The sequence below is a fragment of the Tistrella bauzanensis genome (assembly GCF_014636235.1).
In the GTDB taxonomy this organism is placed as follows: domain Bacteria; phylum Pseudomonadota; class Alphaproteobacteria; order Tistrellales; family Tistrellaceae; genus Tistrella; species Tistrella bauzanensis.
Genome location: NZ_BMDZ01000037.1, coordinates 1 through 56,602, shown reverse-complemented (window position 1 = coordinate 56,602; position 56,602 = coordinate 1). Strand labels below are relative to the sequence as shown.

Here is a 56,602-nt window from a genome sequence, read left to right as displayed (position 1 = left end):
TTGAGGATTCGACACCCCGAGCCTAACGGCTCAAGGCGAGCAACGCCGCTCTCCCTTTTTCAACAATGACCGGGACATCCCCTGTTCCTGCTGCTGCAACTGACACTGCGTCAGGACGAACAGGGGCTGGCGATCGATCTGTTCGAGCAGCAGGACCTGAATGTCGACCGGTCAGGCCGGGGAAGCCGGAGCCGCTTCATCGAGAACCTGCGGAAGCATTGCGGCTCCGAGGATGGCGTCATTATCCGGGCCGGCAGTTCCACCGATGTCACCGTCGGCGATATCCGGGCCACCGTCGGGCCGGTGCGGCTGTTCAGCGTCGATGGCGGCCACACCGAAATGCTGACCGCCAACGATCTGGCGCTCGCCGCCGGGGCACTGGCCGAAGGCGGCATCGTCATTCTGGACGACCACTTCAACCCGTACTGGCCCGATGTCGCGGCGGGGCTGGGCCGGCATATTTTCGTCGACCGGTCACCGCTACGGCCATTCGCGATCACGCCGGGCAAGGTGTTCCTGTGCGCGCCCGAATGGTCCGAGACCTGGCGCGACGCGCTGATCAAGGCCTTCCCCACCGCACATGAGAAGCACAGCGAGATGTATGGGGCGCCGGTGGAGATTCTGGGCCTGGGCCGGTTCTCGCTGCGCAGCGAGGCCGACCGCCACGTCTCGCAGCTGAAGGCCTATGTGAAGACCCGGCCGGCGCTCGCCGCGTTCGCGCGCAAGGTTACTGGTCGGGAGGAATAAGGCACCGGCCGGGACAAGGCCTGAACGGGCCTGCGCGCCGTCAGCGCAGGGCCATGGTGGACGGCAGCCACAAGGCGATATCGGGCCATATCATCACCAGCCCCAGCCCCAGCACCATCAGCAGAACATAAGGCGCCACACCCCGGATGATCTCACCCATCGGCACATGGGTGATCGCCTTGATGGTGAACAGGTTCATACCCACCGGCGGCGTGATCAGCGCCATTTCCAGATTGATGGTCAGCAGGATGCCGTACCAGATCGGGTTGATGCCCAGATGGGCCAGTACCGGCAGCACCACCGGCGTGGTGATCAGGATGATCGAGATCGTCTCAAGGAACATGCCGAGCAAGGCGATCAGCAGCATCATCGCGATCAGGAAGCCGGCGACGCCCACCTCCCAGTGCACCACCAGTTCCACCAGTTCCTGCGGCACGCGCATCTTGGTCAGCACATGGCCGAACACGCCCGCCGCCGCCAGGATCATGAACAGCATCGCCGAGGTGCGCGCGGCATCCATGGCCGAGGCCCAGAGATCGCGGATGCCGAAATTGCGATAGACGATCACCGACACCAGCAGCGCCGCCAGGCCGCCGGCAGCCGCCGCCTCGGTGGCGGTGAACACGCCCGCATACATGCCGCCCAGCACGAAGACCGGCAGCGACAGCGCCCAGCCCGACCGGCGCAGCGCCCGGGCCATTTCAGAGAGCGAGGCCCGTGGCGGCCGCAGCCGCTGGCCACGATCGGCGAAGGCGCACCACAGGGCGAACAGCCCGGCGATCATCACCCCCGGCAGGATGCCGGCCATGAACAGACCGCCGATCGAGGTGTCGCTGATCACGCCATACAGAACCATGGGCCCGGATGGCGGGATCAGGATGCCCAATGTGCCGCCGGCCGCGACCACGCCATAGGCCATGCGCGGGCTGTAGCCGTAATGGATCATCTGCGGGATCGCCACGGCGCCGATGGTCAGCGCGGTGGCGATGCTGGAGCCCGAGATCGCCGCGAAGATCGTGCAGGCGAACACCGTGGCGATGCCGATCCCGCCGGGCAGATGCCGGAGCAGCGTATGGGCGGTTTCGTACAGATCGTCGACCACCCTGCCGCGGATCATGATATGGGCCATCAGCGTGAACAGCGGGATCGCCACCAGCAGATAGCTGTCGAGCTGGCCGAAGACGATGTCGCCGATGCCGCCAAGGTCGCCCTGGGTCGCCAGCAGCAGGCCGCCCGCGAACAAGCCCAGCCCGGTGAACACCGGCAGGCCGGTCAGCAGCACCGCGACCACGCCGACCAGAATCAGAAGAAAGGTCATGGCAGCGGCCGCCCCCGGGCGTCGCCCGCATCATCGGGCAGGTCGACCGCATGCAGCCCCGCGGCCATCCGCGCCAGGCCCGACAGCGCGCCCAGCACCAGCAGCACGCCGCCCAATGGCACAAAGCCCTGCGGATATTCCATCGGCATCGCCAGATAACCGGTCGACAGGATGCCGATCATCCGCGAGAACGAGATCATCTCCCAGCCTTCGATGATCAGGATCACGCCGACCAGGCCCACGGCGATCAGCCCCGACACCGCCACCACATGGCCCGCGCGCGTGCCCAGCCGCTGGGTCAACAGGTCGACACCGATATGTTCGCCACGGCGCAGGGCATCTGTCGCCCCCAGCATCACCACAGCCACAAGGCCATAGCCGACCAGTTCATCCACCCAGGTGATCGGCTGGCCGGCGAAATAGCGCATCACCACCGACCAGCAGATCAGCACGAAGGATGCCAGCAGCATCGCGGCGGCGATGCCCACGGCGATGAGGGCGATCACGCGCACCACCCGGTCGAAACCGAGCAGCAGGCGGGCGAGGCCGCCCGCGACCACCGGTTCCGGTGGCGGCGGGCGGCGATCGGCGGGCATCCCCGTCGACATCCGGCGGACCTCGTCGATCAGCGTTGTGTGATGAGAACGGTCAGAGCTTGTCCACCATCTCGACCAGCTTCGGCGCGTCGGGGCTGGATGCCTTGAACGCCTCCATCACCGGCGGCAGCATCACCGCCTCGAAGGCGGCGGCCTCTTCCGGGGTCTGGACGTGGATGGTCATGCCCTTTTCCGACAGCGCCTTGATCGCCTCATCGGCGGTCGTCTCGGTCAGCGGGATAGACGCGGCCTCGGCGGCCTTGGCGGCATCGTCCACCGCCTTGCGCAGATCCGGCGCCAGGCCATCATGCCAGGCCGGGTTGACGTAGAGATGGAAATAGACGCTGAAGAACGGCGAGACCGTGCCGTATTTCTGCACCTCATAGAACCGGCGGCTATAGGCCGCCGACACGTCGGTCAGCCCGGCATCGATCACCCCGGTCTGCAGCGCCTGATAGACTTCCGAGCCGGGCATCGCCGCCGGTGCCGCACCGGCCGCGATCAGCCCTTCATCGACCAGCTTGTTCAGGCCGCGGATCTTGATGCCCTTGAAGTCATCGATCGCGAGCAACGGCTTAGCTGCCGAGGTAAAGATCGACTGACGCGTGGTATAGAACCAGGCGATATTGCGGATACCCTTCTCCATCAGCTTCGATTCAAGCAGACCGGCCGCATCCGATCCCGGAAATTTCTTGATCCGGTCCAGATTGGTGAAGAAATACGGCAAGGTGACGATATTCATCTCGGGGATGGTGTTGCCCCACTGAAAATTCGTCGACACCGCCGCCTCGGCCTGCCCGCGCGCCACCGCCGGGTGGTTCTGGTTGGCCTTGAAAGCCTGTTCGGCACCGAAGATCTGAACGTCGATGCCGCCCTTCGAGCGGGTCTCGACATCGGTTGCGAACTGCTCGATCAACTGGGCGATGTGGTGCGCCGGCGGCAACTGATGGCTGATGCGCATCACCACCGGATCGGCGGCGGCGGCGCTGGTGCTGGTGCCGGGCACAGCCAGCACGGCGCAGGCGGCAAGCAGCGCGCCGGCAAGGCCGCGGCTCATCCGCGACGAGAAACGCATGGTCCTGGTCATGGCGGTCTTCCTCCCTTTGTGTCGTCTTGACCCCGGCCTCGCATGGGCCGGTTCGGTCGGTTGAAATCTCTCGTCGCCGCAGCGGGTATGCCGGCATGACCAGTCATACCCGTCACTGCTCAATCAGCCATACCAGACATACCGGTCATACCCCTTTTCCCCGCGGTAAGACCGGCATGCCTGCTCAGGCCACCTCCGGCCCGTCCAGCACGGCGAAACCGCGCACCGCGAACCCCCGGCGCTGGGTCTTCAGGGCATCCAGCAGACGATCGCGCCCATGCCGGACATGCGCCTGCACGGCCTGGGCCGCCTCGTCGCCGGCACCGCCCGTCACCAGTTCAACGATCCGCTCATGCTCCATGAAGGCGCGTTCACGACCGCCGGTGCTCCAGATCTCAAGCCAGCGGCCGCGGGCGATCCGGGTCATCACATCGTCGATCGCCCGCACGAAGAACGCATTGCCCGACAGCCGCGCCAGTTCGACATGAAAGGCGATGCCGATGTCGAACCATTCATCGCTGGAGGTATCGCGCACCTCCGGCAGGATCAGCGGCTCGATGCCCGACAGATCGAGCGCATCGGCCCGCGCCGCCGCCAGCCGGACCACCGTCATCTCGATGGTCTCGCGGAACACATAGGCCTGTTCGATCTCGCCGATATCGATCGGGGTCACGATATAGCCGCGGCCTTGGCGCTGAACCAGCCCCTCCCCCTCAAGCCGGACCAGGGCCGAGCGCACCGGCGTGCGCGAGGCCGCCAGACGGCCTTCCAGCCAGCGTTCCGAAATCGCTTCGCCCGGGCGCAGTTCGACACCCAGAATGGCATCGCGCAGCGCCTGATAGACCGATTGGGTCTGGGTCAGAGTGGTGGTGCGGTCGCGGGTGGCGGTCATCGGGTCCATGTTCGCTTGGGGGACGTCGCCTGACAGTGGTATACCATGAGCCGGTTGCGCAAGGGAATTCGCCGCGGACACGCCCGCCTAGCGCCGCCGACACGAAACCGGCCGGGAGATGTGAAGATGCGGACCATCGGGGACAGGCAGTTGCGTGCAGCCGCCGCGGCACTTCTGGAAGCGGCCGGCAGCGCGCCCGCCGAGGCAGCGATTGTGGCCGATCATCTGGTCGGCGCCAATCTGGCCGGCCATGACAGCCATGGCGTGGGCATGATCCCGCGCTATGTGGAAAACGCCGCCGCCGGCCTGCTGCACCCCAACCGCACCGGCGACATCGTCACCGACAGCGGCAGCCTGCTGGTGGTGGATGGCGGCGCCGGCTATGGCCAGGTGATCACGCGCGACGCCACCGATCTGGCCATCGCCCGCGCCTCGGAAACCGGCGCCGCGATTCTGGCGGTGCGCAACTGCCACCATATGGGCCGGATCGGCAGCTATGGCGAACAGGTCGCCGCCGCCGGCCAGGTGGGGCTGATGTTCGTGAACGTCACCGGCGCCCGGCCGCTGGTGGCCCCGCATCTGGGCTTCGATGCCCGTTTCGCCACCAACCCGATCTGCCTGAGCTTCCCGGGCCGGGGCGGTCAGCCGCCGGTGATCTTCGATGCCGCGACCAGCGCCGTGGCCGTGGGCAAATGCCGGGTGGCGATGAACAAGGGCGACCCGATGGCCGCGGGGCTGCTGATCGACCCTGACGGCCGGCCCACCACCGACCCGTCGGTGATGTTCGCCGACCCGCAGGGCGCGCTGCTGCCGGCCGGCGGCCACAAGGGTTACGGGCTGGCACTGTTCTGCGAATTGCTGGCCGGCGCCCTGACCGGCGCCGGCACGGTCCAGCCGGGCAATCCACGATCGGACGCGATCATCAACAGCATGCTGGCGATCGTCATCGCCCCCGGCCGTCTGGTCGATGCCGGCTGGCTGGCGGCCGAAACCGTGGCCCTGCTGGACTATATGCGCACCGCCCGCAGCCATCCCGGCGCACCGGTGCTGATCCCGGGCGAGCCTGAGATCGCGGCCCGCGCCAACCGCGGCCGCGACGGCATCCCCATCGACGACACCACGCTGGGCCAGTTGCGGACGGCCGGCCTGTCCTCTGGCATGACCGCAGACCGCCTGGACGCGCTGGGGCTTGCTGCCGCCGCCTGAGCCGATAGGGGCCGTCAGCTATTGGCGCGATCATGCGGCCCTCCACCGCCACCCACAGCCAGAGCAGCAGCGAGGCGGCGGCCTGGAGCCTGATGGCGGCGGGCGGGGTGGCGTCATCGGGCAGACCGGCAATGCGCCGCCGCCACAGCAGATGGACCAGCAGCGCATTGCCGACCGCCAGCGCCACCAGCAGCAGCTTCAGGCGAAAACCCGGATGGGCGATCAACGGCCCGGCATCGGCCGCGAACATCATCCCGCCCGAGATCGCCATCAGCACCAGCCCCGCCGCGGCGATCGGGATCAGACGTGCGGCCAGGGCTGCCGGGGCCGGACCGCACATCAGCCCGATGAGCCGCAGATCCAGCAGGCCGATGCCGCCAAGCCGCATCACCAGCCCCAGCAGATGCACCAGATTGGCCAGGGGGTAGAGCACTGCCGATTGCACGGATCGCCTCGCCCACGGCCGATTGTTCCAGCGCCAGCGCCCAAGGCGTCAGCGCCGTAAAGATCTGGCCAACCATCGGCCCCCCTTCCGGCCTTCCGGATGTCGCGCGCCGCGTACAGGGCGTCAGCGCAGTTCCACCGTGGTGCCGCCGGCGGTGATCCGCTCGGCCCGCAATTCGGGCGAGCCGTCGCGGTGCGGATAGCCTTCCACGGTCACCTCGCGACCCTCGGCGATCATCGCCTGGGTCAATCCGCGCGTCTCCATGCGCGCGGGCGGCGCCAGAATGATCGTCCAGTCCCGGCCATCATGGACCAGCACCAGCGAGCCGTGCGGGTTGTCATAGGACGACGACACCACCGGGCCGGTGATGGTCATGGGATTGTCGCTGTCGTACCGGCTCCAGCCGTGATGGGCGAGGGCGGCAACAGGCAGGCTGATGATCAGGGCCGCGGCGGCGGAAGTCGCGATGCGCATGGTCCTGTCTTTCAGATGGTTCATGGTCTGGATGATGCCGGGATCAGAATGATGTTGGGCGATGCCCGCACGAGAAAAAGGCTCCATTGCGTCCATGGCACGAAACCCCGGCGATCCTTCCGGGTTGGCCATCCTGCGGGCCCGGCCCCATGCGGAACCGGCCCCATGCGGAACCGCCCCCCTGCGGGACCGGGCCTTCTGGCGGATCATGGAGCAACACAGAGGGATCAGATGGTTGAACGGACCAACGGCTTCCATCAGCATGGCAAAGGCCGGGCGGAGGCGACCCGCCGACGCTATTTCGCGATCCATGTCGCGGTCCAGGCCCTGTGTGCGCTGTTGTTCGTGACCGGCGGCATCCTGACCCTGATGCGCGACGCCACCTCCGCCGCAAGCTGGGTCTATCTGGCGGGCAGCCTGGCCTTCACGACAGGCCCGATCATCCGCCTGCTGCATGAACGCGCCCACCGACGTTTCCAGAAGCTGCCCATGACCCCCGACCGGATACAGGCGATGCGCCACCCGATGGTCCGCTCACGCCGCCAGGGAACCGCCAGCGGCCTGACCGGCGGCAAGGCCCGCGTGTCAGGCGGCCATGACACACGCTGATGCCACATATGACAAAACCCCCTGGTTTCCCAGGGGGTTTTGATGGTGGGCGCGACAAGGTTTGAACTTGTGACCCCTACGATGTCAACGTAGTGCTCTACCGCTGAGCTACGCGCCCTTGTCCGCATCCGACCCGCTGCCTGCATGTGCTGCCTGCCCGGCTCTGATGTGGGCGTTGATATAGCGCAGGCCATCCGGTCACGCAAGCATGGAAATGCGCCGATGATGCCTGAATGTCATCTCCAGCCATCCGGCACCCGCCTCCCCGGCCATCCGGCACCCGACCCGTTTCTCCGCCGCCCGCCGCCATGCGCCGGGCACATGGCCGGTTTCCGGTCGCCAGCCCCATGGTTTTCGGCCCATGATGATGACAGGGGCGCCGGAATGCCGTATTCATGTGCCCCTGGATCGGTGCGGCACTTCGGATGGGACCGGATGGCTTTGCACCGGCGGCAGATCGGGGGATACGCCTGACCGATGGCCGACATCGCCTTCGACATGGAAGACCGCGTGGACGCGGTCGCGGCGGCAGCCGCCATCTACGGGATCGACGACCTCGTCGACCCCGCCGTCGAGGTATTGCGCCCGGCCCATCCGCGCCTGCCCTTCGTCTTTGCCTCGCCCCATTCCGGTGACTGCTATCCGGAAGGGTTCCGCGATGCATCAAGGCTCGGCCCGCTGACCCTGCGCAATTCGGAAGATGCCTTTGTCGACGGGCTGTATGGTGCCGCCCCGGCACTGGGCGCGCCGCTGCTGCGCGCCCGGTTTCCGCGCGCCTATGTCGACGTAAACCGCGAGGCCTATGAGATCGACCCGCAGATGTTCGCGGATGGCGTGCCAAGCTTCGTGAACGCCAATTCCCGCCGCGTGCTCGGCGGGCTCGGCACCATTGCCCGGGTCGTGACCAACGGGCTGGAAATCTATGCCCGCAAGCTGCTCTGGGCCGAAGCGGAACTGCGGATCGCGCGCTATTACTTTCCCTATCATGCGGCGCTGAAGGCGACCATCGACGAGGTCCGCAGCCGGTTCGGCGGCGTGCTGCTGGTCGACTGCCATTCCATGCCCTCGGTCGGCGGACCGATGGACCACGACCCTGGCGCGCCGCGGGTGGATTTCGTGCTGGGCGACCGCTTCGGCGCCGCCTGTGCGCCGCGGGTGATCGACACCGCCCAGATCACGCTTGAGCGGATGGGCTATAACGTCGCCCGCAACCGCCCCTATGCCGGCGGCTTCGTGACCGAACATTACGGCCGGCCGATCGCCGGCGTGCATGCCCTGCAGATCGAGATCAACCGCGCTTTGTATATGGACGAGGCGCGGCTTCGCCCGCTGCCGGGCTTCGAGGCCGTGGCGGCCGATATCGCCCGGCTGATCGACACGATGGGACGGGATACGGCGCTGCTGGCCGCCATCGGCGTGGAACGACGAGGCTGACCGCCGCGGCACGCCGGCCTCTGCCGCCGTCCCGGCACCCCGGCATCCGCAAGGATGCCCGCCACCGGCCCGACCGTCGCCCGCGGTCCGGGCTGCGACCCAGCTTCGATGATCGAAGGGCGCCCCGTTTCCGATGGCTGTACTGACCATGCCCAAGCCCGACCGCCACCCGCTGCCCCAACCGGGCGTCATCGTCCGCGACGCGACCGACGCCGATATGGCGCAGGTGCATGCGATCTATACCTATTACGTGGCGAACACCACCGTCAGCTTCGAGCTGGTGGCGCCGGATCTGAACGAGATGCGCGCCCGCCGGCTGGCGGCGCTGGACCGTGGCCTGCCCTATCTGGTGGCGGTGGAAGATGGCGAGATCAAGGCCTTCGCCTATGCCGCCCCCTTCCGGATGCGTGCCGCCTATCGGTTCACGGTCGAGAACTCGGTCTATGTCGGCCGTGGACAGACCGGGCGCGGCCTGGGCAGGGCCGTGCTGGCCGAACTGGTCCGGCGCTGCACGGCCGCCGGATTCCGCCAGATGGTGGCGGTGATCGGCCACCCCGGCAACCCGGCCTCGCTGGCCCTGCATCAGGGGCTGGGCTTCGTCCATGCCGGCGAGTTCAAGGCGATCGGCCATAAATTCGGCCGCTGGATCGATGCGATCATGCTTCAGCGCAGCCTGGGCGAAGGCGCATCGACCCAGCCCGACGACTGATGCAGGCGAATGGCGGGCGCTGCCGCGCGCGCCCGTTATTCGTTTCATTTGAAACCATCCAGGCTTGAAAATCGCCGGGGCGGCGCGCAGACTCGGCCTCAAACGCCCCCTTTATCGGAGCGATGAGGATTTTCATGACCACGACCCCAAGCTATCGCGACCACCCGGCCGAGATCCGGGACGACTTCACCACGGATCAGCGCTGGGAGACGCTGACCGAGGAGGAGCACGCGATCTGGCGCCTGCTGTTCGAGCGCCAGGCCGGTATCCTGCGGGACCGCGCCGTGCCCGCCTTCATCGATGGCCTGACCGGGCTTGGCATCGCCGCCGAGGGCGTGCCGAATTTCGAGCGGTTGAGCGACGTGCTGGAAAAGGCCACCGGCTGGCGCATCGTCTGCGTGCCGGGGCTGGTGCCGGACGAGGTGTTCTTCCGCCATCTGTCGGAACGCCGGTTTCCGTCGACCAGCTTCATCCGCAGCCGCGCCCAGTTGGACTATCTGCAGGAACCCGATGTCTTCCATGACATCTATGGCCATGTGCCGCTGCTGATGAACCCGGTCTTCGCCGATTACATGCAGGCCTATGGTCAGGCCGGCCTGCGCGCCTCATCGCGCGACAGCCTGCACAATCTGGCCCGGCTTTACTGGTACACGGTGGAATTCGGGCTGATCGCCACCGATGACGGGCTGCGGATCTATGGATCCGGCATCGCATCGTCGAAGGGCGAGTCGATCTATGCGTTGGAAAGCCCGAAGCCCAACCGGCTGGGTTTCGACCTGAAGCGGGTGATGCGGACGAAATATCGCATCGACGATTTCCAGGAGACCTATTTCGTCATCCGCTCGTTCGAAGAACTGTTCGAGGAAACCGCCCAGGATTTCCAGCCGATCTATGACGAGATGGCCACGGCCAGCGATTACGAGCCGGGACAGGTGCTGCCGGAAGACCGTCGTTTTGCCCCCAACCCGCCGGGCACCGACAGCGCCGCCGCCTGAACGCCGCCCGACCGAGACCGATCGGATACCGGCATCGGCCGTCAATTCCTGATGGCCGGTGCCGGCCGCGGCCCGCACGCGCCGCCGGATATCCGACCCTGCCGACGGCGCATGACGGTTGCCGACCTGTCGCACGGACATAGCGGAGCGGCCCCGCCCTGATCGCCGTCCCGATGGGAGCCTCAGAGACTACACCGTCAAACCGTGACAGAGCACTGGTTCTGACAAAAAAAGGCCGCACCAGAAGACTGGCGCGGCCCAAAGTCTAGGGAGGAAACGCCCAAGAAGATGGGCTGCATCACCAGATGCCTCAGCACCTCATGACGCACTGCAAAAGATACGCTGCGACGCAGCATCAGTCAAGAGGGGAACTGTAATCGGTTTCACACCCGCAGGACGGGTTCCTAACCAAGGACAAATCCTGCCTGGGCAGGGTTGCCTGATCCGCGATCTGCAGCGGAGATTTTGCCGCACCGCAACATATTCGGCGCAAAAAGAAAGGCCGTACCAGAAGAACTGATACGGCCCAAGTCTAGGGAGGAAACGCCCAAAAACTGGGCTGCAACAGCGGCGCCGCCAAGCGCCCGTTACAAGACTCAAGATACGTTGCGCCGCACAAAGGGTCAAGGGGATTGTGGCGTTTTTTGTGCGGCCACTTTTGGCAAAAAAGCCTTCAATTCCGCGACTTCATGCAGGATATGCATGGCCAGCATGCCCGTTCGGCATCTGCGCAGATGCAGCATGAATGCCGGAGTCCATCGCGACATCCGCGCTGGACGCGCCCTGAAAAAAAGGCCGCGCCAGAAGACTGGCACGGCCCAAAGTCTAGGGAGGAAACGCCCAAAAGATGGGCCACGGCCGCGAACGCCTGAGCATTCAGCCTGCCGCGTTGCAACATATAAGGGGTGCCGACCAAAGAGGCAAGCTTAATTCGTGCCCTTAATTTATGCATCAGTCATGCGGCCGGTTGGCCCGTCACCGAAGCCCTTTTGGCATGGAACTTGAATGAAGTGGGGGACCAGCTCGGGGCCATGATTCCCGTCAGCGCCGCCCCTCATCCGTCGGAAGTTCCGCGATGTTACCCACCACCCCTCATCCCCATGGCCACATGTCACCCACCCCGGCGTCGACTGCCGGCGCGGTGCGGCCACGGCTCGCCACGCTGAAAGCCGCGCCACGCCTGGGATTTGCCATGCTGGCCACCGCCCTTGCCGTGGCCGGCCTGCTGTTGGCGATGGCGCCGGCCAAGGCTGCCGGCGACGCCGACTGGGCGATCTGCGACCGCGCCATCAGCGACGCCGAAGACCGGCACGGATTGCCGGATGGCCTGCTGGCGGCGATCGCGCTGGCGGAATCGGGCCGGTGGAGCAAAGAGGCGGCGGCAAGAACTGCCTGGCCCTGGACGATCTATGCCGAGGGCCGTGGCCGCTACCTGGCAAGCCGTGCCGAAACGCTGGCCGAGATCCGCAGCCTGCGCGCCAAGGGCGTGCGCAATATCGACATCGGCTGCATGCAGGTGAATTTTCATTTCCACGGCAAGGAATTCGACAGCCTGGAGCAGATGGTCGACCCGGCGCATAATGCCGATTATGCGGCCCGCTTCCTGAAATCGCTTCAGACCGAGACCGAAACCTGGACCCGGGCGGTCGGCTATTATCACAGCCGCACGCCCAGCCATTCCAAACCCTATCGCGACCGGGTGCTGGGCTTCTGGCTGGACCGCAACGGCCATGGCGAAGACGATGCCCGCCGCCCCGCGCCGCCATCGCGCATCGCCCAGCCGCCCCGTTCCAACCCGCAGAGCATTGCGGCGCTGCCCGCCATCACCGCATTGACTGATGCCCCCCGTCCGGCCGATGACGAGACCCGTCTGGCCGCCGCCGATATCGAGGCCGACGAGGCAGGGGCCGGTGCCATCGCACCACGCACCCCCCCCAGCCGCGCCCATATGCCCCAGATCGCCCGTGGCGCCACCGCCGGGCCGGCGCTGCCGACCTCGCGCGGGATCTATCGCTCGCCCACCGGGCAGACCTTGCGGATGATGCGCGGCAGCGGCAGCATCGCGCTGCAATGACCCCGGGCTTTCCGACAGGCCCACAGGCCACGCGGCGTATCGGTTCAGCCACAACACGCGGCCATGAAAAACCCGCCGCCGGCAATGCCGGGGCGGGTTGTCCGATTCCAGATATCAAGACCGCTTTAAGTCCCGAACCGCGCGGGCCGGTTTCGCCGGCGGTCAGTTCGGCTGATTGCTGCCGCGCAACTGGCGATGGCCGCCCGAGGCGCGCGCCGCCAGGATCTGCTGCTCGTTCACCACACCATCGGCGATCGCCAGATCCAGCGTCTTCTTCTGCACCTTCTCGAAGGCGCGCACCTCGATCTGGCGCACCCGCTCGCGGCTGATGCCGTAAACCTGGGCCAGATCCTCCAGCGTCGCCGCCGGCTCCTTCAGGCACCGCTCGGTGAAGATGTGGCGCTCGCGCTCGTTCAGATCCTCAAGCGCCGACTGCATCAGCGACATGCGCTTGGTCTGTTCCTCATTCTCGGCAACCGTGGTTTCCTGGCTGGGGCGGCTGTCGGTCAGCCAGTCCTGCCACTCGGCATCACCTTCGGCCGAGACCGGCGCGTTCAGCGACTGATCGGGGCCGGCGAAGCGGCGGTTCATCTCCACCACCTCGTGCTCGCCCACATCCAGCTCGGTGGCGATCTTCTTCACCACCTCGGGTGGCAGATCGCCGGCTTCGATGGCGTTCATCTGGTTCTTCAGCCGGCGCAGGTTGAAGAACAGTTTCTTCTGGGCAGCCGTCGTGCCCATTTTGACCAGCGACCATGACCGCAGGATGAATTCCTGGATCGAGGCCCGCACCCACCACATCGCATAGGTGGACAGGCGGAAGCCGCGATCGGGGTCGAAGCGCTTCACGGCCTGCATCAGGCCGACATTGCCTTCGGCGATCACATCCTCCAGCGGCAGACCATAGCCCCGATAGCCCAGCGCGATCTTCGCCACCAGCCGCAGATGGCTGGTGATCAGGCGGCGCGCGGCTTCAGCGTCGGCATGGTCACGCCAGCGACAGGCCAGCATGAACTCCTCGTCCGCCGCAAGGATCGGGTACTTCTGAATCTCGTTCAGATAGGTCGACAGATTGCTGCCGCCCGACATGGCGGGAAGATGAGCGACCAAGACCTGCTCCTTTCGTCGTCGAGACCGAAAATGCCGCCGGACCCGGTAGTCGGCATCCGATCGGCATGTCCGTCTCAAGATGGGTACGACAAAGCGCCCCGGCAAGACAGCCTGCCGTGATCATTCAGTGTCGGCTGCGGACCGGCCGGCAATGTCGTGCCCGTCGCGCTTCAACGCAATCAGCCGGCATCCGATCCACGATGCCGATCGTACTCCTTGTGTCCCGCTCCGCAAGCGCAGTCCCTGTGTCTTCAAAGGTCTTCAATTGTCCGGCCGCGGGCGGTCCGCCGGGCGGCGGCACTGCGCGATCAACCCGCGATGCGCCCGGCGGTTCCGATATGTCGGCGCCCCCCCTGTTCGCGGGGGAAGGCCGTGGCACAGCTTTTGCGCTTGAGGGGTATCCGACGCCGGATGCAGCGGACGGACGGCGAAACGGCCCCGCAGGATTGCGGAATGCAATGCAGGGCGCCGAAATCGTCGCAAGTTGCATCCGGCCACGACGCGGCACCGGCAGCCGCACACGCTCACGGTGGACGGCGTCTTCCGCCCATCGCCCCGAAACCGATCCCCCGGCCAATCCGGCTCCCAGCCCTCCGGCGATCCGCCCTAGAAAGACGAGAAGCCGATGCAACACATGCAGCCCGCACCAGACCGTCGCCCCGCCCTGCTGCTCGTCGGGCGTGCCGACAGTTTTGCCGCCTTCGACCAGGCGGTGGGTCCACTGATGCGGATGCCCCGCACCGCCGTCCCCGATGGACAGCGCGCCATGGCCGCAATCCGCGTGTCACATCCGCCGGTGGTGATGATCGGCCGGTTCGACGACATGCCGCGCACCGGCCTGATCCAGCGTCTGGTCGCGATCGTGCCCGATATCCGGCCGATTTTCGTCCGTCTGCCGGAAGATGACGACGACGTGGTGGTTGGCGCCATGCGCGCGGGCGCGATCGATGTCGTGAGCAACAATGCCAGCCCCACCCGGATCGCTCATGCGGTGACGATGGCGATGACCTGGCGCGCCGGCTCGCTGGCCCTGCCCGAAGACGACCCGGCGCAGTTGATCCGGCCGCTGGACGATGTCATCGACGAGACCATCGAACGGGCCATTCTTCTCTGCCAGGGCAATGTCACCCGCGCAGCCCAGTTGCTCGGCATCAGCAGTTCGACCATCTATCGCCGCCGCGAGCGTCGTGCCGAGGTCCAGCCCGCCTGATCTGTCGGCTGCCCCCCGTCAGCCGATCGCGGCCGCCGCCATGCCGGCCGCGGCCGCGGCCGGTACCAGCGCCCAGACCGGCAGCCGCCACACCAGCAACGCCACCAGGGCGACCAGCGCCAGCGCCGCGTCTCGCGGCCCGGCAACCGCGCTGGTGAAGACCGGATCATAAAGTGCGGCCATCAACAGCCCCAGAACCGCCGCATTCACCCCGGCCAGCAGCCGGCGCGCCCATGGCCGGCGCGATACCCGGTCCCACAGCGGCAGAACCGCCACCACCAGCAGGAAGGCCGGCAGGAAGATCGCGACCAGCGCCACCACGCCGCCGATCCAGCCGCCGGCCACGGCACCAAGAAAGGCGCCGAAGGTGAACAGCGGCCCCGGCACCGCCTGCGCCAGACCATAGCCCATCATGAAGGCCTGCGCGTCGACCTGCGGCGCGGTTTCGGCCGCCAGCAGCGGCAGCACCACATGGCCACCGCCGAACACCAAGCTGCCGGCGCGATACATGCCGTCGGCGAGCGTGGCCAGCGGCCCGCCGCCGGCGCCAAGCAGCGGCAGCAGCACCAGCCCGGCCACGAACAGCACCGCCGCCACCAGCGCCGCCCGCCGCCGCACAAGACGGGTTGCGGGGCGTATGGCGGCGCGGCCGACAGCAGGTGTGGCCGGCGTCGCCGCCGGCGTCGCTGCATCGGCGTCGAGCGGCACCACCGCCGCCACGATCAGCCCCAGAAGAATGCCGCCCAACTGCCCCGCCAGCCCCGGAACCATCAGCGCCAAGGCGGCGGCCGCCACCGCCAGCGTCATCCGCCGGGCATCGGGCGCCAGACTGCGCGCCATTCCGGCCACCGCCTGCACCACCACTGCCAGCGCCGCAATCTTCAGGCCGGTGGTCAGGCCGTCGGGCAGCCAGCCGCCCCCCTGCCCCGCCGCGACCGCGAGCCCGGCCATGATCATCAGCAAGGCCGATGGCAGGGTGAACCCGGCCCAGGCCGCCAGCGCGCCGCCCAGCCCCGCCCGCCCCAGGCCCAGCGCGATGCCGACCTGGCTGCTGGCGGGACCGGGCAGAAACTGGCACAGCGCCACCAGCCGGGCATAGTCGGCATCGTCCAGCCAGCCCCGCCGATCGACGAATTCGGTGCGGAAGAACCCCAGATGGGCGACCGGGCCGCCGAAGGCGGTGCAGCCCAGCTTCAGGAACGCGCCGAATACCTCGGCCATCCCTCCGCCGGCAACAGCCGGGGTTGTCGTCGCATCATGGTCCTGCCCCATCTGCCCCCCATCGGTCATCATCCGCCGGCCGACGATATCGCCCGGCCCACAACCGCGGCAACCATCCGCCCGTGCGGTCATCGAAACGTCATGATCATGTGACCGTCACCCGCACCGACCGACCGTCCCGGCATTGCACCGCCAGCCCCCGATCAGCTAGGCTCATGCCCCGTGGTGGCCGTTGGGCCTCACGGGCTCCCCCACGCGGCGGCGAACGGCCGCAGACCTGCCAGGGACATCTGCTCCATGCTGAAATTCGGAATTGGCCAGTCCGTGCGCCGTGTCGAGGATCGTCGCTTCCTGACCGGTCATGGCCGCTATACCGACGATATCGTGCTCGATGGCCAGCTTTATGCCAGCTTCGTGCGCAGCCCCTATGCCAGTGCCCGGATCAATGCGGTCGACGTGGCAGACGCGCGCGCGGCCGACGGTGTGGTCGCCGTGTTCACCGGCGCCGATCTCGATGCCGACGGCATCGGCGGCGTGCCGGCGGTGGCGCGGGTGAAGAATGCCGACGGCACGCCGATGCAGGCACCGAAGCGTCCGGCGATCGCCAGTGAGGCGGTGCATTTCGCCGGCGAGGCGGTGGCGATGGTGATCGCGACCGATCCGGTGCTGGCGCGCGATGCCGCCGAACTGGTGGCGGTGGATTATGAAGAACGCCCGGTGGTGGTCGATCCGGCGCGCGCGCTGGCGGGCGACACCGTGGCCGTCCACGATGGCAGCCCGGGCAATCTGTGTTTCGACTGGCGCCAGGGCAAGGCGACCGAGGTCGACGCCGCCATGGCCGCAGCCGCGACCGTGGTCGAGATCGACATCGTCAACAACCGGGTCTCGGCCAACCCGATCGAGCCCCGCGCGATCAACGCCCATATCGACGCCGAAACCGGCCAGACCGTGGTCCACACCAACGGCCAGGGCGTTCATGGCATGCGCGGCATTCTGGCCGATGCGGTGTTCAAGGTGCCGGCCGACGAGTTCCGGGTGGTGATGCCGGATGTCGGCGGCGGCTTCGGCATGAAGATCTTCCTCTATCCGGAACATGTCGCCGTCACCTATGCAGCCCGCAAACTGCGCCGGCCGGTGAAATGGACCGGCGACCGCTCGGAAAGCCTGCTGACCGACGCCCATGGCCGCGACCTGCGCACCCATGCCCGCATGGCGCTCGATACCGATGGCCGCTTCACCGCCTTCGAGGTGGATACCATCGCCAATCTGGGCGCCTATGCGTCACAATTCGGCGCGATGATCCCGACATCGGCGGCGGCCGGCCTTGCCACCACGGTCTATGACATCCCGGTGGCCAGCCTGCATGTCCGGGGCGTGTTCACCAACACCGCGCCGGTCGATGCCTATCGCGGCGCCGGCCGGCCCGAGGCCAATTATCTGATCGAGCGGCTGATCGACGCCGCCGCCCGCGCCACTGGCCGAAGCCCTGAGGCCCTGCGTCAGATCAACTATATCCGCCCCGACGCGATGCCCCATACCAACGCCATGGGCACCACTTACGACACCGGCGACTTCGCCGAGATGCAGCGGCGGGCATTGGCCGCCGCCGATATGGCGGGCTTCGCCGAGCGCCGCCGCCAGTCGGAAGCCCGCGGCCTGCTGCGCGGCATCGGCCTTGCCAGCTATATCGAATGGACCCAGGGCAATCCGAAGGAAGAGGCCCGTATCCGGTTCGAGGCCGACGGCTCGGCAACCGTGCTGGTCGGCACCCAGTCCAACGGCCAGGGTCACGAGACCGCCTTCGCCCAGGTGGCGGCCGAGCTGACCGGCATGCCCTTCGACAAGGTCCGGGTGGTGATGGGCGATACCGCCGAAATCCGCACCGGCGGCGGCACCGGCGGATCACGCTCGCTGCAGATGGCGGGATCGGCGATCCGGCTGGCATCGGAAGCGGTGGTGGAACGGGCGCGCGGCATTGCCGCCGACCGGCTGGAAGCCGCCAGCGACGATATCCGCTTCGAGGCCGGCCGGTTCACGGTCGCCGGCACCGATCTGGGCATCGGCATCGAAGAGGTGGCGCGGATCGCCCTGGATGGCGGCGAGCCGCTGGACGAAAGCCGGGTCTTCGACCGCCCCGCCCCCACCTTCCCCAATGGCTGCCACGTCGCCGAGGTGGAAATCGACCCCGAGACCGGACGGGTGGAGCCGGTGCGCTATACCGTCGCCGATGATTTCGGCAAGGTGGTCAATCCGATGATCGTGAAGGGCCAGGTTCAGGGCGGCGTCGCGCAAGGGCTGGGTCAGGCGCTGATCGAGCACGCGGTCTATGACGACGACAGCGGCCAGCTCATGACCGGCAGCTTCATGGATTACGGCATGCCCCGGGCCGACGACATGATCTTCCTGGACATCACGCTGCATGAAGACATGCCCACCGCCTCCAGCGGCCTGGGATCGAAGGGCTGCGGCGAGGCCGGCACCATCGGCGCCTGCCCGGCGATCATGAACGCGATCAACGACGCCCTGACCCGCGCGGGCGCGCCCGAGATCGACATGCCGGCCACCCCGGCCCGGGTCTGGGCCGTGCTGACCGCCGCCCGCGCGACCGCCGCCGCCTGACCAACCCGCCAGGTCACGCCGTCGATATGCGAAAGGCCCCGCCGGTGGTGATCCGGCGGGGCCTTTTGCATGATCATCGCCCGGGGACGGTGCCGACGGGTCAGAGCACGAAGCGCATCACCACGAAACCGCCGATCAGCAGAATGCAGAACAGGGCGGTAAACAGCCCCAGCCGCTTTTCGATGATCTGCAGGGTTTTCGGGCCGAACCAGTAGATGATGGCGGTGACGGCATAGAAGCGGATGCCACGCGCGACGATGCTGGCCAGGATGAAGGTGACGATGTTCAGCCCGGTCACGCCGCTGGTGATGGTGATCACCTTGAACGGGATCGGCGTGATACCGGCCAGCAGCACCATCACCCAGCCCAGTTCGTTATAGCGTTCCGCCGCCGCCGCGAAATCCTGGTTCAGCCCATAGAAATCGAGGATCGGCTGACCGATGGTCTCGAACAGGCCGTAACCGATCAGATAGCCCAGCAGCGCGCCGAAGACCGAGGTGATCGTGCAGATCGCCGCGAACCGCCAGGCTTTGGACCGCTGCGCCAGCACCATCGGCGCCAGGATCACATCCGGCGGAATCGGAAAGAACGAGCTTTCGGCGAAGCTGACCACGCCCAGCGCCCGCTCGGCATGGCGATGGCCGGCCAGGGCCATGGTCTTGTCATACATGCGGCGCAGCATCGGCGCGGTCTTCTCCCTGACTGCGGCAGCGCCGCCCCCTCGTGACACCCGTGACCATCGCACGAGCGGGCGCACAGTAGCATCGCGCCGCGCCCCCCTCCACAACTGCCTGCCCGCTCACGCAAAAGCCCCGGACGGGAGCAACCCGTCCGGGGCCTTGTCAGATGTCGTCAACCAAGGGCCAGAGGATCAGCCGGCGCGCACGGCATCCAGGAAGCCGCGCACCTCGCCGTCCAGATCGCTGGCCTGACGGGCCAGTTCGCCGGCCGAGGCCAGGATCTGCTGCGAGGCGCTGCCGGTGGCCTGGGCCGCGTCGCGCATATCCTCGACGCTGCGGCTCACCTGCTCGGTGCCACGGGCCGCCGCCTGGACGTTCGAGGCGATTTCCTGGGTGGCGGCACTCTGCTCCTCGACAGCGCTTGCGATCGAGGTGGCGATGTCGTTGATCTCGACGATGATCTTGCGGATGCCCTCGATGGCCCCGATCGCCTGATTGGTCTCGCCGCGCACCGCCGCGATCTGGGTGGAGATTTCCTCGGTCGCCCGCGCCGTCTGATTGGCCAGGCTCTTCACTTCCGAAGCCACCACCGCGAAGCCCTTGCCGGCTTCACCGGCACGGGCCGCCTCGATGGTCGCGTTCAGCGCCAGCAGGTTGGTCTGTTCGGCAATATCGGTGATCAGCCGCACCACGTCGCCGATCTTCTCGGCCGCCGCCGCCAGACCATAGACGGTCTGGTTGGTGCGCTCGGCCTCGTCGACCGCGCGACCGGCGATGGTCGACGATTTGTGGACCTGCCGGCCGATCTCGGTGATCGAATGCGACAACTCTTCCGCCGCGGCCGCCACGGTCTGCACGTTCTCGGTCGCCTGGGCCGTGGCATGGGCCACGTCTTCCGACTGGTGACGGGCACCATCGGCGGTCGACGACATCGACCGCGCGGTGGCATCCAGTTCGGTCGCAGCCGAGGTCACGCCGCGCAGCACGCCGCTGACCCGGTCGTCGAAGCCGCGGGTCAACTGCACCAGTTGTTCGGCGCGACGGGCCTTGGCCTCCTGGTCGGCGCGCTGTTCTTCAGCCAGACGCTGGCTTTCGACCATCGCATCCTTGAACACCTGCACCGAGGCCGCCATTTCGCCGATCTCATCGCTGCGGTCGCGGTCGGGGATGTCGACGGTGAGGTCGCCGCTGGACAGGGTCTTCATGGCACCGGTCATCCGACCCAGCGGCCGGGTGACGCCACGGGCGACGATCAGGCCGATGGTGCCCACGATCACGATCAGGCCCAGCGCCACCGCGGCGATGATGTTGCGCATGGTGGCGACCGGCGCCAGCATCTCGTCCTCGGCCATGTCGGCGATCACCGCCCAGCGCTGGCCCAGGAATTCAAGCGGTGTATAGGCGGTCAGCACCGGATAGCCATTGGGGCCGATCTCGCGGGTGCTGCCGGTCTTGCCGGCCAGTGCCGCCGCCACGGCATCCGAGGTGATCTGCCGCTCAAGCACCGTGGTGTCGGCGGTGAGGCGCGAGTTCGAGCGCATATAGCCGTCGGAGCCGACGAGATAGGTCTCGCCGGTCTCGCCCAGCCCTTGCGCGCTCTGCATGACCTTGTCGACGCCCTGGACCGACAGGCGGACGACGACGGCGCCGACATAGCCACCATCGCCGAACACCGGCACCGACAGGAAGGCGCTGACCTCGTTATTCGCCGGCTGATGATAGGTGAAGTCGACCAGCGAGACCGTGCCGGGCTCGGACGCGGCGGCAGCGGCGGCGGCACGACCCAGCCCGCCCTGGCCGACCGGGCTGTCATCCAGCTTCACCGCGAAATCGGTGTTCTTCTCGACCGAATAGATGACCCAGCCATTCTTGTCGACGAGATAGAGGTCGGCATAGCCCTTGGAACGCGACGCCGCGCGCAGCCAGGGGTGATAGCGTTCATGACTGTCGCTGAAGAAGGTGCCGTCACGCGCCTTGTCGAGCAGGCCGCGATCGGTTTCAGGATTGTCGGCCACATATGACTTCTGAAGGATCGCCGACGGATCGTCGTCCATCAGCGAAATCAGCTCGAAGGCATAGGTGAAGTCGATCAGCGTCTGGCGCAGGACCGAGTTGTCGGCGAGCACGGCCACATCCGACCGCACCCCATCCAGATAATCGCCCAGCCGGTCGGCGCGGGCATTGGTGATGGCCACGAGTTTGGTTTCGGAGGCCGAAACCAGTTCACGAGACGACACCAGATAGGCGACGATGCCAAGCACGATCGATGTGATCGCGACCGCTGCCACAATGACACCGGGAATTTTATGAACGATGCGCAAGCCGCGCCCCGTAGCCGCCATGTCGGATACCCTCTTCCCTGTCTGCACGTCCCGGTTTCATGATGTCCGGACCAATGAAGCCATGACGTCTGCTGCTGGACGATCTCAAAGCTCCCCCAGCCCAAGTTATCGCAGCCAAGCGTTAATCATCTGTTAGGACGCAGTCGCGAAAACGCCACAAACGGGCATTTTGGGTCGCAATTCGCCAATACATTGTATTTTATATAAATAAACTGGCCGCATCCTCACGGCTGCGGCCATTTGTACGCGCGTATGGTTGACGGCAATCAATCCATGGTCAGGACGACCTTGCCGGTCGAGCGGCGCTCCATCAGCGCCTTCAGCGCCTTGGGCGCGTCCACCATCGGGTGGCTTTCCGACACATGCGGCTTCAGCTTGCCCTCGGTAAACCAGCCAAGCAGCTTGACCAGACTGGCCCCGATGATCTTCGGATCCTTCTGCATATAGGCACCCCAGAAGGTTCCGACGACGGAGACGTTCTTGACCAGCAGCAGGTTGGCGGGGATCTGCGGGATCGTGCCGCTGGCAAAGCCGATGACCAGAATCCGGCCTTCCCAGTTGATGCAGCGGAGCGAGGCATCGAAGGCGCCGCCACCGACCGGGTCGTAGACCACGTCCACACCGCCGACCAGCTCCTTGACCTTCTCGCGCAGGTCGTCCCTGGCATAGTCGATCAGATGAGTGGCGCCATGGGCGCGGGCGACCTCAAGCTTTTCGGGGCTGCTGGCGACAGCGATGACCTCGGCGCCCATCGCGGCGCCGATCTCGACCGCGGTCAGGCCCACACCGCCGGCCGCACCCAGCACCAGCAGCTTTTCGCCGGGCTTCAGGTTCGCGCGATGTTCGAGCGCCACATGCGAGGTGCCATAGGCGACCGGGAAGGCCGCGGCGCTTTCGAAATCCATCATGTCGGGAATGGGAACCACCGCGGTCTGCGGCAGCACCACTTCCTGGGTATAGGCGCCGCTCGACGCCATGCCCATCACCCGCTGGCCGACCGAGACCCCGGTGACGCCGGCGCCGATCTCGGTGATCTCGCCCGCAAGCTCGATGCCCGGCGAGAACGGCAGCTCGGGCCGCACCTGATATTTGCCCTGAATGATCAGGGTGTCGGCGAAATTCACGCCCGCCGCCCGCACGCGGACGCGGACATGGCCGGGCTTCATCTCGGGGGCCGGAACCTCGGCCACGATCAGATCCTCAGGACCACCGAGTTTCGTGCACAGAACCGCCTTGATCACGTCTTCCTCCGTTGTCGATCGGTTTCTTCGATCGTCTCTGTTCAGTCTTGGGCGCCCTGTCGGGCACCGCGCTCGTCATCCATCCCGGCCTGGACGCCGGCCACACCGCCGGCCGCCGTCTGGCCGATGGCAAAGGCCGGAATCTCACGCAGGGGCGGCGCATTTCGGAATCCGGCGGCCGCGAAGGCCACCATCCGCCGGACCAGCGCCTCGAAATCCTCAAGGTCGCAGACACCTTGCGAAATCGCCTCCAGCCGGCTCAGATCGGTGATGGTGTAATGCATCATGCCCAGCGAGAAATGCAGCCGCCAATAGATCTCCTCGGCCGCAAGCTGCGGCAGCGCCTTCTGAAGCGCCGTGACGAAGCGGTGCAGATGACGCACATCCCGATCCAGCAGCGCTTTCATCTCAGGGGTGCCGTCGGCGCGGCATCGCGCCAGAAACTGCACGAACACCGACAGGCCGCGTTCCGGATCGGACATCCAGCGCATCGGCGGCGCCAGCAGCGCATAGAGCACGTCGTCCAATGGCAGCGGCCGCCCGCCGGCGCGCGCCTCGATTTCCGCCAGCAGCGACACCCGTTCGCGGTTCAGATCGCGGGCGCGGCGATGGAACACCGCCTGCAGCAGCGCATCCTTCGATCCGAAATGATAATTCACCGCCGCCAGATTGACATTCGCTTCGGCCGTGATGGTCCTGAGCGAGACACCGGCATAGGTGTGCTCGGCGAACAGACGCTCGGCCGCGTCGAGAATCCGTTCCTTGGTGTCCGACCCCGCCATCGGTTTCCTCGTCGCTCTGGCGCCGGTTTCGGATGCGGCCCCGGCAGGGTCCGGTGCGCCGGCATGTCTACCCTTCATGAGACCAATCCGTTTCAGGCGATGTTTTAAATCAACGTTCGTTCGAATATCGATGACACAGGCGTGACGTCGGGACAATGTAAATTCGCAAGGGACATGTGCAGCCGGTCACGCCCCCGCTGGGCGTGAGCGGCCTGCAAGCCGCCCGGCGGCTCGTTCGGAGACCCTCGCATGACAGCGCGGTTTCCCCATCGACAGCCCCCGGCGCCTGTGCTATCACAGACTAGTTAAAACGTTTGTTTGATACAAGTGTTAGCGAGCCCGTCGGTCGTCCTGCGACCGGCCAAGATCAGGAGGAAGCCCCCATGGAGTTCGCCATCAGTCCGCGGGCCCACGAAATCCGGGAACGGCTGATCGAGTTCATGGACGCCTACGTCTATCCGGCGGAGAGCGTCTTTGAGGAGCAGCACCGGAATTCCCCCGATCGCTGGGTCACCCCGCCGATCGTGGAAGAGCTGAAGGCCAAGGCGCGCGCGGCCGGCCTGTGGAACCTGTTCCTGCCCGAGAGTGAGCGCGGCGCCGGCCTGACCAACTCCGAATACGCCCCGCTCTGCGAGGTGATGGGCCGGTCCGAGATCGCGCCCGAGGTGTTCAACTGCAACGCCCCCGACACCGGCAATATGGAAGTGCTGGAGCGTTACGGCAGCGAAGAGCACAAGAAGCAGTGGCTGGAGCCGCTGCTGGCCGGCAAGATCCGGTCGGCCTTCGCGATGACCGAGCCGCTGGTGGCGTCGTCGGACGCGACCAACATCGAAAGCCGCATCGAGCGTGATGGCGACGACTATGTCATCAACGGTCGCAAGTGGTGGACCAGCGGTGCGCCCGATCCGCGCTGCAAGATCCTGATCTTCATGGGCAAGACCCGCTTCGACGGCCCGCGCCACGGTCAGCAGTCGATGGTCCTGGTGCCGATGGACACGCCGGGCGTGACGGTTCTGCGGCCGCTGAAGGTCTTCGGCTATGACGATGCGCCCCATGGCCATGCCGAAGTGCTGTTCGAGAATGTCCGGGTGCCGGTCGAGAATATCCTGCTGGGCGAAGGCCGCGGGTTCGAGATCGCTCAGGGTCGCCTTGGCCCTGGCCGCATTCATCACTGCATGCGCCTGATCGGTCAGGCCGAGCGTGCGCTTGAGCTGATGTGCAAGCGCGCCCAGCAGCGCACCGCCTTCGGCAAGACGCTGGCCGACCACGGCATGACCCGCCACTACATCGCCATGTCGCGGATGGAGATCGACCAGGCCCGCCTTCTGACCATGAAGGCTGCCTGGATGATGGACACCGTCGGCAACAAGAACGCCAAGTCCGAGATCGCGGCGATCAAGGTCGTGGCGCCGAACATGGCCACCCGCGTGATCGACCGCGCGATCCAGGTCCATGGCGGCGGCGGCGTCTGCCAGGACTTCTTCCTGGCGAAGGCCTATGCCAGCGCCCGCACCCTGCGCCTGGCCGACGGCCCGGACGAGGTGCATCAGGAGACGGTCGCCAAGATCGAGCTGGCCAAGCACGCGATCGGCTGACCTGACACGGATAAGCCCGGCGCCGCCTTCCCCAGGGCGGCGCCGGCTCCAACGAAAAACCCCCATCCGGCAACGGATGGGGGTTTTTCGTTCATGGCGACACAGCCAGCCCCCGCCCTATCGGCCGTCACTCGGCCGGCATCTTGATGTCGGTCGAGAGATAGTCGTTGGTATAGGCGGTCTCGATATCGAAGGGCTGCTCGATCTCGAAATAGGTCTTCACCATCTCGTAATCGGCGCGCAGGCGCGCATCGTCGAAGGCGCCGAGCGCGACGCCGGTGGTGGTGGGATCGCGCATCAGCTCCTTGACCCGCATCCACTGGTCGCGCTGATTGGCTTCGTCCAGGCCCGAGGCGGCATCGAGCAGCGCCTTCAGGCACGGATCGACATCGGCGACGCAGGCGGCGAACGCCTTCTGGCTGACCTCGGTGAAGGCTTTCACCACCGCCGGGTTCTTCGCCATATAGTCGGCATTCACGATGATCGCATTGCCATAGGGGTTGATGCCGACATCGCGCCAGGCCACGAAGCCCAGATCGTCGCCGAACTGGCGAACCTTCAGGTCGTGCTCGTTATAGAAGTCGGTCGTGACGTCGATCGCGCCGCTTTTCAGCGACGCCATCTTGGCCTGCGGGCTGACATTCACGAAGCTGACCGCATCGGGCGCGATGCCCACCTTCTGCGCGAAGGCCGGCCACATCACCCGCGACGCGTCGCTTGGCGGATTGCCGATCTTGTGGCCGGGGAAATCTGCGGGGCCATTGATGCCGGTGCTCTTCAGCCAATAGAAGCCCTGCGGGGAGTTGGCATAGATCACCATCAGCGCGGTCAGGTTCGCGCCCTTGCTCTTGGCAAGCAAGGCCGTCGCCATGTCGGCGATCCCGAAATCCGACATGCCCGCACCCACGCGCTGGGCCGATACCCCCGACCCCTTGCCGGTTTCGATGGCAAGATCGATCCCCGCCGCCTCGTACCAGCCTTGCGCCTTGGCGTAATAATAGGGTGAATGGTCGGCGGTCGGCACCCAGTTCAGCACCAGATCCACATCCTCCAGCGCCGCCGCCGGCCGCGGCGCGCCCCCAAGCGTGGCCGCCACGACCACTGCTGCCGTCACGGCGGTGAAGACCGTCACGCTCTTCATCCTCGTCATCTCCCTGATCACTGGCGACCGCCGCCCTTGTCTGTCGGCCCATCCCGGGGGCACGCGGCTGGCGGTCGACCCTCCACGAAAAAGCTTAGCCCTTCACCCCGATGCCGGGCAATGTTAAATCAACTGGTTGGTTGACAATATGGAAGCTGTCCCCGATGGAAGAAACCGCCCGGATGAATGACAAGCGGCCGATACGCCAGAAGCGCGATCCAGAGGCGACCCGGCGCGCCCTTCTGGCCGCCGCCATTGCCGAATTCGCCGATAAGGGTCTGGCCGGATCACGGGTCGACGAGATCGCCCACCGGGCCGGCGTGAACAAGCAGTTGGTCTATCATCATTTCGGCAACAAGGACGACCTGTTCCGAGCGGCGCTGGAACAGGTCTATGGAGAAATCCGCGCCCGTGAGCAATCGCTCAATCTGGCCGATCTGCCGGCGGTCGCGGCCATGGAACGGCTGGTCGGCTTCTCGTTCGATCATCTGGCCGAGCATCCGGAGCTGGTGGCGCTGCTGAACGATGAGAACCGTCATGAGGCCCGCCATGTCAAATCATCACCGCAGATCCAGGCAATGCATTCGCCCCTGGTGCGGATGATCGACGAAACATTGGCCAGAGGTGCGCGGGATGGGGTGTTCCGTACCGACATGGATCCGATCAACGTCTATATCTCGATCGCCGGTCTGGCCTATTTCTTCTTTGCCAATAACCATACACTTTCAGCCATATTTGATACCAATCTCGACACGGCACGGGAGGTATCGCGGCGACGGCGCCACGTCATCGATTTTGTACTGTCGGCCCTTCAGCCGCGAGAGGTCGGCTTGTCGCCAGATTAAGTCAACTGTTTGGTTGACTCATATCCGCACCCGTCCTAGGCTGATCGCATTCCCCAGGGGTGGAAAGGGACAGAGGCCATGACGAACACCGTGGACACCACAGGTGGCGGCGGGGCGGAGGCCAGAGCGGAACGGGCCGCGACGCAACGCCGCTGGCTGATCGTCGCCGCCGTTCATCTGGGCGCGATCGCACTGTGGGAAGCGCTGGTCCGGCTGTTCGACATCCCGGCCTTCGTGCTGCCGGCCCCAAGCGGCATCGTCACCACCCTGGGCAAATCCAGCTATGACTGGACCGGCAACACCCTGGTCACCGCGACCGAGATCTTCGGTGGCTATGTGCTGTCGGTGGTGGTGGGCGTGGCGCTCGCCCTCGGCTTCTCGTGGTCGCGGCCGCTGTCGCTGCTGGTGTTTCCGCTGCTGGTCACGCTGAACATGATCCCCAAGGTGGCGCTTGGGCCGCTGGTGATCGTCTGGTTCAGCTATGGCATCGGCACCAACATCCTGATCACCTTCCTGCTGTGCTTCTTCCCGATCCTGCTGACCACTGTACGCGGGTTGAAGGAGGTCGAACCCGATCTGCTCGATCTGGTGCGCTCGCTCAAAGGCTCGCGCTGGCAGGCCTTCCGCTACATCCAGTTGCCCGGCGCCCTGCCCTATCTGTTCTCGGGCATGAAAGTCGCGGCGATCCTGGCCGTCGCCGGCGCGGTGGTGGGCGAGTTCATCGCCTCGGAACGCGGCCTCGGCTATCTGATGATCCAGGTTCAGGCCTCGCTCGACACGCCGGCCATGTTCATGGCGGTGGTGCTGCTGACCCTGCTCGGCCTTGGATTGTATCTCGCGGTGCTCGTCGCCGAACACCTGTTCCTCCCCAGAGACGCGAGGATGACATGACCACCTGGCTCGATGACACCGCCTTCCCCGACCATTTCGACAGCGCCGATGCGCTCGACGCCTTCATGACCCGCCCCAGCCGGGCGCTGGCCGCCGATCTGGCCGGTATCGACGGCGACATCATGGTGCTGGGTGTCGGCGGCAAGATGGGGCCGACACTCGCCCGCCTTGCCCGCAATGCGGCGCCGGGCAAGCGCGTCTTCGGCGTCGCCCGCTTCAGCGAACCGGGCCTGCGCGACAGCCTGGAGGCGCATGGCGTCGAGACCATCGCCTGCGACCTGATGGACCGCGCCGCGATCGAGGCTCTGCCGAAGGCCCGCAACGTGGTGTTCATGGCCGGGCGCAAATTCGGCGCCACCGGATCGGCCAACCTCACCTGGGCGATGAACGTTCATGTGCCGTCGATGGTGGCGGAAGCCTTCCGCGACAGCCGGATCGTCGCCTTCTCCACCGGCTGCGTCTATCCGTTTGTCGATGTCGCGAGCCAGGGATCGACCGAGGACTCGGTGCTGAACCCACCCGGCGAATACGCCTTCTCGTGCATCGGCCGCGAGCGGATCTTCGGGCATTTCTCCGAGGTCTACGGTACGCCGGGCCGGCTGTTCCGGCTGAACTACGCGGTCGATCTGCGCTATGGCGTGCTGTTCGACGTGGCGCGCAAGGTGCGCGACGGCGAGCCGGTCGACGTGACCATGGGCCATGTCAACGTGATCTGGCAGGGCGATGCCAATGCCCAGGCACTGCGCTGCCTGGCCCATGCCACCGGCCCGACCAGCCCGATCAACGTGTCCGGCCCTGAGACGATCGCGGTGCGCTGGCTGGCCCGCACCTTCGCCGAACGGCTGGGCCGCGAGGCGATTGTCACCGGCACCGAAGCCCCGACCGCATGGCTGACCAACACCGCCCAGGCCTGCGGATTATTCGGCTACCCCGCCGTGCCGCTGGCCCGGATGATCGACTGGGTGGCGGACTGGGTGGCGAAGGAACGCCCGGCGCTGGGCAAGCCCACCCATTTCGAGGTGCGGGATGGCACCTATTGAGACCACGCCACCCAAGGTCGGCCGGATCGGCCCCGACCATATCGCCGGCTGCCTGGACCTCTCGGCCGAAGCCGGCTGGAACCAGACCGCCGCCGACTGGTCGGTGTTCTTCGATGCCGGCACGGTGTTCGCCATTGCCGGTGAAGATGGCCGCCCCGTCGCCACCGGCGCGGTGCTGCCGCACGGGCCTGATATCGCCTGGATCAGCATGGTTCTGGTCCGGGCCGGCCAGCGGGGCCGGGGCCTTGGCACCCATATCCTGAACGCCTGCCTGAACCATTGCCGCGCGGCCGGCCTGCTGCCGGTGCTGGACGCGACACCGGCGGGGGAGCGGGTCTACCGGCCGCTGGGCTTTCTGCCCTGGTTCGGCCTGACCCGCTGGGAAGGCCAGGGCGGCGGCGGCGTGAGGGGCGCCGCCGGTCGCTGCCGCCCGGCCACCGCCGATGATCTGCCGGCAATCCTGGCGCTGGACACACAGGCGCTCGGTGCAGCCCGGGCCGCCCTGCTCGGCCGGTTGGCCGGCAGCGGGACATCGGGTTTCGTGCATGTCGACGGCACGGGCTTCGTGCTCAGCCGACCGGGCCGGGCCGCCACCCAGATCGGCCCGCTGGTCGCCGCCAGCGACGCCGTGGCAGCCGATCTGCTGAATGCCGCCTGCGCCGCGATCGACGGGCCGGTGATCATCGATCTGGCCGACCATCATACCGCCCTCGGCCAGCATCTGGGTGCGCAGCGCTTCGTGCCCAGCCGCCCGTTCCTGCGCATGGCCTGCGGCCACCCCGTCCCCATTGGCACGTCCGGCCGGCTGTTCGCCGCCGCCGGCCCGGAATTCGGCTGACCCGCCGCTCCTGTCTCAAGGACTCCGCCCATGACCCTGCATCGCTCGACCCTGCCGCCGGAGATCCTGGAGCGGCTACGCACCGGCACCGCCATCCCGGCGCATCCGCTGGCGCTGGACCAGGACCGGCGCTTCGACCGCCACCGCCAGCGCGCCCTGACCCGCTATTATGTCGATGCCGGCGCGGGCGGGCTGGCGGTGGGGGTGCACACCACCCAGTTCGCCATTCGCGATGTGGGGCTGTATGAACCGGTGCTGGCGGCGGCGATGGCCGATGCCAGAGCCTGGACCGACCGGCCGCTGGTGATGGTGGCGGGGCTGGCCGGCGACACCGGTCAGGCGGTGGCCGAAGCCCGCACCGCCGTCGGGCTCGGCTATCACGCCGGGCTGCTCAGTCTGGCGGCGCTGAAGGGGCATGACACCGATGCGCTGATCGCGCATTGCGAAGGGGTGGCCGCCCGGATCCCGCTGATCGGGTTCTACCTTCAGCCGGCCGTGGGCGGCATGGCGTTGAATGCCGATTTCTGGGCGCGCTTCGCCGCCATCGACAATGTGGTGGCGATCAAGGCCGCACCGTTCAACCGTTACGCCACGCTCGACGTCATGCGCGGCGTGGTCGCGGCCCGGGCCGAAGACCGGGTCACGCTTTATACCGGCAATGACGATCATATCGTGCTGGACCTGCTGACCCCGTTCACGGTGATGCGCGACGGCGCGCCGGTGACGGTGCGGTTCCGGGGTGGCCTTCTGGGCCATTGGTCGGTGTGGACGCGAAGCGCCGCGCGGATGCTGGAGCGGTTGCAGGGCGCGGTGGCGGCCGGTGCCATTCCGGCCGATCTGCTCGCCCTCGACAGCCGGGTCACCGACTGCAATGCCGCCTTCTTCGATGTCGCCAACGACTTCCATGGCTGCATCGCCGGCTGCCACGAGGTGCTGCGCCGCCAGGGCCTGCTCGACGGCATCTGGTGCCTGGATCCGCATGAGGGCCTGAGCCCGGGGCAGGCGGCGGAACTCGACCGGGTGTGCCGCGAGCATGCCGATCTGTCAGACGACGACTTTGTCGCCGCGAACCTGGAGCGCTGGCTGTCATGACAACATCCGCCACCGAACCGCTGATCCGGCTGAACGGCGTCCGCAAGGTCTATCGGTCGGGCGCGCGGGAATTCGTCGCGGTCTCGGACGTCACCATGGACGTGCACGAAGGCGACATGGTGTCGCTGGTCGGACCGTCGGGCTGCGGCAAGAGCACGCTACTTAAGATCCTGGCCGGGCTGCACGACGCCGATGACGGTCTGGTCCAGATCGGCAACGCCAGCTCGGCCTTCACGCCCGGCCGCGATGTCGGCATGGTGTTCCAGCAGGCCCTGCTGCTGAAATGGCGCACCATCCTGCAGAATGTGATGCTGCCGGCCCAGATTCTGGGGCTGCCGCGCCGCGAGGCCGAGGCCCGTGCCCGCGAGCTGCTGGCCATGGTCGGCCTGTCGGGCTTCGAGACCAAATACCCTTATGAACTGTCGGGCGGCATGCAGCAGCGCGCGGCCATCGCCCGCGCCCTGGTCCACGACCCCAAGCTGATCCTGATGGACGAGCCGTTCGGCGCGCTCGACGCGCTGACCCGCGAGAAGATGAACCTGGAAATGCTGCGGATCTGGGGCGAGAGCCGCAAGACGATCATCTTCGTGACCCATTCGATCCAGGAAGCGGTGTTCCTGGGGTCGCAATGCGCGGTGCTGACATCGGGCCCGGCCCGGATGGCCGATCATTTCGCGATCGACCTGCCCTATCCGCGCCGGCTGGACATGAAGACGACGGAAGCCTTCGGCACCTATACCAAGCGGATCTATGCCCTGCTCGGCATGTGATCCAGGCATGTGATCCGGGGCCGCCCGCCTTCCGGAAGGTGGGCGGCCCCGCGGTCTCAAGTGCCGCTGACCTGCCGCCAACCCAGTTCCGCCAGCAGCGCCGCCCGGCCGCCGACCAGCCTGGCCCGTTCGGAACTGGCGTTGCCGCTGATGCCGCGGTGATAGACACCCTGCAGAATGGCCGATAGCCGGAACATCGCGAAGGCCTTGTAGAAGGCCCAGTTGTCGATGTGATCACGGCCGGTGCGCCGGCAATAGGCCGCGACATACTCGTCTTCGCCCGGCACGCCCAGCGCCGCCAGATCGGCGCCGCCCAGGCCGGGAAAGCCCTCATCGCCGGCCGGCAGGCTGTAGAACATGGCGTTGTAGGCGAAATCGCCCAGCGGATGGCCCAGCGTCGCCAACTCCCAATCCAGCACCGCCAGGATCTTCGGCTCGGTCGGATGGAAGATCACATTCGCCAGCCGGAAATCGCCATGAACGATCGACACGCTGTCATCGGCGGGAATATTGGCGCCCAGCCAGGCGATCAGCTTGTCCATCGCCGGGATCTCATGGGTCTTGCTCGCCTCGTACTGCCGGCTCCAGCGGCTGATCTGGCGCGCCAGATACTCGGAGGTCTTGCCCATGTCCGACAGGCCGGCGGCGGCGAAGTCCACCTTGTGCAGCGCCGCCATCACCCGGTTCAGTTCGTCATAGGTGGCGCCGCGCTCGGCCGGTGACAGGCCGGGCAGCAGCGGGTCGGTCAGCACCCGGCCCTCGACATAATCCATCACATAGAACGCCGTGCCGATGATGTCGGTGTCCTCGCACAGCAGATAGGCCCGGGGCACCGGCACCTCGCTGTCGGCCAGACCGGCGATGAAGCGGTATTCGCGTTCCACCATATGCGCCGACGGCAGCAGCTTGCCCGGCGGCTTCTTGCGCAGCACATACCGCCGGCCGGCGCTTTCCAGCATATAGGTCGGGTTCGACTGCCCGCCTTCGAATTGCAGGACCCGGAGATCGGCGGGATCGAAGCCGGGCAACCGGCCGGTGAGATAGGTCGACAGCGCAGCCTCGTCGAGGCGCAGCGCCTCGCGGACCGGAACGAGATTGGGGCCGGACATGGGGCGTGGGATCTCCGGATCTGTGGACGGCGGTTGTCTTGGGCGGGGGCCGGATCATGCGCTCTGGAACGCATCGATGCGGAGCGCGCGGATCACGCCCGCCTGCCGGTGATCGACGCGATCATCAGCCGGACGCGATCCGCACGCTCCGCCATCAACGGCCGGAACCATGTTGGCACAGGCAGGGCACCGGGGGCCATCACCCTCGCCGCCCGGCCTGGTGGTGTCGATCAGAGCGTATCGCCGACCGTGACGCCGCCATCGATCACCAGCAGTTGGCCGGTGATGAAACGCGCGGCGTTCGAGGCCAGGAACACGGCGGCGCCGCCGATATCCTCGGGCTCGCCGATACGGTTCAGCGGCGCCGACTTCTCGACCTTCTCACGCATCTTGGGGTTCTCCCACAGCGCGCGGGCGAAATCGGTCTTGATCAGGCCGGGTGCGATCGCGTTGATGCGGATGTTGTGCGGCCCGTATTCGATGGCGAGGTTGCGCACCATCTGGGCTTCCGCCGCCTTCGATGCCGCATAGGCGCCCAGCACCGGCGTGCCGCGGATGGCGGCGATCGACGAGATCAGCACGATCGCGCCGTCGCGGCGCTCCTTCATCTCGGGCACGACCTGATTGCACAGCCACAGATTGGACAGCACATTATTCGTCATGATCTTGACGAACGCCTCGTCGGGCATGTCGGCGGCCGGCCCGTAATAGGGATTGCTCGCGGCATTGCCGACCAGGATGTCGACCCGGCCGAAGGCCTTGCGGGTCTCGTCGATCAGACGCTCGCAGTCTTCCTTGCTGCTGATGTTGCACGGCACGTCGATCGCCTCGGCGCCCCGGGCGACCAGTTCGGCGCGCACCGCCGCGCATGGCTCGGGCTTGCGGCTGGAAATCACCACCTTGGCGCCCGCCGCCGCCATCTGCTCGGCGATCGACTTGCCGATGCCGCGGGTGGAACCGGTGATCACGGCAACCTTGCCGGTCAGGTCGAACATCGGATTCTGATTGGTCATGGGGCGCGGCCCCTCCCTGAAGAGCGGTTTCTTGTGGATCGTCGCGTTCTTGTAGATCGTCGGGCGGCCGGGATCCTGTCCTATGTGGCGGTGTTGCCGCCATCGACCGCAAGCTCGGTGCCGGTGACGAAGCTGCTCTCGTCACTGGCCAGATACAGCACCGCGTAGGCGACCTCGTCGGGCCGGCCCATACGGCCCATCGGCGCCGCGGTGGCAAGCGCGGCCTCCATCTTGTCGGGGTTTCGGGCGCTGGTGATCATGTCGCGCACCATCGGCGTCTCGGTGAACGACGGATGCACCGAATTGACCCGGATGTTATAGCCACGCCGGGCGCAATGCAGCGCCGCCGCTTTGGTGAACAGCCGCACGGCACCCTTGCTGGAACAATAGGCGGCAAGGTTGACAGCCCCGATCAGCCCGGCGATCGAGGAAATGTTCACGATCGACCCACCGCCGGTCAGCTTCATCACCTTGATGGCCTTGCGGGTGCCAAGGAACGGGCCTTCGGCATTGATCGCGTGAACCCGCTTCCATTCGGCCAGGCTGGTCTCCTCAAGATCGGCCATGTAGCCGATGCCAGCATTGTTCACCAGCACGTCCAGCCGGCCGAGGCCGGCGACGGTCTTGTCGATCACCTCTTCCCACAGCGCCTCATCGGTGACGTCCTGCTCCATCACCAGAACCCGGTCATAGCCGCTGGACGACAGCGCCGCCTTCAGCGCGTCCAGCCGGTCCTGGCCCAGATCGGTCAGCACCAGGGTCGCTCCCTCGGCGGCGAACAGATGCGCCATCGCCTGGCCCAGACCGCCCGCCGCACCCGTGATCAGAACCACCTTGCCTTCAAGCCGTCCGGCCCGCGCCACAGCAGCACTCATGGTTCGCGTCTCCCTCCGCATCGATGAATCATTGTCCCGGCCGTCAAAGCCATGCAGCCGGTGGTTTTGCCCTTCGCGCTTGATCTCGGGCAGTGTTTCCGGTTTCATCGCTCGCGTCAAACGTTCGTTTGAACGAGACGGTGTCTGCGACTGTCTCGTTTCAGCCTGCCATCGCCGGCCGCTGGCCGCCACAGCCCTTCCGCCAGAGGATACCTGCCGCCGATGACCCGTGCGCCGCGCCCGATGCCCCAGCGCATCCTGCTCACCAATGACGACGGCATCGACGGCGAAGGCCTGGCGGTGCTGGAAGAGATTGCACATGCGCTGGCACCCGAGGTCTGGGTGGTCGCCCCCACCCTCGACAGCAGCGGCGGATCGACGGCGCTGACCATCCGCCGGCCGCTCAGGGTTCACGAGATCGGGCCCCGGCGCTATCGGGTCGATGGCACGCCGGCCGATTGCGTGGCGGTGGCGCTGGCCCATGTGATGCCCGATGCCCGGCCGGATCTGGTGCTGTCCGGGGTCAATCGCGGCGCCAATCTGGCCGAAGAGGTGGTCTATTCCGGCACGGTCGGCGCCGCCACCACCGCCCAGTTGATGGGCATTCCGGCCATCGCCCTCAGCCAGACCTTCCGCGACCCGTCCTTCGTGCCGTGGGACACGCCGCGAACGCTGGCCCCGGCCATGCTGCGCGGGCTGCTGGCCCGGGGCTGGCCCGAGGACGTGATGCTGAACATCAACTTCCCCGATTGCCCACCAGCGGATGTGCAGGGCGCGCGGCTGACCCGCCAGGGCCATGGCATGATCGGCGGCATCCGGGTGGAGACCGAGGTCGACCATCACGGCGACACCGATCTGTGGTTGCGCTTCGATCGCCGCGGCCCCGATCGCTCGGCCGATTGCGACATCCAGGCCCTGCGGGATCGTCACGTCTCGATCACGCCACTTGGGGTGGACCGCAGCTGGGCCGGCGACCGCACCGCCCTTCAGGCCCTGATCGACAGCCTGCCCGGCGGTCGCGCGTGAACCGCGGTTCACGCGCGATGCTTCCATGCCGTTGAACCGCCGGTCAATTTCCGTCCGGAAACATGCGGTCGCGTCACGAGGTCGCAGACGCAATCTTCCGCGAATTGGGTGAGACAAATGTTTGACCTGTCGCGCGGGAGCCGCCACCATAACGCCAGCCGGCCGATCAAGAGCCGGCACAAGAGACTATGGGCACCGGGTGCATCGCAAAGCGGTGCCCACATGCTGCCACCCAGGGAGGAATATCCAATCCATGTCGCGTCTTCTGCCGCTGATGGGGCAGATGATGGATGCACCATTGTCCATCATCACTCTTCTGCAATATGCCGCCCGCTGTCATGCGACGACCGAGATCGTGTCGCGCAACTGCGAAGGCACGATCCACCGTTACGGCTATGGCGCGGCCTATGACCGGGTGCAGGCGCTGGCCAATGGTCTGGTCAGCCTGAAAGTGGCGCCAGGCGACCGGGTCGCGACCCTGGCCTGGAACAATCACCGCCATTTCGAACTCTATTTCGCGATCTCGGGGATGGGGGCCGTGTGCCACACCATCAATCCCCGGCTCGCCGCCGACCAGATGGCCTATATCCTCAACCATGCCGAGGACGAGGTTCTGTTCGTCGACCCGACCTTCGTGCCGCTGGTGGCGCGCCTGCAGGGGCAGCTGCCGCATCTGCGCCATGTGGTGGTGATGACCGACCGGGCCCATATGCCCGAAACCCCGCCCGGCTTCGACGATCTCCTCTGCTATGAAGAGCTGATCGCCGGCCAGCCCGCCAGTTATGACTGGCCGGATCTGGACGAGCGCGCCGCCTCGTCGCTCTGCTATACCTCGGGCACCACCGGCAAGCCCAAGGGCGTGCTGTACAGCCACCGGTCGACCGTGCTGCATGCGATGGCAGCCGGCTGTGCCGAGGGCGTGGGCGTTTCGGGGCGCGAGGTCGTGCTGCCGGTGGTGCCGCTGTTCCATGTGAACGCCTGGGGCATCCCCTATGCCTGCGCGATGTTCGGCGCCAAGCTGGTTCTGCCCGGCCCGCGCCTGGACGGCGAGGGCCTGCACGAGTTGTTCGAGGCGGAAGGCGTGACCCTGACCGCCGGCGTGCCGACGGTATGGCTGAACCTGATCAACTATCTCCGCCAGTCGGGCAAGCGGCTCGACATGCTGAAAAGCATCGTGATCGGCGGCTCGGCGGCACCGGTGTCGATGATCCGCACCTTCGAGGAAGAGTTCGGCGTCGACGTCGCCCATGCCTGGGGTATGACCGAGATGAGCCCGATGGGCACCATCGGCATCCTGAAGCGCAAGGATCTGGACCGCCCGGCCGAGGAACGCTATGCGCTGAAGGCGACCCAGGGCCGGATGGTCGCCATGGTCGGCATGAAGATCGTCGATCCCATGGGCCGGGCGCTGCCGCATGATGGCAAGGCCTTCGGCGAGCTGCTGGTCTCGGGCCCCTGGATCACCAGCGGCTATTACCATAATGACGAGGCCAATCTGGCGGCCTTCGACGAGGATGGCTGGTTCCGCACCGGCGACGTGGCGACCATCGATGCCGACGGCTACATGCACATCGTCGACCGCGCCAAGGATGTCATCAAATCGGGTGGCGAATGGATCAGTTCGATCGACCTGGAAAACGCGGTGATGGGCCACCCGAAAGTGGCCGAGGCCGCGGTCATCGGGGTCTCCCATCCGAAATGGGATGAACGCCCGCTGCTGATCGTGGTGCCGAAACCGGGTGAGACGCCGGACAAGGATGAAATCCTGTCCTGGCTGACCTCGCGCGTGGCGCGCCTTTGGTTGCCCGATGATGTGGTGCTGGTCGACGAACTGCCCCATAGTGGCACGGGCAAGGTGTTGAAGGCACAGCTCCGCCAGATCTTCAAGGACCACAAGCTGCCGACGGTCTGACAACCGCACACCGGCCCCGCGATCCATTGCGGGGCCGGTGTCTGGTAACAGTCAGGGGGATCAGGCGAAGTTCAGGATCGACAGGGTTTCGGCAACGCAGACCGGCCGCTCCTGGCCTTCACGCTCCACCGTCAGTTCCACGGTCAGGCGCACCGAACCCGGCCCCTGATCATCGACCGCCTTCAGGACCGCACGGCCGCGGACGCGGCTGCCTGACGGCACCGGTGACGTGAAACGCACCTTGTTGGACCCGTAATTGATCGAGGAGGCGACCCCTTCCACGGACCAGATCCCGGCCATCAGCATCGGCACCAGCGACAGGGTGAGATAGCCATGGGCGATCGTCGATTTCCAGGGTGTTTCGCGGGCAGCCCGCTCCACATCCAGATGGATCCACTGATAGTCACCGGTTGCCTCGGCGAACTTGTTGATGCGATCCTGATCGACCAGAACCCAGTCACTGACGCCAAGTTCGCTGCCGACGGCAGATCTCAGGTCGTCCAGCCCATGAATAACGCGCATGAGTTTAAGGTCTCCTCTCGTTTTGCGCCTTTAGGTAGAGGCGATTTATTGTTCATCCACCGGTGATTATGGGCAGAACGTTTGTCTCTTTTCAAGAGTTTGCTTTTAATTCCGGTATGCGAAATTATATTTCGCTGTTTTTGAAGATCTGGATCGTTTAGGCTATAAGCAATCGTGGAGTGAGGCCGGGCCACGCGCCCCTCCGCCAACAACACCAACGGTCGTGAACGACCGATCGGGGATCAGAGGTGATCAGCAGGTGATCATCTGTGGTCCGCTCCAAGAGGCACCACCGGCCCCGCCAGAGACGGGCCGACAAGGTCGCCGCTATGCAACGACGTAAAATGCCAAGGGAGGCTGCGTTGACGCCCAAACAGACACTGACTGCCATGACCAGCGCGATCGCGCTCGCCGTGGCCGCATTCGGCATGGCCGGTGCAGCACATGCCGAGGACACCATCAAGATCGCCTATATCGATCCGCTCTCGGGTCCGTTTGCGAATGTTGGTGACGAAGGTGCCAAGCACTTCGCGTATTTCATCGAGTATTTCAACGCGAATGGCGGCTTCAACGGCAAGAAGCTCGAACTGGTCACCATCGACAACAAGTCGAGCCCGAAGGACAGCCTGGTTGCGCTGAAGAGCGCGATCGACCAGGGCGTGCATTACATCACTCAGGGCAATGGCAGCCATGTCGGCGCGGCGTTGAGCGAGGCGGTCGCCAAGCACAACGAACGCAACCCCGACAATCGCGTGCTGTACCTGAACTATGCGGCCGTCGACCCCACCCTGACCAACGACGCCTGCAACTTCTGGCATTTCCGCTTCGACGCCAATAGCGACATGAAGCTGGAAGCGATCACGAACTACATCAAGGATCAGCCTTCGGTCAAGAAGGTCTATCTGATCAACATGGACTACTCGCACGGTCAGGCGGTGTCCAAGATCGGCCGCAAGCTGCTGAACGAAAAGCGCCCGGACGTCGAGGTGGTCGGCGATGACCTGCATCCGGTTGGCAAGGTCAAGGATTTCTCGCCCTATATCTCGAAGATCAAGGCATCGGGCGCCGATACCGTGATCACCGGTAACTGGGGCGCCGATCTGTCGCTGCTGGTCAAGGCCAGCGCCGCGGCCGGGCTCGACGTTCAGTACTACACCTATTACGGCGGCGGCCTCGGCACGCCGGTGGCGATCGGTGAAGCCGGCAACGGCAAGGTGAAGCAGGTCACCGAGTGGCATGCCAACCTGCCGGTCGAAACGCCCAGCGCCGAGACCAAAGTGCTTGAGGACGCCTATGTCAGCTTCCTCGCCAAGTATGACCTCGATTTCTATTATGGCCGCATCCGCACCATGCTTGGCATGCTCCAGCAGGCCATGGACAAGGCAAAGAGCGACCAGCCGGTCGAGGTTGCCAAGGCGCTTGAGGGCCTGACCTATCAGAGTGCCCTCGGCCCCGTCACCATGCGGGCCGACGACCATCAGGTGTCTCAGCCGCTGTACATCTCGACCTTCACCAAGGGCGTGAAGTACGACACCGAGCACACCGGTCTCGGCTGGAAGACCGACGCCAAGATCGACGGACCCAATACCGAGACCGCGACGACCTGCAAGATGCAGCGTCCGAGCTGACCGGGCTGACGTTCGCCACCCCGACCGGTACGGCGCCGCCCTTGGCGGCCGGCCGGCACCGATCGGGATGGCGGGCGACCGTTTCTGTTCCGGCCGCGCCCTGCCCCGGGCCATGCCCTCCATCGGGCATGATCCCTCATCCGGCGGACGCGACCCCTGCATGCTTCCGAGACCGGTGCGCCGCAGCCTGGCCGATGCCCCCGCCATCGCCCCGCCGCCACCGCCGGCCGGAGGCACCACGGAACCGAACGGCCCCCCATCCGGGGCTTGCGACGTATCCGGGGGCGTCGGCGACCGGCCACCCCCCCGACCGCGCGCCATTGACGCGTCGGCCGAAGCCGGCCACGCCACACCTCGCATAGACTGAAGGGCGAGATGCTGGAAATCGTCGTCTTCTCCCTCCTCAACGGCCTGCTGTTCGGCATGCTGTTGTTCATGCTGTCGAGCGGGCTGACGCTCATCTTCAGCATGATGGGTGTCCTGAATTTCGCGCATGCCAGCTTCTTCATGCTGGGCGCATATTTCGCGTATCAGATCAGCACCGTGACCGGCTTCTGGGTGGCCCTGATCGTGGCACCGCTGCTGGTCGGCGGCATCGGCATGCTGATCGAACGCTATGGCCTGAGGCGCGTGCACAAATTCGGCCATGTCGCCGAACTGCTGTTCACCTTCGGTCTGGCCTTCCTGATCGAGGAAGTGGTGGTGATGATCTGGGGCCGCATTCCCGTCGATTACGGGGTGCCGGCCGATCTGAACTACACCTTCTTCACGCTGCTCGGCACCAATTTCCCGGCCTATCGCGCGTTCATTCTGCTGATCGCGGTGCTGATGTTCGTGGCGCTGTTCCTGACCATCACCCGGACCCGGATCGGCATGATCATCCAGGCGGCGCTGACACATCCCGACATGGTCGCGGCGCTGGGCCATAACGTGCCGCGGGTGTTCATGATGGTGTTCGGCGGCGGCACGGCGCTGGCGGCGCTGGCCGGGGTGATCGGCGGCCCGATCCTGGTCACCGAACCCGGCATGGCCTTCCTGCTGGGCCCGATCATCTTCGTGGTCGTGGTGTTCGGCGGCATGGGGTCGCTGGGCGGCGCCTTCGTCGCCTCGATCCTGATCGGCGTGATCCAGACATTGGCCGTGGCACTCGACTGGTCGCTGGGCGGCACGCTCGGCGCCATCGGCATCTATCTGCCCACCGACGGCTTCATCGGCACGCTGGCCCGGATCTCGGTGTCGCAGACCGCGCCGATCCTGCCCTATCTGATGCTGGTGCTGATGTTGATCTTCCGCCCGAAGGGCCTGATGGGGACGCGCGAATCATGAGCGACCGCACCCTTCCCACCGGCAAGACCAGCGCCGCCGCCCTGCGCGGCGGCGCCCGCAGCGACCGGGGCGGCGGTTTCCTCGGCCGCTATGGCTTGTGGATCTTCGCGATCATCGTGCTGATCGTGGCGCCGCAGATCATGACCACGGGGTTCTCGCGGTCTCTGCTCAGCCAGATCGGCATCTCGATCATCTTCGCCCTGTCATACAACATGCTGCTCGGCCAGGGGGGCATGCTGTCCTTCGGCCATGCGGTGTTCTATGGCCTGGGCGGTTTCGTCGCGATCCATGTTCTGAACGCAATCTCGCCCGAGGGCTTCGCGCTGCCGCTGGAGCTTCTGCCGCTGGCCGGCGGCTTCGGCGCCATGATCTTCGGCGCGATCTTCGGCTGGATCTCCACCGCCCGCGCCGGCACCACCTTCGCGATGATCTCGCTGGGCATCGGCGAGCTGGTCTATGCCGGCACGTCGATGTTTCCGGAACTCTTCGGCGGCGAGAGTGGCATTTCGGGCAACCGCGTCACCCACACCGGCCTGTTCTTCAATTATGGCCCGCAGATCGACGTCTATTACCTGATCGCCGGCTGGTGCCTGATCTGCACCATCGCCATGTATCTGCTGACCCGCACGCCCCTGGGCCGCATGGCCAATGCCGTGCGCGACAATGAGGAACGCGCCCGTTTCGTGGGCTATGACCCGCGGATGGTGCGCTTCGTCCAGTACACGCTGGCCAGCTTCTTCGCCGGTGTCGCCGGCGGCCTGACCGCCGTGAACTATGAAATCGTCACCGCCGAGAATGTCAGCGCCGTCACCTCGGGTTCGGTGCTGCTGATGACCTTCATCGGCGGCGTCGGCAACTTCGCCGGCCCGATCCTGGGCGCCATCCTGGTCACCATCCTGCAGCTCAGCCTGTCGTCGATCACCGAGACATGGCAGCTCTATTTCGGCGTGCTGTTCATCGTGATGGTGATGTTCGCGCCGATGGGTCTTGCCGGGATCATCGCCCTGCATGAGCCGATCTGGCAGGCCCGACGCCTGAACCGGCTGATCGTGCCCTATGCCATCGGTCTGGCGACCTTCCTGCTGATGGGTCTGGGCCTCGTCGCCCTGATCGAGATGAATTATTACATGTCGACCACCTATGACGCGTCGATCCCGATGGAACTGTATGGCCAGGAGGTGTCGGTGCAGGCGGTGATGCCGTGGCTGCTCGCGATCGCGGTCACCGTGGTCGGCGGGTTCCTGTTCCGTCTGGCGATCCGGCGGATCAGGCATAGCTGGGATGGCGTGATCCACGACATCAAGCAGGAGGCGGCGTGATGACCGGGCTTGCCCTCGAACTCACCGATCTGCGCAAGAGCTTCGGCCCGACCGAAATCATCCGCGGCCTGAACCTTCAGGTGCAGAAGGGCCATCGCCATGCGGTGATCGGCCCGAACGGCGCCGGCAAATCGACCCTGTTCCATCTGATCAGCGGCCGGTTTCCGGTCTCGTCGGGGTCGATCAAGCTGAATGGCGAGGAAATCACCGGCCTCGCCGCCCAGCAGATCAACCGCCGGGGCCTCAGCCGCAGCTTCCAGGTCACCAACATCTTTCCGAAGATGACGGTGTTCGAGAACATCCGCTGCGCCCTGCTGTGGTCGCGCGGCTATAAATACTCGTTCTGGCAGATGGTCGCCAAACAGCGCCAGTTGAACGAGGATGCCGAGGCGATCCTTGAGCGGATTCACCTTCAGTCGCGCGGCAAGGTTCTGGCCGGCTTCCTGTCCTATGCCGAACAGCGGGCGCTGGAAATCGGGCTGACCATCGCCGGCGATCCCGACGTGATCCTGCTCGACGAGCCCACGGCCGGCATGAGCAACACCGAAACCGAACAGGCGGTCGACCTGATCCGTTCGGTCACCGAGGGCAAGACCCTGGTGATGGTGGAACATGACATGGGTGTGGTCTTCGGTCTGGCCGACCGGATTTCGGTGCTGGTCTATGGCGAGGTGATCGCCACCGACGTGCCGGCCGATATCCGCAAGAACCGCGCTGTCCAGCAGGCCTATCTCGGCGAGGAAGCGGCATGACCATGATGCTCGATGTCCGCGACCTCCACGCCTATTACGGCAAGAGCCACATCCTTCAAGGTGTGAGCTTCAACGTGAAGGAAGGCGAGATCGTCAGCCTTCTGGGCCGCAACGGCGTCGGTCGCTCCACCACCATCAAGGCGATCATGGGGCTGGTGCCGCCGCAGGGCACGGTCAGCTATCGCGGCCAGAACATCGCCGGCATGAAGCCGCACGAGATCGCGCATAAAGGCCTGGGCTATGTGCCCGAGGACCGCTCGATCTTCCCGACGCTGACCGTGCGCAGCAATCTGGCGCTGGGCCAGAAACGCGCGCGCGGCGGCGGCCGCTGGACAGTGCAGGACATGTTCAAGCTGTTTCCACGCCTGGAGGAACGCGCCGACACCCTGGCCGGCGTGCTCTCGGGCGGTGAACAGCAGATGCTGACCATGTGCCGCACCCTGCTGGGCGACCCCGACCTGATCATGGTCGACGAGCCGACCGAAGGCCTGGCGCCCAAGATCACCGAACAGGTCGGCGAGTTGCTGACCGAGATTGCCCGCCGGGGGGTGAGCGTGCTGCTGGTCGAACAGAAACTGACCATCGCGCTTAGAATCTCCCAGCGGCTCTATGTGATGGGCCACGGCCATATCGTGTATGAGGGCACGCCCGCAGCGCTTGCAGAGGATGCCGCCATACGCAAGGAATGGCTGGAGGTCTGAGGCAGACCGCGTAGTTTGTTACCCACGCAGGCCTATACCCCTGCATGTCCCGCGGCGCGGACCGGCCCCCTGATCGGGATCGGCCCGCGCCGTCTGGTGCCATCTCCGCTCGCTCGCGATACCAACCGCGCCCTCCCCAGGACGACGCGAGAGACGGACAGCCTGAGGTGACCTATTCATGACGACGAGTGTCCGCTACGAACGCCAGGGCCAGGTCGGTGTCATCACCGTCGACAATCCGCCCGTCAACGCGTTGAGCCAGCACGTCCGCCAGGGCCTGCTCGACTGCCTGGCCCAGGGCCTGGCCGACGACGAGACCCGGGCCCTTGTGATGGTGGGTGCCGGCCGCACCTTCATTGCCGGCGCCGATATCCGCGAATTCGGCAAGCCGCTGGTCGATCCCGATCTGAACCGTGTGATCGAGGCGTATGAGAACGCCACCAAGCCTGTCGTCGCCGCCATCCATGGCACCGCCCTCGGCGGCGGCCTGGAAGTGGCGCTGGGCTGCCATTACCGCGTGGCCGTGGCCGCCGCCAAAGTGGGCCTGCCGGAAGTGAAGCTCGGCATCCTGCCCGGTGCCGGCGGCACCCAGCGGCTGCCGCGCGTGGCCGGCGTCGAGGCGGCGATCGACATGATCACCACCGGCAAGTTCGTGCCCGCGGGCAAGGCGCTGAAGCTCGGCATCGTCGACGCCATCGTCGACGAGCTGGTGCCGGGTGCGGTGGCCTTCGCTGAAAAGCTGATCGCCGACAACGCGCCGCTGCGCCGGGTGCGCGACATGGACGAGAAGGTGAAGGCCTTCGATCCGGCCGGGTTCGAGACGATGCGCAAGGCCGTGGTCAAGGCCGCGCGCGGCCAGATGTCGCCGGTCGGCTGTTTCGATGCCGTCACCGCCTCGGTCACCCTGCCCTTCGAGGACGGCCTGAAGCGCGAGCGCGAAATCTTCACCGGGCTGATGGAATCCGATCAGTCGAAGGCGCTGCGCCACATCTTCTTTGCCGAGCGTGAGGCGCTGAAGATCCCGGACGTGCCCTCCGACACCCCCACCCTTCCGATCCGCACCGCCGCGATCATCGGCGCCGGCACCATGGGCGGCGGCATCGCCATGTGCTTCGCCAATGCCGGCATCCCGGTGAAGCTGCTGGAAATGACCCAGGACGCGCTCGATCGCGGCCTTGGCATCATCAGCGGCAATTATGCCAACACCGTCGCCAAGGGCCGGCTGACCCAGGACGCGATGGACAAGCGCATGGGGCTGATCGAGGGCGTGCTCGATTACGACGCCCTGTCTGAGGCCGACATCATCATCGAGGCCGTCTTCGAGGAGATGGACATCAAGAAGAAGGTGTTCGCCGCCCTCGACAGCGTCGCCAAGGCCGGCGCGATCCTGGCATCGAACACCTCGACCCTCGATGTCGACGAGATCGCCGCCTCCACCTCGCGGCCGGAATTCGTCATCGGCACCCATTTCTTCAGCCCGGCGAATGTGATGCCGCTGCTGGAGCTGGTGCGCGGGGCCAAGACCTCCAATCAGGTCATCGCGACCGCGATGAAGCTGGCCAGAACCATCGCCAAGGTGCCGGTGCTGGTGGGCAATTGCGACGGCTTCGTCGGCAACCGGATGCTGGAACCCTATGGCCAGCAGGCCGAGCTGATGCTGCTGGAAGGCGCCATGCCGGCCCAGGTCGACGGCGTCATGCAGCGCTGGGGCCTTGCCATGGGGCCGTTCACCATGGGCGACATGGCCGGGCTGGATGTCGGCTGGCGGATCCGCAAGCGCCGCGCCGCCACCCGCCGCAACGACCTGTTCTGGCCGACCGTCGCCGATCAGATCTGCGAGATGGGCCGCTTCGGGCAGAAGACCAAGGCCGGCTATTATCTCTATGAGGGCGGCAGCCGGGTTCCGGTCACCGACCCGAAGATCGAGCAGCTGATCGTCGAGGCATCGAAGGCCGCCGGCATCGAGCGCCGTGAGGTTTCCGACGAGGAAATTCTCAAGCGCTGCCTCTATGCGCTGATCAACGAAGGCGCCAAATGCCTTGAAGAAGGCATGGCGATCCGGGCGAGCGATGTCGATGTGATCTATTGCTTCGGCTATGGCTTTCCGGCATGGCGCGGCGGGCCGATGTTCCAGGCCGATCTGATCGGTCTGGACAAGGTGCTGGCCGACATCAAGCGCTTCCACGCCGCGCTCGACGACCGCTGGAAGCCCGCCAGGCTGATCGAGACCCTGGTCGCCGAGGGCCGGTCCTTCGCCGATTACGACCGCAGCCGCTGATCCGGTCGGCCGGGCGGCATCGGCCGCCCGGCCGACACCACCGCCATTGACCAGACGGCGCCCCTTCCGGCGCAGACCACATCGGCATTGAGACATTGCGACATTTTGTCTCGATCCGGTCGGTTTTCGCTGGCCTCGCCGTCGAACAGCCGTATGTTTTAGCAGGGATGGACCGGCCTTGAGGGGGGGACGGTCCCGGGCAAGGGTCCGACAGGATCCGATTTTTCAGGGAGCAGGGGCGCGATGAAGCTTACCCTCAGCGCCGAAGATCAGGCGTTCCGCGAAGAGGTCCGCGAATTCATGCGGACGTCCTTCCCGGAGGACATCAAGGCGCGCTTCGAGCGCAGTATTCATCTGCCGAAGGACGATTTCGTCCGCTGGCAGAAGATTCTGTACAACAAGGGCTGGGTCGCGCCGGCCTGGCCGAAGGAATATGGCGGCACCGGCTGGGATCCGATCAAGCGCTATATCTTCGATCAGGAAATGAATGCGGCCGGCGCGCCCGCGCCGATCGCCTTCGCCTTCAGCATGGTCGGCCCGGTGCTCTACACCTTCGCCAATCAAGCGCAGAAAGACCACTTCCTGCCGCGCATCCTGTCGTCGGAGGATTTCTGGTGCCAGGGCTTTTCGGAGCCGGGATCGGGCTCGGATCTGGCCTCGCTCAAGACCCGTGCGGTGCGCGAGGGCGATGAATATGTGGTGAACGGCTCGAAGATCTGGACCACGCTCGGCCAGTATGCCGACTGGATCTTCTGTCTGGTGCGCACAGACAACACCGCCAAGAAGCAGGAAGGCATCTCGTTCCTGCTGATCGACATGAAGACCCCGGGCATCTCGGTGACGCCGATCATCACCATCGATGGCGGCCACGAGGTCAATCAGGTGTTCTTCGAGGACGTGCGGGTGCCGGCCGAAAACCTGGTGGGCGAAGAGGGCAAGGGTTGGACCTATGCCAAATTCCTGCTCAGCCACGAGCGCACCGGCATTGCCGGCGTCGGCCGCTCGCGCCACCAGTTGAAGAAGCTGAAGGGGCTGGCCGCCAGGGAACTGGACGATGAGGGCCGCCCGCTGATCGAGAATGCCCGCTTCATGGAGCGGCTGGCCGATATCGAGATCGAGCTGATGGCGCTGGACGCGACCGTCATGCGGATGATCACGACCTCGAAGAGCGGCCGCCCTGGCCCTGAATCCTCGCTGCTGAAGATCAAGGGCACCGAGATCCAGCAGGCGATCACCGAACTGCTGCTGGAAGCGGTCGGCCCCTATGCTCAGCCCTATCTGCCCGAAAGCCAGCATCCCGGCTGGAACGGCGAGCCGATCTGGAGCACCGAGGCCAATCTGGCGGCGCCATATTATCTGAACTGGCGCAAGAGCTCGATCTATGGCGGCTCGAACGAGATCCAGAAGAACATCATCGCCAAGGCCTTCCTTGGCCTCTGACGCGCGACCGGGACAGAGGACTGACAGTTCATGGACTTCTCACTCAGCGACGAACAGCAGCTTCTGATCGAAAGCGTCGAGCGTTTCGTGCGCAACGAATACGCCTTCGACGCGCGGCGCAAGCTCTCCGAGACCGAGGACGGTATCTCGGCCAAGAACTGGGGCACGCTGGCCGATATGGGCCTGCTGGCGGTGATGGTGCCCGAAGATCAGGGTGGCATCGGCGGCAGCATGGTCGATGCGGCCCTGATCCTGGAACGCCTGGGCGGCGGCCTGGTGCTTGAACCCTTCATGCCGACCGCGGTTCTGGGCGCCCGCGCCCTGACCGTCGGCGCCAGGGCGGATGTCCGCGACGACCTGCTGGGCCGGGTCGCCGAAGGTGCTCTGAAGATCGCCTTCGCGCATTACGAGCCGCGCGGCCGTTACAACCGCACCCGCGTGACCACCAAAGCCGAACGCTCGGGCGAGGGTTTCACCCTGTCGGGCGTGAAGGCGGTGGTCCGCAACGCCCAGCATGCCGACAAGATCATCGTCAGCGCCCGCACCGCCGGGGCCGAGCGTGACGCCGACGGCATCACCCTGTTCCTGGTCGACCGCGACGCCGATGGCGTATCGCTGCGTGGCTATCGCACCGTCGATGGTGGCCGGGCGGCCGATGTCACGCTGACCAATGTCGCGGTCGGCGCCGATGCGGTGCTGGGCGAGGTCGATGGCGGTGCCGGGCTGCTGTCGGACCTGCTCGACCACGGCGCGGTGGCGGTGTCGGCCGAGGCGATCGGTGCCATGAAGGCGCTGCATACCCTGACCGTGGACTATCTGAAGACCCGCGAGCAGTTCGGCGTGGCGATCGCCAACTTCCAGGTGCTCCAGCACGCCGCGGTCGACATGATGAACCACTTCGAACAGACCAGGTCGCTGGCCTATGCGGCGGCGATGGCGCTGGCGGAATCCGACGACGACACCCAGCGCGCCCGCGCCGCGGCGGCCTGCAAGGCCCATGCCTCGCGCTCGGCGCGCCTGGTCGGTCAGGCCGGCATCCAGTTGCATGGCGGCATCGGCATGACCGAGGAATACGCCGGCGGCCATTACTTCAAGCGCCTGACCATGATCGAGGGCGAGTTCGGCGACCGCGACCATCATCTCGACCGGATGGTGGGCTTCATCCGCAGCGCCGCCTGATCGCGCATCGCAACCACGGCCTGACACCGGCATCGCCACGGGCCGGTCAACGATGAAGGGGGCGGAGACTGCGTGGTCTCCGCCCCCTTTTTTTCTGACCCCGCCGCCCGGGCCACCATCAAATGCCCGCCCATCCGTTACCAGGCAAGGGCAGGCGTCATTTTCAGGGAGGTCCGCCGCCATGGACCAGAAGATCATCAACCGCCGCGACCTCGATTTCATGCTCTACGACATGCTCGATGTCGAAAGCCTCACCAGCCGGCTGCGTTACGCCGATCACAACCGCGAGACCTTCGACGCGGCGATCGACCTGTCGATGAGGATCGCGGTCGATCATTACCTGCCGCATCTGCGCAAGAACGACACCCATGAGCCGCGTTTCGAGGACGGCCGCGTGGTCATGATCCCCGAGGTCAAGGCCGCCGTGACCCAGTTTATCGATGCCGGGCTTCTGGCTGCCGCCCAGGACGAGGACTGGGGCGGCATGTCGCTGCCGACCACCGTCGCCCATGCCTGCTATGCGCTGTTCGACGGCGCCAATGTCGCGACCGCGTCATACACTTTCCTGACCATCGGCGCCGCCAACCTAATCAAGAGCTTCGGCAATGACGACCAGCGCGAGCGTTTCCTGCGCCCGATGCTCGCCGGCCGGTTCTTCGGCACCATGGCGCTGACCGAGCCGCAGGCAGGGTCGGGCCTCGCCGATGTCCGCACCCGGGCGGTGCCGCAGGGCGACGGCAGCTATCGCATTTCAGGCAACAAGATCTTCATCTCGGCCGGCGATCATGAATTGTCGGACAACATCATCCACATGGTGCTGGCGCGGATCGAGGGCGCGCCCGCCGGCGTGAAGGGCATCTCACTGTTCATCGTGCCCAAGGTGATGGTCAACGAGGATGGCAGCCTGGGCGCGCGCAACGACGTGGCGCTGGGCGGGCTGATCCACAAGATGGGCTGGCGCGGCACCACCTCGACCATGCTGAATTTCGGCGAGAATGGCGGGGCGGTCGGCTATCTGGTGGGCGAGCCCCACAAGGGCCTGACCTATATGTTCCAGATGATGAACGAGGCCCGGATCGGCGTCGGCCGCTGTGCCGTGATGCTGGGCTATGCCGGTTATCTGCATTCGCTGGATTATGCCCGCAACCGCCCGCAGGGCCGGCTGCCCACCGACAAGTCCCCATCGAGCCCGCAGGTGCCGATCGTCAACCATGCCGATGTGAAGCGGATGCTGCTGGCCCAGAAGGCCGCGGTGGAGGGCGGGCTGGCGCTGACGCTGACCTGCGCGCGGCTGGTCGATGAACAGGACACCGGCGAGACCGAGGCGGCCCGCGCCGAAGCGCAGTTGCTGCTGGACATCCTGACCCCGATCGCCAAGGCCTGGCCGTCGGATTACTGCCTGGAGGCCAATGTCCACGCCATCCAGATCCATGGCGGCTATGGCTTCACCCGCGAATATCAGGTGGAGCAGTATTATCGCGACAACCGCCTGAACCCGATCCATGAAGGCACCAACGGCATCCAGGCCATGGACCTGCTGGGCCGCAAGGTCACCATGATGAACGGCGCCGCCCTGAAGGCGCTGTCACAGCGCTTCGCGGCATCGGTCGCCGAAGCGCGCGCCGCCACCGATGCGCGCCTGACCCGGCTGGCCGATGATTTCGAGGCCGCGGTCGTGCGCCTGCGTCACACCACGGAAGCCCTGGTGCCGCTGGGCCAGGCGGGGGAGACCGAGCTTTATCTTGCCAATGCCACCGCCTATCTGCACCAGTTCGGCCACACCGTGATGGCCTGGATCTGGCTGCGTCAGGCCACCACCGCCGCCCGGCTGCTGGCCGGCGACCCGCATGAGGCCGAGCGCGCCTTCCTGGACGGCAAATTCGCCGCCGCCCGCTATTTCTATGTCTGGGAACTGCCCAAGACCACGGTGTGGGCGGGCATTCTGGAAAGCCGCGACGATACGCTGGTCACCACTGCCGACGCATCGTTCTGACCACAGGCGCGCCATACCCTGGCCTCCACTCTTCATCTTCCCCGTCAAGAAAACCACATGAGGAAACATCCAATGACCAAGCCGATCGGCGTTGTCGGCGCCGGCATGATGGGATCGGAGATCGCGCTGATCTTCGCCGTCGCCGGCCATTCCGTGCTGCTGACCGACCAGAGCCGCGCCGCCGCCGACGCGGCGATCGGCCGGCTTGAGACCGTGCTGGATCGCGGCATCGGACGCGGCTTCTTTTCCGAGGCCGATAAGGGCCGCGCGCTGGGCAATCTGCGCGCGGTCGACAGCCTGGACGATTTCGCCGACCGGCAGGTGGTCGTGGAGGCGGTGTTCGAGGATCAGTCGGTCAAGCAGGCGGTGTTCCGGCAACTCGACACCATCCTGCCCGCCGACGCGATCATCGCCAGCAACACCTCGACCATCCCGATTTCCACCCTGGCCTCAGTGGTGTCGGCCGAACGCCAGCCGCGGTTTCTGGGCACGCATTACTTCTCCCCCGTGCACCGCATGAAACTGGTCGAGGTGATCCCCACCTTCGACACCGCCGATGAGGTGGTCGACGAGGTGATGGATCTCTGCCGTAACGCCGGCAAGGAACCGATCCGGGTCAAGGACGTGCCGGGCTTCGCGGTCAACCGGGTGCTGCATGCGTTTCTGATCGAGGCCGTGAAGCTGGTCGAGGAAGGTGTCGCCACGCCGGAGGATATCGACAAGGCCTGCCGCCTGGGTCTGGGCCATCCGGTCGGCCCCTTCGACCTGATGGACGTGGTGACCAACAGCCTGAGCCTTCAGGCCCAGGAAATCATGCATGACGCCTATGGCGAACGCTTCCGCCCCGGCAGCCTGCTGAAGCAGAAGGTCGCCGCCGGCCATATCGGCCGCAAATCCGGACGCGGCTGGAAGGTGTATCCGCCCAAGAGTTGACACCTGCCGGGCCGCCGCAGCGCGGACGGGCCAAACCGCCGCCAATCGATTATCATGGCCGATGTCTCATCACGCGGGGATCATGCCATGGCCGGTCGGCGGCTTGCCGTCATTCTTCTTGCGGGCAGCGGTCTTGTCGTGGCGGCAGGCCTGGTGCTGTGGCGTTATGGCCCGGCGATCGCTGTCGAGATGGCCATCGACGCGCTGGAGGCACGCGGCATCGGACCGGTGACCACCGGCACGCAGAGCTTCACCGACGGCCGGCTGGTGATCACCGATCTGCGGATCGGCGATGTCGGCATCGCCCCCGCCGATGACGGCGGCACCACCGGGTCGGGCCTCAGTGCAGACCGTCTCAGCCTGGGCTTCACACTGGATGCCCTGCGCGCCGGGCGACTGACCGAGGCCCGGATCGGGCATCTGACCCTGCGGCTGATGGAAAGAGCACCCGGCCCGTTCGCGGCGCTGCTGGCCGACGGCCCTGAGGACGGCGCCACCACCCCGCCATCGCCCCTGACCCTGCCGATCGACAACCTTGTGATCGACCGCCTGGACGCCGCCTATCTGAATGCCGACGGCAATACCCTGATGCGCTATGACGGCCGCGCCGATATCGCCGGCGATCACGGCCTCGCCATCGCCCTCGACGGCCGCGGCGCCTGGGCCGCAGCGGACGGATCGGCCGATATCGCCGGGCCGATCGCCTTGACCGCACAACTGGCGCCGCCGAAGCCGGGGCAGCCCGAGCGGATCGCGATTGCCGGCACGATGGCCTTTCAGGGTGGAGGCGACGGCTGGTCGATGGCCTATGCGGCACCGGTGCCGATCGCGGCCACCGTCGCCCGCAGCCTGACCGATGGCGGCCTGACCGCCACGCTCACCGACTGTGTGGCCCTGCCCCCAATCAGGCTGGGCGAGGGCCGCGATGCCACCGCGATCGGCGATGCCCGCCTGTGCGCAACCGATGGCGAACCGCTGCTGCGGATGATGCCGGATGGCACGGCCATGCTGACCGCCGTTCTGCGCGACGGCGCGGTCGCCAGCCCCGGCCTGCAGGCCAGCCTGACCGCGCTGACCCTGACCGGCCCGGTTCCGGGGCTGGCCGTGGATGGTGCCCCGCCCCTTGCCCTGCGGCTTGACGGCGGCCGGGTGATCCTGGCCGATGCCGGCATCACCCTGCGCGACATCGCCGGCACCGCGACGGCCACAGAGCTTGCCTCGACAAACCCGCAGGCGCGGATCGCCAGCCTGTCGCTGCGGGTGGACGATACCGCACAGCCACAACGCGTGGTGCCGCTTGCCATCACGCTCGCCGGCACCGCCTCGCCCGCCGCCGTGGTGTTGAAAGGCCGACTGACCGACGCCGCCGGCCGGATCGGCGGCCCGGTGACCATCACGCACGATCCCGCCGGCGGACGCGGCCATGCCACTTTGGCGCTGGGGCCGGTCAACTGGGCGCGCGGCAGCCTTCAGCCGGTCGACATCGCGCCCGTGGTGGCGGGGCTGTTCAGTGGCGTCACCGGCCAGACCGCCGCCCATCTGCGCGCCGACTGGCGGCCGAACCGTCCGGTGGCGCTGCGGGCGGTGATCGACATCGTGTCGACCGGCGTGACCGTCGATGCCGCCAGTCTGTCGGGCATCAACGGCCAGATCGTGCTGACCGGCCCCGACCCATGGGTGACCACAGGACCGCAGACCCTTGAGATCGGTAGGGTCGATGCCGGCATCCAGCTGACCGGCGGCACGGTCACCGCCAATCTGACGCCGAAGACCATCGACCTGCTGGAAGCGACCTGGCCCTTCGCCGGTGGCCGCCTGTCGGTGCAGCCGACCACCCTGCCCCGCGCCGACGGACCGCGCCGGTTGACCGTGAAGGCCGAGGCCCTGGAATTGTCGCTGCTGGCGGCCCTGGCCGAACAGCCGGCGCTGACCGCCGATGGCCGGATATCGGGCACCATTCCTGTCGTGATCGCCGAGGACGGCATCCGCATCGACAAAGCGGTGCTGGCCGGTCGCACCGGCCGGCTGAGCTGGACATCGGATGCGGCCGCCTCGGCGGCCGGCTCCGCGGGTGAGGGCGCCGACCTGCTGGCCCGCGCCTTGCAGGATTTCCGGGTCGAGCGATTGAACATGACCCTCGACGGCCCGCTGGAAGGCGAGCTGATCGCGGGATTGTCCCTCGCCGGATCGAGCCCGGCGGTGTATGATGGATACCCGATGGAAATCAATCTGGATGTCCGCGGACCGCTGGCACAGCTGCTGTCAGCCGAAGGTCGCCTGTTCGATGCTTCAGGGGCCGGGCTTGGTATCGAGGGGCTGACGCCGCAGTGACATGGCCACCCGACCCGGCCCGCCGCCCAGGCGAGCGTCCGGCTTCCGAAGACCGACGATCTGACAAGATGGGAGGCCCGATGGCCCGACGGATATCGCTGCCCCGGATTTCACTGCCGCCGCTGCTGGCGGCATCAGCCTTGTTCGCCCTGCTCGTCGCCGCCTGTCAGCCGACCGTCAGGGTCGAGGCGCCCGAAAAGCCGATCGTGATCAACGTCAACGTCAAGATCGAGCATGAGGTCCGGGTCCGCGTCGAGAAGGACATCGAAGACCTGCTCTCCTCTGAACCGGAGCTGTTCTGATGACCATGTCGCGTTTTCATCGCCACCTGTCCGCCGGCCTGTTGCTGCGGGCGGTTCTGGCGGCACCGCTGGCCGTCACGATCGGCGCCGTCATGCTGCCGGCCACAGCCATCGCCCAGCAGGCCGATCTGGATGCGTTGAAGGCATCGGGCACGGTCGGCGAACGCTTCGACGGCTATGTGGCCGTGGTCAAGGGCCAGGGCGACGCCGCGACCCAGCGGGTGGTCGACCAGATCAACCTGCAGCGCAAGGACCGCTATCGCGAGATCGCCAGCAAGCGCGGCACCTCGCTGTCGGCGGTGGAACAGATCGCCGGCGCCCAGATCATCGAACGCGCGCCATCTGGCAGCCTGGTGATGCCGCAGAACGGTAACTGGGTGCGCAAGCCCTGAACTGAAGCCGGGCCACCACACCCCCCTGATATCACCGACAGACCCGACGCCGCACCTCAACACCCGGGGGTGATGTCGGCCTTTTTCGGCCTGATGCCACACTAGCCGATCTGGCTCCGCCTCGATCAGATCCAGAATTGAGCCGCGATGGGCGTCGATCTGGTCAGAGCGCACATTGCCGCGGCGTTTGTCCGGCGTCAGATAACAGTATGTATGCCCGTGCGCCCCGACGAATAGCCGACGATACACCGACACCAAAACGCGCCACCGCTGTACGGCAAGACATCCCTAAAGCAATCGCATCCACCACCCGCTGCCGCAAGTCTTCGGAAGGAATTCTCGCCGTAGAGGCTGGCCTCCTTCTCCAACTTTGATCTTGCATCACAAATATCTTCGGAGAGGAGTCACTTGACTCCTACGTCGGGCATAGCTGCCCTAAATGGCAATGCGACCTGAGTGATAGTGGACAAAGGGCAGCACGATGTCGGGGAATAGGCCTAATAAGCCAAGACGCCATCATTACCTGCCACGCTTCTATATGCGGCGCTTTACCTGTTCCGATGATGAGCACAAGGCCATGGTGGTCACGGCGCACCAGAACGATCTGGTCCTCGACCGCAAATCGATCGATCGGATCGGGTATGAGCCGAATCTGTATGATTTTATCGAGAACGGGAGTGGCAGTTCCATCGAGAGCGAGCTTAACGAAAGGATCGAAACACCTTTTTCGAAAAGCCTCGCATGGACGAAGATCGAGAGCGGCAATGCTGCCCGTCTCGACATGGCCGATGGCCTGTCGATTTACGGCTTTGCCCAGCACCTGCTGCGCCGAAATCTCGCGGCTCTATGCTTCATGAAGAAGCGACATGCAGACTTCCTCGCCGGCAAGATGGCGGATTTCACAGAGGAGGAACGGGAAATACATCAGTATATTGAGGAGATATCAGGTGGTCCGCATACGCTGTTCCGTGAGGGTGCACTCGAAACACTACTCCCTGAAGACGCATTTGCCGCAAACGTCATGATTTGCCAGTCTCCAGTTCCCTTCCGGACATCTACCAATCCGACCTTGGCGATATCCTATCCCGGTAGAGACTCTATTTTCGGCGAGATGTTCAATTCACTTAGAACTTGGTGGCTACCTCTCGATCGGCACTGGGGTGCATTCATCGTGGTGGGTGGGCCAGCGGGATTCACCAAGGAAGAGGTGTCCGAGGACTTCGCTCGCGTTTTAAATCGACAATATCTCAGTCAGTTGACGCTCGGCAATGCACGCTACATGATCGCCGACGATCCCTTTCTTGAGGCTGACCTCGAATGGGCCGGCTTCGCGTTCGAGCACAGCACGACGCGTGGCTTTCGCTATCGACTGCGCTCCGACTAGAGCCGCTTCCCGTCATTCCGCTTCATGCCCCGCCGCCATGAAGTACCCCTGACAGCTATATGTGTGGCAGGGTGTGCGCGGCCACGGCAATGTCCAGCATCATGGAGGCTGTTGCCGAATGCCCGCTACCCATGGTTTGACGCCGTCTGCTGACGGCTTGGGAGCTTGGCGGGGGTCTCGCGCG

Annotated in this window: 48 protein-coding genes and 1 tRNA gene; 32 read left to right on the top strand and 17 right to left on the bottom strand. The window is 66.0% G+C overall.

Annotated features, from left to right (window positions below; genetic code table 11):
- The first annotated feature begins 81 nt into the window (after positions 1 to 81).
- Entirely contained in the window at positions 82 to 747 is a 666-nt protein-coding gene (locus IEW15_RS15445; RefSeq protein WP_306432628.1) for a class I SAM-dependent methyltransferase, read from the top strand.
- 40 nt (positions 748 to 787) lie between these two features.
- Here the strand turns inward: IEW15_RS15445 and IEW15_RS15440 are convergent, their stop codons facing one another.
- From IEW15_RS15440 to IEW15_RS15425, 4 genes are all read right to left on the bottom strand, one after another.
- Positions 788 to 2,065 (bottom strand): TRAP transporter large permease, encoded by a 1,278-nt coding sequence (locus IEW15_RS15440; RefSeq protein WP_188579508.1) that lies wholly within the window; start codon positions 2,063 to 2,065, stop codon positions 788 to 790.
- The gene (locus IEW15_RS15435) at positions 2,062 to 2,661 is read right to left on the bottom strand and encodes a TRAP transporter small permease (protein ID WP_188579506.1); all 600 of its coding nucleotides are present in this window, start codon (positions 2,659 to 2,661) and stop codon (positions 2,062 to 2,064) included. The genes IEW15_RS15440 and IEW15_RS15435 overlap by 4 nt, the downstream gene beginning before the upstream one ends.
- 52 nt (positions 2,662 to 2,713) lie before the next feature.
- On the bottom strand, positions 2,714 to 3,748 hold the full coding sequence (gene dctP, locus IEW15_RS15430; RefSeq protein ID WP_229708149.1) for a TRAP transporter substrate-binding protein DctP: 1,035 nt from the start codon (positions 3,746 to 3,748) through the stop codon (positions 2,714 to 2,716).
- Between the two features lie 184 nt (positions 3,749 to 3,932).
- The gene (locus IEW15_RS15425; protein ID WP_188579504.1) at positions 3,933 to 4,640 is read right to left on the bottom strand and encodes a GntR family transcriptional regulator; all 708 of its coding nucleotides are present in this window, start codon (positions 4,638 to 4,640) and stop codon (positions 3,933 to 3,935) included.
- Between the two features lie 126 nt (positions 4,641 to 4,766).
- Between IEW15_RS15425 and IEW15_RS15420 the strand changes: the two genes are divergently transcribed.
- Positions 4,767 to 5,846: a malate/lactate/ureidoglycolate dehydrogenase gene (locus IEW15_RS15420; RefSeq protein WP_188579502.1), complete on the top strand. Its 1,080-nt coding sequence runs from the start codon at positions 4,767 to 4,769 to the stop codon at positions 5,844 to 5,846.
- A gap of 568 nt (positions 5,847 to 6,414) precedes the next feature.
- Here the strand turns inward: IEW15_RS15420 and IEW15_RS15415 are convergent.
- Positions 6,415 to 6,765, bottom strand: coding sequence for a DUF6152 family protein (locus IEW15_RS15415; protein WP_188579499.1), 351 nt, complete (start codon positions 6,763 to 6,765; stop codon positions 6,415 to 6,417).
- A 231-nt stretch (positions 6,766 to 6,996) separates the two neighbouring features.
- Between IEW15_RS15415 and IEW15_RS15410 the strand changes: the two genes are divergently transcribed.
- Complete coding sequence (locus IEW15_RS15410) at positions 6,997 to 7,374, top strand: YrhK family protein (RefSeq protein ID WP_188579498.1); 378 nt, start codon at positions 6,997 to 6,999, stop codon at positions 7,372 to 7,374.
- A 43-nt stretch (positions 7,375 to 7,417) separates the two neighbouring features.
- Here IEW15_RS15410 and IEW15_RS15405 read toward each other — a convergent pair.
- Positions 7,418 to 7,492 (bottom strand) — tRNA-Val (locus tag IEW15_RS15405).
- A gap of 359 nt (positions 7,493 to 7,851) precedes the next feature.
- Between IEW15_RS15405 and IEW15_RS15400 the strand changes: the two genes are divergently transcribed.
- From IEW15_RS15400 to IEW15_RS15385, 4 genes are all read left to right on the top strand, one after another.
- Positions 7,852 to 8,808, top strand: coding sequence for an N-formylglutamate amidohydrolase (locus IEW15_RS15400; protein ID WP_188579495.1), 957 nt, complete (start codon positions 7,852 to 7,854; stop codon positions 8,806 to 8,808).
- Between the two features lie 133 nt (positions 8,809 to 8,941).
- Positions 8,942 to 9,517: a GNAT family N-acetyltransferase gene (locus IEW15_RS15395; RefSeq protein WP_188579493.1), complete on the top strand. Its 576-nt coding sequence runs from the start codon at positions 8,942 to 8,944 to the stop codon at positions 9,515 to 9,517.
- 122 nt (positions 9,518 to 9,639) lie between these two features.
- Entirely contained in the window at positions 9,640 to 10,512 is an 873-nt protein-coding gene (gene phhA, locus IEW15_RS15390) for a phenylalanine 4-monooxygenase (protein ID WP_188579491.1), read from the top strand.
- A 1,075-nt stretch (positions 10,513 to 11,587) separates the two neighbouring features.
- On the top strand, positions 11,588 to 12,586 hold the full coding sequence (locus tag IEW15_RS15385) for a transglycosylase SLT domain-containing protein (RefSeq protein ID WP_188579489.1): 999 nt from the start codon (positions 11,588 to 11,590) through the stop codon (positions 12,584 to 12,586).
- A gap of 162 nt (positions 12,587 to 12,748) precedes the next feature.
- On the opposite strand, the gene rpoH is transcribed toward IEW15_RS15385, so the two are convergent.
- A complete protein-coding gene (gene rpoH / locus IEW15_RS15380; protein WP_188579519.1) occupies positions 12,749 to 13,675 on the bottom strand; it encodes an RNA polymerase sigma factor RpoH in 927 nt (308 codons plus the stop codon).
- 655 nt (positions 13,676 to 14,330) lie between these two features.
- On the opposite strand from rpoH, the gene IEW15_RS15375 reads away from it, so the two are divergent.
- Entirely contained in the window at positions 14,331 to 14,906 is a 576-nt protein-coding gene (locus tag IEW15_RS15375; RefSeq protein WP_229708147.1) for a helix-turn-helix domain-containing protein, read from the top strand.
- Between the two features lie 18 nt (positions 14,907 to 14,924).
- On the opposite strand, the gene chrA is transcribed toward IEW15_RS15375, so the two are convergent.
- On the bottom strand, positions 14,925 to 16,127 hold the full coding sequence (chrA, locus tag IEW15_RS15370; protein WP_229708146.1) for a chromate efflux transporter: 1,203 nt from the start codon (positions 16,125 to 16,127) through the stop codon (positions 14,925 to 14,927).
- A gap of 297 nt (positions 16,128 to 16,424) precedes the next feature.
- Between chrA and IEW15_RS15365 the strand changes: the two genes are divergently transcribed.
- A complete protein-coding gene (locus tag IEW15_RS15365) occupies positions 16,425 to 18,746 on the top strand; it encodes a xanthine dehydrogenase family protein molybdopterin-binding subunit (RefSeq protein ID WP_188579479.1) in 2,322 nt (773 codons plus the stop codon).
- Between the two features lie 100 nt (positions 18,747 to 18,846).
- On the opposite strand, the gene IEW15_RS15360 is transcribed toward IEW15_RS15365, so the two are convergent.
- The 4 genes from IEW15_RS15360 to IEW15_RS15345 all read right to left on the bottom strand — a co-directional run bounded on the left by IEW15_RS15360 (position 18,847) and on the right by IEW15_RS15345 (position 23,791).
- On the bottom strand, positions 18,847 to 19,428 hold the full coding sequence (locus tag IEW15_RS15360) for a YqaA family protein (protein ID WP_188579477.1): 582 nt from the start codon (positions 19,426 to 19,428) through the stop codon (positions 18,847 to 18,849).
- Between the two features lie 189 nt (positions 19,429 to 19,617).
- Positions 19,618 to 21,768, bottom strand: coding sequence for a methyl-accepting chemotaxis protein (locus IEW15_RS15355; protein WP_188579475.1), 2,151 nt, complete (start codon positions 21,766 to 21,768; stop codon positions 19,618 to 19,620).
- A gap of 266 nt (positions 21,769 to 22,034) precedes the next feature.
- Complete coding sequence (locus IEW15_RS15350) at positions 22,035 to 23,006, bottom strand: zinc-binding dehydrogenase (protein WP_188579517.1); 972 nt, start codon at positions 23,004 to 23,006, stop codon at positions 22,035 to 22,037.
- Between the two features lie 44 nt (positions 23,007 to 23,050).
- Positions 23,051 to 23,791 (bottom strand): TetR/AcrR family transcriptional regulator, encoded by a 741-nt coding sequence (locus tag IEW15_RS15345; protein ID WP_188579473.1) that lies wholly within the window; start codon positions 23,789 to 23,791, stop codon positions 23,051 to 23,053.
- A 383-nt stretch (positions 23,792 to 24,174) separates the two neighbouring features.
- On the opposite strand from IEW15_RS15345, the gene IEW15_RS15340 reads away from it, so the two are divergent.
- A complete protein-coding gene (locus IEW15_RS15340) occupies positions 24,175 to 25,386 on the top strand; it encodes an acyl-CoA dehydrogenase (protein ID WP_188579471.1) in 1,212 nt (403 codons plus the stop codon).
- 127 nt (positions 25,387 to 25,513) lie between these two features.
- Here IEW15_RS15340 and IEW15_RS15335 read toward each other — a convergent pair whose 3' ends face one another.
- Positions 25,514 to 26,536 (bottom strand): ABC transporter substrate-binding protein, encoded by a 1,023-nt coding sequence (locus tag IEW15_RS15335; RefSeq protein ID WP_372402246.1) that lies wholly within the window; start codon positions 26,534 to 26,536, stop codon positions 25,514 to 25,516.
- Between the two features lie 155 nt (positions 26,537 to 26,691).
- Between IEW15_RS15335 and IEW15_RS15330 the strand changes: the two genes are divergently transcribed.
- The 6 genes from IEW15_RS15330 to IEW15_RS15305 all read left to right on the top strand — a co-directional run bounded on the left by IEW15_RS15330 (position 26,692) and on the right by IEW15_RS15305 (position 32,003).
- Positions 26,692 to 27,372, top strand: a complete 681-nt coding sequence (locus IEW15_RS15330; RefSeq protein ID WP_188579467.1) for a TetR/AcrR family transcriptional regulator — start codon at positions 26,692 to 26,694, stop codon at positions 27,370 to 27,372.
- 78 nt (positions 27,373 to 27,450) lie between these two features.
- The gene (locus IEW15_RS15325) at positions 27,451 to 28,263 is read left to right on the top strand and encodes an ABC transporter permease (RefSeq protein WP_188579464.1); all 813 of its coding nucleotides are present in this window, start codon (positions 27,451 to 27,453) and stop codon (positions 28,261 to 28,263) included.
- Positions 28,260 to 29,303 carry an NAD-dependent epimerase/dehydratase family protein gene (locus IEW15_RS15320; protein WP_188579461.1) on the top strand — a complete coding sequence of 348 codons (1,044 nt, stop codon included), beginning with the start codon at positions 28,260 to 28,262 and terminating at the stop codon, positions 29,301 to 29,303. The genes IEW15_RS15325 and IEW15_RS15320 overlap by 4 nt, the downstream gene beginning before the upstream one ends.
- Positions 29,290 to 30,141, top strand: a complete 852-nt coding sequence (locus IEW15_RS15315) for a GNAT family N-acetyltransferase (RefSeq protein ID WP_188579459.1) — start codon at positions 29,290 to 29,292, stop codon at positions 30,139 to 30,141. The genes IEW15_RS15320 and IEW15_RS15315 overlap by 14 nt, the downstream gene beginning before the upstream one ends.
- 30 nt (positions 30,142 to 30,171) lie before the next feature.
- Positions 30,172 to 31,233, top strand: coding sequence for a dihydrodipicolinate synthase family protein (locus IEW15_RS15310; RefSeq protein ID WP_188579456.1), 1,062 nt, complete (start codon positions 30,172 to 30,174; stop codon positions 31,231 to 31,233).
- Complete coding sequence (locus IEW15_RS15305) at positions 31,230 to 32,003, top strand: ABC transporter ATP-binding protein (RefSeq protein ID WP_188579454.1); 774 nt, start codon at positions 31,230 to 31,232, stop codon at positions 32,001 to 32,003. Before IEW15_RS15310 ends, IEW15_RS15305 begins: the two co-directional genes overlap by 4 nt.
- Before the next feature lie 56 nt (positions 32,004 to 32,059).
- On the opposite strand, the gene IEW15_RS15300 is transcribed toward IEW15_RS15305, so the two are convergent.
- The 3 genes from IEW15_RS15300 to IEW15_RS15290 form a co-directional block, all read right to left on the bottom strand.
- Complete coding sequence (locus tag IEW15_RS15300) at positions 32,060 to 33,112, bottom strand: phosphotransferase (RefSeq protein ID WP_188579453.1); 1,053 nt, start codon at positions 33,110 to 33,112, stop codon at positions 32,060 to 32,062.
- 230 nt (positions 33,113 to 33,342) lie between these two features.
- Complete coding sequence (locus IEW15_RS15295) at positions 33,343 to 34,125, bottom strand: SDR family NAD(P)-dependent oxidoreductase (protein WP_188579451.1); 783 nt, start codon at positions 34,123 to 34,125, stop codon at positions 33,343 to 33,345.
- Positions 34,126 to 34,205: 80 nt separating this feature from the next.
- Positions 34,206 to 35,000 carry a glucose 1-dehydrogenase gene (locus IEW15_RS15290; RefSeq protein ID WP_188579449.1) on the bottom strand — a complete coding sequence of 265 codons (795 nt, stop codon included), beginning with the start codon at positions 34,998 to 35,000 and terminating at the stop codon, positions 34,206 to 34,208.
- A gap of 222 nt (positions 35,001 to 35,222) precedes the next feature.
- On the opposite strand from IEW15_RS15290, the gene surE reads away from it, so the two are divergent.
- Both surE and IEW15_RS15280 read left to right on the top strand, forming a co-directional pair.
- Positions 35,223 to 36,026 carry a 5'/3'-nucleotidase SurE gene (gene surE / locus IEW15_RS15285; RefSeq protein WP_188579447.1) on the top strand — a complete coding sequence of 268 codons (804 nt, stop codon included), beginning with the start codon at positions 35,223 to 35,225 and terminating at the stop codon, positions 36,024 to 36,026.
- Between the two features lie 253 nt (positions 36,027 to 36,279).
- Positions 36,280 to 37,938, top strand: coding sequence for a long-chain-fatty-acid--CoA ligase (locus IEW15_RS15280; protein WP_306432625.1), 1,659 nt, complete (start codon positions 36,280 to 36,282; stop codon positions 37,936 to 37,938).
- 60 nt (positions 37,939 to 37,998) lie between these two features.
- Here the strand turns inward: IEW15_RS15280 and IEW15_RS15275 are convergent, their stop codons facing one another.
- Positions 37,999 to 38,460: a MaoC family dehydratase gene (locus IEW15_RS15275; protein ID WP_188579445.1), complete on the bottom strand. Its 462-nt coding sequence runs from the start codon at positions 38,458 to 38,460 to the stop codon at positions 37,999 to 38,001.
- 389 nt (positions 38,461 to 38,849) lie between these two features.
- Between IEW15_RS15275 and IEW15_RS15270 the strand changes: the two genes are divergently transcribed.
- The 14 genes from IEW15_RS15270 (at position 38,850) to IEW15_RS15205 (ending at position 56,418) form a co-directional block, all read left to right on the top strand.
- On the top strand, positions 38,850 to 40,088 hold the full coding sequence (locus IEW15_RS15270) for a branched-chain amino acid ABC transporter substrate-binding protein (protein WP_188579443.1): 1,239 nt from the start codon (positions 38,850 to 38,852) through the stop codon (positions 40,086 to 40,088).
- Between the two features lie 375 nt (positions 40,089 to 40,463).
- A complete protein-coding gene (locus IEW15_RS15265; RefSeq protein WP_188579441.1) occupies positions 40,464 to 41,414 on the top strand; it encodes a branched-chain amino acid ABC transporter permease in 951 nt (316 codons plus the stop codon).
- Positions 41,411 to 42,733, top strand: coding sequence for a branched-chain amino acid ABC transporter permease (locus tag IEW15_RS15260; protein WP_188579438.1), 1,323 nt, complete (start codon positions 41,411 to 41,413; stop codon positions 42,731 to 42,733). The genes IEW15_RS15265 and IEW15_RS15260 overlap by 4 nt, the downstream gene beginning before the upstream one ends.
- The gene (locus tag IEW15_RS15255) at positions 42,733 to 43,485 is read left to right on the top strand and encodes an ABC transporter ATP-binding protein (RefSeq protein ID WP_188579436.1); all 753 of its coding nucleotides are present in this window, start codon (positions 42,733 to 42,735) and stop codon (positions 43,483 to 43,485) included. The genes IEW15_RS15260 and IEW15_RS15255 overlap by 1 nt, the downstream gene beginning before the upstream one ends.
- A gap of 5 nt (positions 43,486 to 43,490) precedes the next feature.
- On the top strand, positions 43,491 to 44,186 hold the full coding sequence (locus IEW15_RS15250) for an ABC transporter ATP-binding protein (RefSeq protein ID WP_188579513.1): 696 nt from the start codon (positions 43,491 to 43,493) through the stop codon (positions 44,184 to 44,186).
- 178 nt (positions 44,187 to 44,364) lie between these two features.
- On the top strand, positions 44,365 to 46,464 hold the full coding sequence (locus tag IEW15_RS15245; protein ID WP_188579434.1) for a 3-hydroxyacyl-CoA dehydrogenase NAD-binding domain-containing protein: 2,100 nt from the start codon (positions 44,365 to 44,367) through the stop codon (positions 46,462 to 46,464).
- Between the two features lie 243 nt (positions 46,465 to 46,707).
- Complete coding sequence (locus IEW15_RS15240) at positions 46,708 to 47,904, top strand: acyl-CoA dehydrogenase family protein (protein ID WP_188579432.1); 1,197 nt, start codon at positions 46,708 to 46,710, stop codon at positions 47,902 to 47,904.
- Positions 47,905 to 47,934: 30 nt separating this feature from the next.
- A complete protein-coding gene (locus IEW15_RS15235; RefSeq protein ID WP_188579431.1) occupies positions 47,935 to 49,083 on the top strand; it encodes an acyl-CoA dehydrogenase family protein in 1,149 nt (382 codons plus the stop codon).
- Between the two features lie 181 nt (positions 49,084 to 49,264).
- The gene (locus tag IEW15_RS15230) at positions 49,265 to 51,076 is read left to right on the top strand and encodes an acyl-CoA dehydrogenase (protein WP_188579429.1); all 1,812 of its coding nucleotides are present in this window, start codon (positions 49,265 to 49,267) and stop codon (positions 51,074 to 51,076) included.
- Between the two features lie 72 nt (positions 51,077 to 51,148).
- Positions 51,149 to 52,009 carry a 3-hydroxyacyl-CoA dehydrogenase family protein gene (locus IEW15_RS15225; protein WP_188579427.1) on the top strand — a complete coding sequence of 287 codons (861 nt, stop codon included), beginning with the start codon at positions 51,149 to 51,151 and terminating at the stop codon, positions 52,007 to 52,009.
- Positions 52,010 to 52,096: 87 nt separating this feature from the next.
- Entirely contained in the window at positions 52,097 to 54,340 is a 2,244-nt protein-coding gene (locus IEW15_RS15220) for an intermembrane phospholipid transport protein YdbH family protein (RefSeq protein ID WP_188579425.1), read from the top strand.
- Between the two features lie 80 nt (positions 54,341 to 54,420).
- Entirely contained in the window at positions 54,421 to 54,642 is a 222-nt protein-coding gene (locus IEW15_RS15215; protein ID WP_188579423.1) for a YnbE family lipoprotein, read from the top strand.
- Positions 54,642 to 55,034 (top strand): YdbL family protein, encoded by a 393-nt coding sequence (locus IEW15_RS15210; RefSeq protein WP_229708144.1) that lies wholly within the window; start codon positions 54,642 to 54,644, stop codon positions 55,032 to 55,034. The genes IEW15_RS15215 and IEW15_RS15210 overlap by 1 nt, the downstream gene beginning before the upstream one ends.
- A gap of 481 nt (positions 55,035 to 55,515) precedes the next feature.
- The gene (locus IEW15_RS15205) at positions 55,516 to 56,418 is read left to right on the top strand and encodes a DUF4238 domain-containing protein (RefSeq protein ID WP_268237166.1); all 903 of its coding nucleotides are present in this window, start codon (positions 55,516 to 55,518) and stop codon (positions 56,416 to 56,418) included.
- Positions 56,419 to 56,602 lie beyond the last annotated feature (184 nt).

Bases quoted from the DNA above. Each gene is read 5' to 3' on its own strand.
- IEW15_RS15400 (WP_188579495.1), top strand. From the start codon at position 7,852: ATGGCCGACATCGCCTTCGACATGGAAGACCGCGTGGACGCGGTCGCG.
- IEW15_RS15365 (WP_188579479.1), top strand. From the start codon at position 16,425: ATGCTGAAATTCGGAATTGGCCAGTCCGTGCGCCGTGTCGAGGATCGT.
- IEW15_RS15290 (WP_188579449.1), bottom strand. From the start codon at position 35,000: ATGAGTGCTGCTGTGGCGCGGGCCGGACGGCTTGAAGGCAAGGTGGTT.
- IEW15_RS15210 (WP_229708144.1), top strand. From the start codon at position 54,642: ATGACCATGTCGCGTTTTCATCGCCACCTGTCCGCCGGCCTGTTGCTG.
- IEW15_RS15335 (WP_372402246.1), bottom strand. From the start codon at position 26,536: ATGACGAGGATGAAGAGCGTGACGGTCTTCACCGCCGTGACGGCAGCA.
- IEW15_RS15215 (WP_188579423.1), top strand. From the start codon at position 54,421: ATGGCCCGACGGATATCGCTGCCCCGGATTTCACTGCCGCCGCTGCTG.
- IEW15_RS15435 (WP_188579506.1), bottom strand. From the start codon at position 2,661: ATGCCCGCCGATCGCCGCCCGCCGCCACCGGAACCGGTGGTCGCGGGC.
- IEW15_RS15345 (WP_188579473.1), bottom strand. From the start codon at position 23,791: ATGGCGGGGTCGGACACCAAGGAACGGATTCTCGACGCGGCCGAGCGT.
- IEW15_RS15205 (WP_268237166.1), top strand. From the start codon at position 55,516: ATGTCGGGGAATAGGCCTAATAAGCCAAGACGCCATCATTACCTGCCA.
- IEW15_RS15230 (WP_188579429.1), top strand. From the start codon at position 49,265: ATGGACCAGAAGATCATCAACCGCCGCGACCTCGATTTCATGCTCTAC.
- rpoH (WP_188579519.1), bottom strand. From the start codon at position 13,675: ATGTCGGGCGGCAGCAATCTGTCGACCTATCTGAACGAGATTCAGAAG.
- IEW15_RS15310 (WP_188579456.1), top strand. From the start codon at position 30,172: ATGACCCTGCATCGCTCGACCCTGCCGCCGGAGATCCTGGAGCGGCTA.
- surE (WP_188579447.1), top strand. From the start codon at position 35,223: ATGACCCGTGCGCCGCGCCCGATGCCCCAGCGCATCCTGCTCACCAAT.
- IEW15_RS15275 (WP_188579445.1), bottom strand. From the start codon at position 38,460: ATGCGCGTTATTCATGGGCTGGACGACCTGAGATCTGCCGTCGGCAGC.
- IEW15_RS15395 (WP_188579493.1), top strand. From the start codon at position 8,942: ATGGCTGTACTGACCATGCCCAAGCCCGACCGCCACCCGCTGCCCCAA.
- IEW15_RS15300 (WP_188579453.1), bottom strand. From the start codon at position 33,112: ATGTCCGGCCCCAATCTCGTTCCGGTCCGCGAGGCGCTGCGCCTCGAC.
- IEW15_RS15250 (WP_188579513.1), top strand. From the start codon at position 43,491: ATGCTCGATGTCCGCGACCTCCACGCCTATTACGGCAAGAGCCACATC.
- IEW15_RS15440 (WP_188579508.1), bottom strand. From the start codon at position 2,065: ATGACCTTTCTTCTGATTCTGGTCGGCGTGGTCGCGGTGCTGCTGACC.
- chrA (WP_229708146.1), bottom strand. From the start codon at position 16,127: ATGGCCGAGGTATTCGGCGCGTTCCTGAAGCTGGGCTGCACCGCCTTC.
- IEW15_RS15360 (WP_188579477.1), bottom strand. From the start codon at position 19,428: ATGCTGCGCCGCATGTATGACAAGACCATGGCCCTGGCCGGCCATCGC.
- IEW15_RS15255 (WP_188579436.1), top strand. From the start codon at position 42,733: ATGACCGGGCTTGCCCTCGAACTCACCGATCTGCGCAAGAGCTTCGGC.
- IEW15_RS15420 (WP_188579502.1), top strand. From the start codon at position 4,767: ATGCGGACCATCGGGGACAGGCAGTTGCGTGCAGCCGCCGCGGCACTT.
- IEW15_RS15385 (WP_188579489.1), top strand. From the start codon at position 11,588: ATGTTACCCACCACCCCTCATCCCCATGGCCACATGTCACCCACCCCG.
- IEW15_RS15240 (WP_188579432.1), top strand. From the start codon at position 46,708: ATGAAGCTTACCCTCAGCGCCGAAGATCAGGCGTTCCGCGAAGAGGTC.
- IEW15_RS15325 (WP_188579464.1), top strand. From the start codon at position 27,451: ATGACGAACACCGTGGACACCACAGGTGGCGGCGGGGCGGAGGCCAGA.
- IEW15_RS15280 (WP_306432625.1), top strand. From the start codon at position 36,280: ATGTCGCGTCTTCTGCCGCTGATGGGGCAGATGATGGATGCACCATTG.
- IEW15_RS15305 (WP_188579454.1), top strand. From the start codon at position 31,230: ATGACAACATCCGCCACCGAACCGCTGATCCGGCTGAACGGCGTCCGC.
- IEW15_RS15340 (WP_188579471.1), top strand. From the start codon at position 24,175: ATGGAGTTCGCCATCAGTCCGCGGGCCCACGAAATCCGGGAACGGCTG.
- IEW15_RS15410 (WP_188579498.1), top strand. From the start codon at position 6,997: ATGGTTGAACGGACCAACGGCTTCCATCAGCATGGCAAAGGCCGGGCG.
- IEW15_RS15225 (WP_188579427.1), top strand. From the start codon at position 51,149: ATGACCAAGCCGATCGGCGTTGTCGGCGCCGGCATGATGGGATCGGAG.
- IEW15_RS15415 (WP_188579499.1), bottom strand. From the start codon at position 6,765: ATGCGCATCGCGACTTCCGCCGCCGCGGCCCTGATCATCAGCCTGCCT.
- IEW15_RS15425 (WP_188579504.1), bottom strand. From the start codon at position 4,640: ATGACCGCCACCCGCGACCGCACCACCACTCTGACCCAGACCCAATCG.
- IEW15_RS15245 (WP_188579434.1), top strand. From the start codon at position 44,365: ATGACGACGAGTGTCCGCTACGAACGCCAGGGCCAGGTCGGTGTCATC.
- dctP (WP_229708149.1), bottom strand. From the start codon at position 3,748: ATGACCAGGACCATGCGTTTCTCGTCGCGGATGAGCCGCGGCCTTGCC.
- IEW15_RS15320 (WP_188579461.1), top strand. From the start codon at position 28,260: ATGACCACCTGGCTCGATGACACCGCCTTCCCCGACCATTTCGACAGC.
- IEW15_RS15295 (WP_188579451.1), bottom strand. From the start codon at position 34,125: ATGACCAATCAGAATCCGATGTTCGACCTGACCGGCAAGGTTGCCGTG.
- phhA (WP_188579491.1), top strand. From the start codon at position 9,640: ATGAGGATTTTCATGACCACGACCCCAAGCTATCGCGACCACCCGGCC.
- IEW15_RS15235 (WP_188579431.1), top strand. From the start codon at position 47,935: ATGGACTTCTCACTCAGCGACGAACAGCAGCTTCTGATCGAAAGCGTC.
- IEW15_RS15265 (WP_188579441.1), top strand. From the start codon at position 40,464: ATGCTGGAAATCGTCGTCTTCTCCCTCCTCAACGGCCTGCTGTTCGGC.
- IEW15_RS15375 (WP_229708147.1), top strand. From the start codon at position 14,331: ATGCAGCCCGCACCAGACCGTCGCCCCGCCCTGCTGCTCGTCGGGCGT.
- IEW15_RS15355 (WP_188579475.1), bottom strand. From the start codon at position 21,768: ATGGCGGCTACGGGGCGCGGCTTGCGCATCGTTCATAAAATTCCCGGT.
- IEW15_RS15330 (WP_188579467.1), top strand. From the start codon at position 26,692: ATGGAAGAAACCGCCCGGATGAATGACAAGCGGCCGATACGCCAGAAG.
- IEW15_RS15220 (WP_188579425.1), top strand. From the start codon at position 52,097: ATGGCCGGTCGGCGGCTTGCCGTCATTCTTCTTGCGGGCAGCGGTCTT.
- IEW15_RS15315 (WP_188579459.1), top strand. From the start codon at position 29,290: ATGGCACCTATTGAGACCACGCCACCCAAGGTCGGCCGGATCGGCCCC.
- IEW15_RS15270 (WP_188579443.1), top strand. From the start codon at position 38,850: ATGACCAGCGCGATCGCGCTCGCCGTGGCCGCATTCGGCATGGCCGGT.
- IEW15_RS15260 (WP_188579438.1), top strand. From the start codon at position 41,411: ATGAGCGACCGCACCCTTCCCACCGGCAAGACCAGCGCCGCCGCCCTG.